The organism is Aliiglaciecola sp. SL4, from assembly GCF_041538045.1.
Taxonomy (GTDB): domain Bacteria; phylum Pseudomonadota; class Gammaproteobacteria; order Enterobacterales; family Alteromonadaceae; genus Aliiglaciecola.
This window is the reverse complement of sequence record NZ_JBGOSE010000008.1, coordinates 115344-172012: the sequence shown is the minus strand read 5'-3', so window position 1 is coordinate 172012 and position 56669 is coordinate 115344. Positions and strand designations below refer to the sequence as shown.

The 56669-nt window shown below is 40.2% G+C and carries 40 protein-coding genes (1 of these 40 only partly in view); 14 read left to right on the top strand and 26 right to left on the bottom strand.

Annotation, left to right across the window (positions count from 1 at the left end):
• Nucleotides 1-4 precede the first annotated feature (4 nt).
• The 4 genes from AB6T38_RS13295 to AB6T38_RS13280 form a co-directional block, all read right to left on the bottom strand.
• Nucleotides 5-616 carry a hypothetical protein gene (locus tag AB6T38_RS13295; protein WP_372547771.1) on the bottom strand — a complete coding sequence of 204 codons (612 nt, stop codon included), beginning with the start codon at nt 614-616 and terminating at the stop codon, nt 5-7.
• Nucleotides 617-1032: 416 nt separating this feature from the next.
• Entirely contained in the window at nt 1033-1560 is a 528-nt protein-coding gene (locus tag AB6T38_RS13290; RefSeq protein ID WP_372547770.1) for an SRPBCC family protein, read from the bottom strand.
• 16 nt (nt 1561-1576) lie between these two features.
• Nucleotides 1577-2542: a nucleoside hydrolase gene (locus AB6T38_RS13285; RefSeq protein ID WP_372547769.1), complete on the bottom strand. Its 966-nt coding sequence runs from the start codon at nt 2540-2542 to the stop codon at nt 1577-1579.
• A 12-nt stretch (nt 2543-2554) separates the two neighbouring features.
• Nucleotides 2555-3493 carry a GlxA family transcriptional regulator gene (locus tag AB6T38_RS13280; protein WP_372547768.1) on the bottom strand — a complete coding sequence of 313 codons (939 nt, stop codon included), beginning with the start codon at nt 3491-3493 and terminating at the stop codon, nt 2555-2557.
• Between the two features lie 228 nt (nt 3494-3721).
• Between AB6T38_RS13280 and glgC the strand changes: the two genes are divergently transcribed.
• Complete coding sequence (gene glgC / locus AB6T38_RS13275; protein ID WP_372547767.1) at nt 3722-4984, top strand: glucose-1-phosphate adenylyltransferase; 1263 nt, start codon at nt 3722-3724, stop codon at nt 4982-4984.
• Between the two features lie 48 nt (nt 4985-5032).
• Here the strand turns inward: glgC and AB6T38_RS13270 are convergent, their stop codons facing one another.
• The gene (locus tag AB6T38_RS13270; protein WP_372547766.1) at nt 5033-5854 is read right to left on the bottom strand and encodes an alpha/beta fold hydrolase; all 822 of its coding nucleotides are present in this window, start codon (nt 5852-5854) and stop codon (nt 5033-5035) included.
• Between the two features lie 193 nt (nt 5855-6047).
• On the opposite strand from AB6T38_RS13270, the gene AB6T38_RS13265 reads away from it, so the two are divergent.
• Nucleotides 6048-6347 carry a hypothetical protein gene (locus tag AB6T38_RS13265; protein WP_372547765.1) on the top strand — a complete coding sequence of 100 codons (300 nt, stop codon included), beginning with the start codon at nt 6048-6050 and terminating at the stop codon, nt 6345-6347.
• A gap of 106 nt (nt 6348-6453) precedes the next feature.
• Here the strand turns inward: AB6T38_RS13265 and AB6T38_RS13260 are convergent, their stop codons facing one another.
• On the bottom strand, nt 6454-7779 hold the full coding sequence (locus tag AB6T38_RS13260) for a spinster family MFS transporter (RefSeq protein WP_372547764.1): 1326 nt from the start codon (nt 7777-7779) through the stop codon (nt 6454-6456).
• 257 nt (nt 7780-8036) lie between these two features.
• Here AB6T38_RS13260 and AB6T38_RS13255 point away from each other — a divergent pair, with 257 nt between their 5' ends.
• A complete protein-coding gene (locus AB6T38_RS13255; RefSeq protein ID WP_372547763.1) occupies nt 8037-8846 on the top strand; it encodes an acyl-CoA thioesterase in 810 nt (269 codons plus the stop codon).
• Between the two features lie 15 nt (nt 8847-8861).
• Here the strand turns inward: AB6T38_RS13255 and AB6T38_RS13250 are convergent, their stop codons facing one another.
• Both AB6T38_RS13250 and AB6T38_RS13245 read right to left on the bottom strand, forming a co-directional pair.
• Nucleotides 8862-9710: an HDOD domain-containing protein gene (locus tag AB6T38_RS13250; RefSeq protein ID WP_372547775.1), complete on the bottom strand. Its 849-nt coding sequence runs from the start codon at nt 9708-9710 to the stop codon at nt 8862-8864.
• A 112-nt stretch (nt 9711-9822) separates the two neighbouring features.
• Complete coding sequence (locus tag AB6T38_RS13245; protein ID WP_372547762.1) at nt 9823-10848, bottom strand: 2-dehydropantoate 2-reductase; 1026 nt, start codon at nt 10846-10848, stop codon at nt 9823-9825.
• 106 nt (nt 10849-10954) lie between these two features.
• Between AB6T38_RS13245 and AB6T38_RS13240 the strand changes: the two genes are divergently transcribed.
• A complete protein-coding gene (locus AB6T38_RS13240) occupies nt 10955-12211 on the top strand; it encodes a glycosyltransferase family 4 protein (protein ID WP_372547761.1) in 1257 nt (418 codons plus the stop codon).
• 23 nt (nt 12212-12234) lie between these two features.
• Here the strand turns inward: AB6T38_RS13240 and AB6T38_RS13235 are convergent, their stop codons facing one another.
• From AB6T38_RS13235 to AB6T38_RS13225, 3 genes are all read right to left on the bottom strand, one after another.
• Nucleotides 12235-13791 carry a GNAT family N-acetyltransferase gene (locus AB6T38_RS13235; RefSeq protein WP_372547760.1) on the bottom strand — a complete coding sequence of 519 codons (1557 nt, stop codon included), beginning with the start codon at nt 13789-13791 and terminating at the stop codon, nt 12235-12237.
• 52 nt (nt 13792-13843) lie between these two features.
• Nucleotides 13844-15541, bottom strand: a complete 1698-nt coding sequence (locus tag AB6T38_RS13230; protein ID WP_372547759.1) for an aminotransferase class V-fold PLP-dependent enzyme — start codon at nt 15539-15541, stop codon at nt 13844-13846.
• 133 nt (nt 15542-15674) lie between these two features.
• Entirely contained in the window at nt 15675-16058 is a 384-nt protein-coding gene (locus AB6T38_RS13225) for a DUF2750 domain-containing protein (protein WP_372547758.1), read from the bottom strand.
• A 121-nt stretch (nt 16059-16179) separates the two neighbouring features.
• Here AB6T38_RS13225 and AB6T38_RS13220 point away from each other — a divergent pair, with 121 nt between their 5' ends.
• On the top strand, nt 16180-20469 hold the full coding sequence (locus AB6T38_RS13220; RefSeq protein WP_372547757.1) for a hypothetical protein: 4290 nt from the start codon (nt 16180-16182) through the stop codon (nt 20467-20469).
• A 187-nt stretch (nt 20470-20656) separates the two neighbouring features.
• Here AB6T38_RS13220 and AB6T38_RS13215 read toward each other — a convergent pair whose 3' ends face one another.
• Nucleotides 20657-21178 carry a hypothetical protein gene (locus tag AB6T38_RS13215; RefSeq protein WP_372547756.1) on the bottom strand — a complete coding sequence of 174 codons (522 nt, stop codon included), beginning with the start codon at nt 21176-21178 and terminating at the stop codon, nt 20657-20659.
• A 196-nt stretch (nt 21179-21374) separates the two neighbouring features.
• Here AB6T38_RS13215 and AB6T38_RS13210 point away from each other — a divergent pair, with 196 nt between their 5' ends.
• Nucleotides 21375-23540: a hypothetical protein gene (locus AB6T38_RS13210; RefSeq protein WP_372547755.1), complete on the top strand. Its 2166-nt coding sequence runs from the start codon at nt 21375-21377 to the stop codon at nt 23538-23540.
• Between the two features lie 44 nt (nt 23541-23584).
• Here the strand turns inward: AB6T38_RS13210 and recD are convergent, their stop codons facing one another.
• The 3 genes from recD to recC are packed head-to-tail and all read right to left on the bottom strand — an operon-like array spanning nt 23585 to nt 32465.
• The gene (gene recD, locus AB6T38_RS13205) at nt 23585-25459 is read right to left on the bottom strand and encodes an exodeoxyribonuclease V subunit alpha (RefSeq protein WP_372547754.1); all 1875 of its coding nucleotides are present in this window, start codon (nt 25457-25459) and stop codon (nt 23585-23587) included.
• A complete protein-coding gene (gene recB, locus AB6T38_RS13200) occupies nt 25453-29100 on the bottom strand; it encodes an exodeoxyribonuclease V subunit beta (RefSeq protein WP_372547753.1) in 3648 nt (1215 codons plus the stop codon). Before recB ends, recD begins: the two co-directional genes overlap by 7 nt.
• Complete coding sequence (recC, locus tag AB6T38_RS13195) at nt 29097-32465, bottom strand: exodeoxyribonuclease V subunit gamma (protein ID WP_372547752.1); 3369 nt, start codon at nt 32463-32465, stop codon at nt 29097-29099. Before recC ends, recB begins: the two co-directional genes overlap by 4 nt.
• Before the next feature lie 183 nt (nt 32466-32648).
• Between recC and xthA the strand changes: the two genes are divergently transcribed.
• Both xthA and AB6T38_RS13185 read left to right on the top strand, forming a co-directional pair.
• On the top strand, nt 32649-33458 hold the full coding sequence (gene xthA, locus AB6T38_RS13190; RefSeq protein ID WP_348492922.1) for an exodeoxyribonuclease III: 810 nt from the start codon (nt 32649-32651) through the stop codon (nt 33456-33458).
• Nucleotides 33459-34112, top strand: a complete 654-nt coding sequence (locus AB6T38_RS13185; RefSeq protein ID WP_372547751.1) for an energy-coupling factor ABC transporter permease — start codon at nt 33459-33461, stop codon at nt 34110-34112.
• 56 nt (nt 34113-34168) lie between these two features.
• Here the strand turns inward: AB6T38_RS13185 and AB6T38_RS13180 are convergent, their stop codons facing one another.
• Together AB6T38_RS13180 and AB6T38_RS13175 are read right to left on the bottom strand one after the other, a co-directional pair.
• Nucleotides 34169-34732, bottom strand: coding sequence for a phosphoribosyltransferase (locus tag AB6T38_RS13180; protein WP_372547750.1), 564 nt, complete (start codon nt 34730-34732; stop codon nt 34169-34171).
• Nucleotides 34733-34868: 136 nt separating this feature from the next.
• Complete coding sequence (locus tag AB6T38_RS13175; RefSeq protein WP_372547749.1) at nt 34869-36068, bottom strand: lipoprotein-releasing ABC transporter permease subunit; 1200 nt, start codon at nt 36066-36068, stop codon at nt 34869-34871.
• A 257-nt stretch (nt 36069-36325) separates the two neighbouring features.
• Here AB6T38_RS13175 and AB6T38_RS13170 point away from each other — a divergent pair, with 257 nt between their 5' ends.
• From AB6T38_RS13170 to AB6T38_RS13155, 4 genes are read left to right on the top strand one after another with little or no spacing between them, the layout of a single operon-like run.
• A complete protein-coding gene (locus tag AB6T38_RS13170; protein ID WP_372547748.1) occupies nt 36326-36928 on the top strand; it encodes a PilZ domain-containing protein in 603 nt (200 codons plus the stop codon).
• On the top strand, nt 36928-40419 hold the full coding sequence (gene mfd, locus AB6T38_RS13165) for a transcription-repair coupling factor (protein WP_372547747.1): 3492 nt from the start codon (nt 36928-36930) through the stop codon (nt 40417-40419). The genes AB6T38_RS13170 and mfd overlap by 1 nt, the downstream gene beginning before the upstream one ends.
• The gene (locus AB6T38_RS13160; RefSeq protein WP_372547746.1) at nt 40416-41771 is read left to right on the top strand and encodes a CsiV family protein; all 1356 of its coding nucleotides are present in this window, start codon (nt 40416-40418) and stop codon (nt 41769-41771) included. The genes mfd and AB6T38_RS13160 overlap by 4 nt, the downstream gene beginning before the upstream one ends.
• A gap of 12 nt (nt 41772-41783) precedes the next feature.
• The gene (locus AB6T38_RS13155; protein WP_372547745.1) at nt 41784-42314 is read left to right on the top strand and encodes a cob(I)yrinic acid a,c-diamide adenosyltransferase; all 531 of its coding nucleotides are present in this window, start codon (nt 41784-41786) and stop codon (nt 42312-42314) included.
• A 54-nt stretch (nt 42315-42368) separates the two neighbouring features.
• On the opposite strand, the gene AB6T38_RS13150 is transcribed toward AB6T38_RS13155, so the two are convergent.
• Both AB6T38_RS13150 and nagZ read right to left on the bottom strand, forming a co-directional pair.
• Nucleotides 42369-43748, bottom strand: coding sequence for a DASS family sodium-coupled anion symporter (locus tag AB6T38_RS13150; protein ID WP_372547744.1), 1380 nt, complete (start codon nt 43746-43748; stop codon nt 42369-42371).
• Nucleotides 43738-44739, bottom strand: a complete 1002-nt coding sequence (gene nagZ / locus AB6T38_RS13145) for a beta-N-acetylhexosaminidase (protein WP_372547743.1) — start codon at nt 44737-44739, stop codon at nt 43738-43740. The genes AB6T38_RS13150 and nagZ overlap by 11 nt, the downstream gene beginning before the upstream one ends.
• A 213-nt stretch (nt 44740-44952) precedes the next feature.
• Here nagZ and AB6T38_RS13140 point away from each other — a divergent pair, with 213 nt between their 5' ends.
• Both AB6T38_RS13140 and AB6T38_RS13135 read left to right on the top strand, forming a co-directional pair.
• On the top strand, nt 44953-46368 hold the full coding sequence (locus tag AB6T38_RS13140) for an MFS transporter (protein WP_372547742.1): 1416 nt from the start codon (nt 44953-44955) through the stop codon (nt 46366-46368).
• 344 nt (nt 46369-46712) lie between these two features.
• Nucleotides 46713-49328: an EAL domain-containing protein gene (locus AB6T38_RS13135; RefSeq protein WP_372547741.1), complete on the top strand. Its 2616-nt coding sequence runs from the start codon at nt 46713-46715 to the stop codon at nt 49326-49328.
• 109 nt (nt 49329-49437) lie between these two features.
• On the opposite strand, the gene AB6T38_RS13130 is transcribed toward AB6T38_RS13135, so the two are convergent.
• From AB6T38_RS13130 to rplT, 7 genes are all read right to left on the bottom strand, one after another.
• Nucleotides 49438-50028: a hypothetical protein gene (locus tag AB6T38_RS13130; RefSeq protein WP_372547740.1), complete on the bottom strand. Its 591-nt coding sequence runs from the start codon at nt 50026-50028 to the stop codon at nt 49438-49440.
• Nucleotides 50029-50151: 123 nt separating this feature from the next.
• A complete protein-coding gene (locus AB6T38_RS13125; protein ID WP_348492935.1) occupies nt 50152-50451 on the bottom strand; it encodes an integration host factor subunit alpha in 300 nt (99 codons plus the stop codon).
• A gap of 4 nt (nt 50452-50455) precedes the next feature.
• A complete protein-coding gene (gene pheT, locus AB6T38_RS13120) occupies nt 50456-52843 on the bottom strand; it encodes a phenylalanine--tRNA ligase subunit beta (RefSeq protein WP_372547739.1) in 2388 nt (795 codons plus the stop codon).
• A 14-nt stretch (nt 52844-52857) separates the two neighbouring features.
• Complete coding sequence (gene pheS / locus AB6T38_RS13115; RefSeq protein ID WP_348492937.1) at nt 52858-53838, bottom strand: phenylalanine--tRNA ligase subunit alpha; 981 nt, start codon at nt 53836-53838, stop codon at nt 52858-52860.
• 330 nt (nt 53839-54168) lie between these two features.
• Entirely contained in the window at nt 54169-56016 is a 1848-nt protein-coding gene (locus AB6T38_RS13110) for a ferrous iron transporter B (RefSeq protein ID WP_372547738.1), read from the bottom strand.
• A 70-nt stretch (nt 56017-56086) separates the two neighbouring features.
• Nucleotides 56087-56356: a FeoA family protein gene (locus AB6T38_RS13105; RefSeq protein ID WP_348492939.1), complete on the bottom strand. Its 270-nt coding sequence runs from the start codon at nt 56354-56356 to the stop codon at nt 56087-56089.
• A 192-nt stretch (nt 56357-56548) separates the two neighbouring features.
• Nucleotides 56549-56669, bottom strand: the 3' end of a protein-coding gene (rplT, locus tag AB6T38_RS13100) for a 50S ribosomal protein L20 (protein WP_216047298.1). It continues 236 nt past the right edge of the window; 121 of the gene's 357 nt are visible here — the last part of the coding sequence; its start codon lies off the right edge, out of view; its stop codon occupies nt 56549-56551.

Below are 56669 nucleotides of genomic sequence, written 5' to 3'. Positions count from 1 at the left end.
GTTCTTATTCATAAGTAGCGCTATATTCTGGCGGAATTGATATTTCATTAAATACACCACAAAAGCCAAGTATTAAGGTTGTAGAAATAGAAACCCCGATAAGGATTATTACGTAAGCAAGCTTTGTACGTAACGGTTGTTGAATTGAGTTGCGACTAAGCCAATTGAATGCTGAGGCTAAGTGGACAAATAAAGCAACAACTGCAAAAAAGTAATAAGGGATAAAATAGAACTGAAATGGATCTGTATGAAACCCCGCAATGCCATAATAAATATTGGTATCTAATTCTGCGCCAATCCTACCATATAGCACAGCACCAACATGGTTTATAAAGAAATACGCTAAGTACAAGCCTGATATTGCTTGCGCCTTTTCGAGAAACCCCGAGCGTTGACCTCTGCGTTGCCATACAAAATAAAGACCACTGCATACTTGAAACATTACACATAATAATAAGATGCTCTCTGCGATGACATTACGGTAAGCCAAGCGAAAAGTATCCATGAACTCTATATGTTGTTGTACGCCGCCCAGAATATATAGGTGATTAATAAGGTGGAATAAAATAAAAGAGCTAATCAGTAGAGCGGACAACCTATGAAACTTATGTAACATCAAACTTCCTCTTTTGCAGATTTCTTAAAACCTAACAGTATTAATCAGCCGCAAAAGCCCGTGATTAAACACGGGCTTTTTCCGTGTATAAATTTAACCTATTTTAATCACAGGGGGTAACTTATTACAACATATAGGTTTTTTCAGATTTCTACGTTTCTCTCTGTGAAAATACGGCAATTACCGGTGAGCTTGTATAGTTACGGCTTCGAAGCTAAATCTGTATATAATCACAATAATCGGTGTTGCGATGACATTGATTTACTAAATGTTTGAATGGCGGCATCTGGCACTTAGCCAACGGAAGCCTACAGCCCAAAAGCGAGCAATACAGTCTATTTGCTGGCAATCTGACTTTAGGCAAAAAACATTCAACTTTTCGTCACCACTACTTCACTCAATTTAAATGTTGAACTCTAATCTTCCATAATACCTTTTAAGTTCTCCAAGCCTTGTTGTAGATCAGGGCCAATTAACGAGTCCATGGCCAGTGCAAAGTAGCGGTTAATAGGGTTTCGTCCCACATCACCGGTACCAATCCAAGTGACTAATGTTTGGCCATTACTCTCTTGAAAGGTTAATTGTCCTTGGGATGTCATATCAAAGGCAGAAAAGTAGAGTTCATAGGTGACACTTTGGCCTGGCTCTAATGCAGAAATTGTCATAATACCATCGCCTTCTGACACACTTTGCCAAGAAGATTGCATGCCTATGGGTGCACTTTCGCCTGAAAACTCTACTTGCATATCGGGATCCCGTTGATACCAGACACCCCAATTGCGCCATTGTTTAAGATCCGCAACTTGCGGATAAATGTTATCCGCCGAGGCGTTAATTGTAATACTCCGTTGTACTCGATATTCAGATGGCAAAAAGTACCCAAATACAATAATCAGAGTAAGTAGTATTAAAATTGCGAATACGATTTTTTTGAGGGCTGCCATGTGAGGTTCTCCTAGATCAACATCTAAATTGTTTTAATATATAGTTTAGAACAGCATCCTTATCGACATTGAATGCCACGTCGATATCAAAGCCCTGCTCTGGATCCCGATATGTCTGACCTGCATTGGGTTCGCTTATCGCCACATTTAACTTTACAGATTGAAATTCAATTTCATCACCTTGCAGCGCTAACACGCAAGTGGCTAGAACATCCCACATAAAATAGGTAAATTCATAGCTAGGAATGGTATTGATTGTGGTTGCCCAAAACTGACAGGCTATATTTGAAATGGGATATTGTTTTTGTTCCGCTAATTGGCTCAAAAAATCAATATTTACCGGCAAACAGTTAGTCGCGTCTAAGCCAATTAACTTAATAGCTAAACCGGAAGCAAAAAGCTTTTGGCTGGCAACGGGATCCCAATAGGCATTCCACTCTGCACTTTTATCATGATTGTACATGGCCACATTACCAGCCACATCAACGGCTCCGCCCATCCAGATAACGTCTTTAATTTTAGCCTTTAATTGCGGCTGTTTTTCAAGGGCAGCAACTAAGTTAGTGCTTGGGCCAGTCATAAGTACACTGACGTTATCAGCGTTAGATAAACAAGCGTTGATCAACTCATCTGCACTTAATTCAGAGACTTGGTTTTGATCAAAACTTTGCGCCAGCATATCTGGCAACACGTTACATATTTTAGGTTGTACGCGCCAGTCGGCAGGAAACGCATTTTCACCATGTAATATCCCCTTGCCCACAGGTACATCAGTACGGTTGAACATAGACAAGATTTTTAACGTGGATGTAGTTGCATCTGACAAATAGCAATCTGCTGGTGTAATTGTGACTGCTAATAAGTCGATATGATCCATTGTTAATAACAAGATGAGGGATAATAAATCGTCTACCCCACCATCGTGATCAAATATGACTTTTTGTTTTTCTGTACTTGAGTTGTGTTGATTTTTTATTGGCATTAATTTCTCTTATTAACCTTGGTAAAACTGTTGTTGATATTCACTTGGAGAAATACCAACAAATTTATGGAAGTTAAATCTTAAGGTGACGGTATTATCAAACCCGACGCGTGATGCAAGTTCGTCCATAGATAAACGATCGTGCTCTAATATTTCTTTGGCTAATCTAATTCGCTGTTGATTTAACCATTCTTTTGGGGGCATACCTACAGAGGCTTTAAAATGACGATCAAAACTACGTCTAGACATATTGGCATGCTCAGCTAAATCATCCACTTTAGAGATTTTATCCAACTTTTTAATTGCCCATTGCAACGTTCTGGCAAACTTATGGTGCTTTTGCGGCATTGGAGTTTCTACAAATTGTGCCTGCCCACCCGTTCTATGGGGAGAAATAACTAATCGTCTAGCAACTAAATTTGCGACCTCATGGCCGAAGTCTTGTCGCACGATCTCTAACGATAGGTCAAGACCAGATGCGCTGCCTGCGGCACAATACATATTATCTTGCTGAGTATAAAGAACGTTATCCATATACTCCACTAAAGGAAATCGCTGTTTAAACAATTCAGCATATCGCCAATGAGTCGTCGCTTTACAATTATTTAATAGCCCCAATTGAGCGGGCAAAAAAGCGCCTGAACAAAACGTAATAATTCGTTTATTCAAACTATGAAATGCAACGATTTGCTCCGCAAGTGCTAACTTTATTTTACGCGAATGAATGTCCCAACCTGGGATCAATAAAATATCGTAGTGAAGTAATTCAGTTACCTCATTAACCTGCATCAATAACCCGCTAGAGGAAGCTAACAGTTTGCCGTCAAAACTTATAACATCACTCTTATACCACGGAGATAATTCTTGCCGCGGTAAGTGAAAAACTTCCAATGCACAACCTAGCTCAAAGACTGGAAAATTATCCGAAACTAAAATCGCCATATGATGCATTTTCGATTCCTTTTCGATACTGCAACGGTTGAAACTGGCCTAATCTTAGCGAATTATAATTAATTTGCCAATCTAACCATGAGCTAGCAAAAGTATCTTTAATAACTTTTTAACAATTCAAATTGTTTTTGACTAAAGTACGTGCCAAACTCGTTACATCAAAGGGAAAAATTTAGTTTTTATCACTTTGAGCCAACATTCTTACTAATTGTTTGAGGAAGTAATTATATGGAAGGACAGAACCCCCGTTATATCAGTAATTTAACTCGTGATACATATGCTCTAATTTTAGCTGGCGGCCGCGGTTCTAGGTTGCATGAATTAACAACTTGGCGGGCAAAACCGGCTTTATATTTTGGCGGTAAATTTCGAATAATCGACTTTCCCCTTTCCAACTGTATTAACTCCGGAATTCGTCGAGTTGGCGTTGTTACCCAATATAAATCTCACTCATTGATTCGTCACCTAGTTCGAGGTTGGGGACACTTCAAAAAAGAGTTGGGTGAATCAGTGGAAATTCTACCTGCATCTCAACGATCTTCAGACAACTGGTATCAGGGAACGGCAGATGCGGTATTTCAAAATATCGATATTATTCGTCACGAGTTACCAAAATACGTAATGGTGCTATCCGGTGATCATATCTATCGAATGGATTATGGTACTTTGCTGGCGCGCCACGCGGAATCTGGCGCCAAAATGACAGTGTGCTGTATGCCGGTCCCGATAGAAGAAGCTGCAGGCCAATTTGGCGTTATGTCAGTTGATGAGACCATGCGTATTAACGGTTTCGAAGAAAAGCCAGAGAACCCCTCCCCGCTTCCAGGCAAACCAGACATGTGTCTAGCCTCTATGGGCAACTATGTATTCGATACTGAGTTTTTATTCGAACAATTGAAACGAGATTCAGAAAAATCCAACTCAGATCGTGATTTTGGTAAAGATATCATCCCAGATATTATAAAGGATCAGCCCGTTTACGCGTATGCCTTTGATGAAGTAGACCAACGTGAAGTGTATTGGCGTGATGTGGGTACCTTAGATTCATTTTGGACCGCTAATATGGAACTGGTTCAGCCTGTTCCAGCGCTAAACTTGTACGATAAACGTTGGCCAATATGGACTTATCAAGAGCAACTTCCTCCCGCTAAGTTCGTTTGGGAAGAAGATAATAGACGCGGTGCAGCCATCAATTCTGTGGTTTCAGGTGGATGTATCATCTCTGGTGCTACCGTACGTAAAAGCGTTTGTTTCTCCAACGTACGAGTTCACTCCTACTCAGTAGTTGATGAATCGGTAATTCTACCTGATGTTGAAATCAAACGTCATTGCCGTATACGCCGTGCAATTATTGACAGGGGTTGTATTATTCCTGAAGGAACCGTTATTGGGCATAGTCGCCAAGATGATGAGGCAAGAGGCTTCAGAGTGACGGAAAAAGGCGTGACGCTTGTAACCAGAGAAATGCTCGGTTTACCCGTAGGATACTAAATATATAACCTTTAAGTAGTTTGAGTTGAAAATATTATTATTTGAGGCTCAAACTACTCCTTCTGTTTTCTTCTGAGAATCCCATTGGCTAATTTTATCGTTGATCATAGTTGCTACTAGCTGTGGTTGCTCTAAAGGAAACATATGCCCTCCACCTTTAACCACAAGATGCTCTAGTTTGTTCTTTTTAATAAAAGGCGCAATTAACGTATTCTTACAGACTTTGGTTTTTTCTCCTGTAATAATAGCTGCAGGTAAATTACCAGGTAATTTATAGCGTTCTAAGTTCAGAGGAATCGTTCTAAAAATATTGGCTTCTACTCGATGGTCAAAATCTAATTTAAACTCATCAGGCATTTCTTTTACAGCAGAGCCCACATAATCGGCAATACATTCTGGATGCATATCTTTAAATAATGCTTTGCCTTTAAAGTAGTCTTCTACATTGGTCCCTTTTGGCCAAGAAGTGCACCGATTCATTGCTTGTTTAGCTGGCGACAACCTATCACCAAACCCCAATTTACGTGCACTTTTAAATAGTAAGCTGGTTAAGCCTGTAATTAACGGTGGATCAAGCAGTACTAAACCTTTGACCATTCGCGGATACTGACAAGCCGTTAAATAAGAGACAACGGCGCCAAAGGAATGCCCAACCAAATAACATGGCTCTGCCTGTTTTTCTTGTATAAATGCCATCAACTCAGATACTTGATTTTGCCAGCCCAAAACAACCGGAAAGTTAGCATTATGTGCCAGTTTATCAATAGCAAACACCTCAAAATTTTGACCTAATGAGTCTAATAGAAGACGATAACTTCCTGCAGGAAATCCGTTAGCATGGGCAAAATGTATCTTTGAATAACTTGTCATTTTTATCTTAGCTTTCTCTGTAAATATTTTAAGGGCTAATCTACCTACTACCCCTCATTTTTGTAATGAGTTTCGGTTTAAATTTTTGGGTATAACTACGAATACCTAAGTATCAGCAAGCAGATTTATTTATTCACTCCTATGGACCAGAATCAACCCAAGTTAAACAACAAACCATCCAATTGAGGTCAATATGAAAGCACAAATAAAGCTTCTTGTGGTAGCCAGTATCGCTACTTTAGGTGTTTCGAGCTTTGCTAATGCATCTATTAACGCTTCAATGGAAATGGTTTGCGATAACGTCAATGCTTTAAATGTTAAGGAAAATCGAACGTCAACTGATAAAGCAGATAATGATTCAACGCTAATGTCACAACACTTTGCAGTGACGACCTGCAGCGGAAAGCAATTGTTATCAACTACAAGTTTAGAAAATGCAAGTTTGTTGTCGAATAAGTCAAACGACGATCAACTTGTAGGTTCAACCGATTAACCGAATTGGATAATCCAATTTAGACCCAAACCATTTCCTTTGATACTTAGTGGTACTTTTCCATCTCCTGATGGTAGTCGCCGCTCCTCCCCGGAGCGGCATTTTTTTATCCGTTACGTTGCTCTGCAATCTCCCAATCTCGGTTGACTCGTCTAGATGTCCAATAAAACGCTAGGATTGATAATATATAAGGCACAACTAACCAACTTAATGCCATCCTTAAAGACTCCACCTCACCATAGGAGTCACTTAGCATATTACTCAAAATACCAATAAACGTAGGACCTCCGCCCAAAGCGATTATATTGAGTACAAAGAAAAATAACGCCGTTGACATAGCTCTAACTCGTACTGGTGCTAAAGTTTGGGCCAAGGCAAAAGAAGGGCCCAAATATGCTCCACTGGTGAATAGCAGTACGGTCAATAAAACTAATGATAGTATTGGACTACCAACTTGCAAAGCCATATAGAACGCTGGTGCTCCCACCATTAGCATAGCTGCTGGCACTAAACCATAAGCTTTTTTGTTCTTCTTTCCCCATTTATCAACTAAAGCACCACCAATCCAAACACCCGCCGCATAGGCAGTACCATTGCTGATCCCCATAATAATAAGCAAATTAAAAAAACTAAAATCTGGGTGTGCTCGTACAAAAAAGTCAATCATCCAAGTCGAAATGGCGTAGTTACCAAAAGAACCGAAGGAAATACCAATACACATTCCCCACCATGATGGGATAGTAAGTAAGGCTTTAATTGCTTGATTAAAAGGCACGGTCTCTAAGTTTGCTTTTTCATTATCTCCGCCGCGCACAGGTTCTTTTACAGTGAGCTTTAATAGTAAGGCTAAGACAACCCCAGGTAACCCCACACTAATCATTACAACACGCCAATCTGCACTGCCGCCTTTAGTTAAAAATGCAGTAGCAAAAAATGCGAACATAATCCCAAAGGGAATACCTAAAGAATAAATAGACAGCGCGCTTGCTCTTTTATCTTTTGGAAAAAGGTCTGAAATCATTGAATGTGAAGGTGGACTACCACCGGCTTCACCAATACCCACGCCGATTCGAGCGATAGCAAGTTGAAAATAACTTGTTGCAAGACCTGACAGTGCTGTAAAACCACTCCACAGAGTTAACGAAATTGCGACTATATTCACTCGGCTATATTTGTCAGCTAGCCACGCTATAGGGATACCAACGAAGGTATACAAAAGAGCAAAATAAATACCTTTTAGCCAGCCTAGTTGAGCATCGTCTAAACCGAGATCTGCTTTTATCATAGGCGATAAAATGCCAATGATTTGTCTATCAATAAAGTTAAATGCGTAAACTAGGGTCAATATGGCTAACACATACATCCTGTATTTACTGCTAACTTCTCCTTGCTTAACGTCTCCACCAGCATCATTTGTCGCTTTGTTTGTCATCTTAACTCCCACGTAATGTTCAAAACTATATTCATACTAATGATCTATGGTTAAAAAAAACAAGCAATCCTGTTAACTATTTGTAAATAAAATAATAATCATCATACATATTGATAGTTCAATTGAAATGCCGCGTGCAAACTAGAAGAACTTAAAACCAACTCTGGCAGTCTTTTATTGAGTATCAAAACTCGATAACCTAGCTGGACATCCGACCAGTTTACCGCTATAAAAGCATCTCTTTTAAGGAAAAACATATGACAATAGATGAATTATTAGCACTGGCTAAAACCCATAGCCTCAATGCCGATGAACAACCCACATTGATAATTCCAAAGGAGTGGGGACAAGGACGGACAGTATTTGGCGGGTTATCTGCTGCAATGGTTTATGCCGCCATAAAAATACAGGTTGAAGATGATAGAGTGATGCGCTCATTTAACTGTAACTTCGTCGGTCCTTTGCTTGTGGATACAGAATTCGAAATAATCGTCGAAATTTTACGGCAAGGGAAAAATGCCAGCCAAGCTTTAGGACGAATTGTACAAGATGGCAAAACATGTGTTTCATGTCAGGTCTGTTTTGGGGTCGCTAGAAAATCAAAAGTTGTGGTAAAAAATAACGATAGCCATATGTTGGAAATGCCGAAAAAAGGCTCGTTTTTACCGCAAATACCGAAAATCACACCCAAATTTTTGCGTTATTACGATCTATCATTTATGAAGGGTAGAATGCCGTTCACAGGCAGCAAAAAGAGTGAAATTAACGGTTGGATGCGATTTAAAAAACCACCAGCAGAAATAACCGACGCTCATTTAATCAGTTTAATCGATGCATGGCCACCTACTGTTCTGCAAATGCTGCGGTTACCAGCGCCAGCGAGCACCATGAGTTGGAATGTTGAATTTATTCATCCCCATCAAGATTTTTCCCCCACTGACTGGTTTGCCTTTAAAGTCTTAACCAGACAAGCCGCTGACGGTTACGCTCATACAGAAGGAAATGTTTGGGATCAAAGTGGAGAATTAATTGCTATCAGTCGCCAGACAGTGGGTATTTTTGATTAAAACACTAACTGAAATTTACATTACAGATGCAGCAGCAGGGTTAAACATAGCAAGGACGCTTAGACTCTGCATGCCTACATGGCTTAGCGCGACATCTAAATCACTATCTTCTAATCCTAACTTTTCGTACAACTCTACTTCTAAATTAGCATGTCCCGAATAAATTTCAGGATTGCAATTATCTAGGGCCAAAATATAACTCAACTGCATTATTTGTTGTTCTACATCTTCTGCTTGATGTTGACTGAAATGTTGATTACGGATCGGTGTAATTATCGATTCAGGTATCCCCCACATTTGAACCAAGGTAGAACCAATATCAGCATAAGACGCCCCACCTAACAATTTTAACTGCAGATCCAAAGGTGTTTCATTTTCATTAATTTGCGCACATTTTTTAGCGATATCAGGGTTAAATCTGATCATAACCAGCTCCCCTACATTATGCAGAAGACCAGATACGAATATACGTTCAGGCTCTCTAAGCTTTTTACGCTCTGCAAAATACTTACACAATAACGCACAGCATACTGCATTTTCCCAAAAACGCTCTAAATCGATGACAGTTGAATCTAGCTCTTCGAATGTTCGACATATACTAAAAGCGACGACTAAGTCGTAAACAGAGTTAGTACCAATGATTTGAATGGCTTTTGAAACAGTTTCTATTTTGTTAGGAAATTTATAGAGGGCACTATTTGCGATTTTTAATATTTGCACGGTTAAAGCTGGATCGAAATTAATAACATTAGCAATATCATCCATACCACTAGCGTCATCGTCTATTAACCTTTTTATCTGAAGTACTGAATCAGGTAACACGAAAATGTCTTTTGCTTCAGAAGCATAGTCTAATGCATGCATCACTTAATCTCCGTTAGACCTTATCTATTCCAGTGTAGTTAATTTAACAAAATTTACTGTAAAGGTGGAACATTTATTCTCAGTTTAGAGTAAAAATAATCCCAGACCCAATTTATTTAGACGTTATAACTAAATTATACAACTCATCAGCGGAAAATGATTTTCTGGAGTTTGAGTGAGAATTAGATAACGCTTGGATTAATCCCATAATTTTCTTGTTAACAGGTGTGTTAACCCCTAACCTTTCCCCTTCCTCGACGATGACGCCATTTAGATAATCGATTTCTGTTTGTTTACCATTAGCGATATCCCACCACATCGAGGTTCTCACGTTTTCGTCAATAGCCAACATTCGATTGGCAACAATTTTAAATATGACGTCAGGTAAACTTAAAACAACAGGTAGAATTTTAGCTGGTACTGAAGTCAATTTTGGTAAGACTACGCCTTTTGCTTCAGTTACCAAAAGTAATTCACGCATCATTTTCGCGATCACTAATCTATATTTTCGCTGCTGTAACATGTGTTTTACTGGAATATCTGCCAAAGCATTAACACTATTCCCTAAGTTGAGTTGTAACTTAGCCCATAACAATTGGGTCATTTGCTGGCAAGAGGTTGAAGGTAAAACTGGAGATTGAATACCTTTAATGAGTTGCTCAGTAAAGTCCCCATCGTTATCACTGGATTCAATAGTAAACATGCCCTCAGAACCTCGATGATAGTGGCCATCGGCTAACTCAACGACATTAAAAGGCACCATGGCTCGTAATACTCGGTTATCTGGGAAAGCGTGTTTTAAAACGGATTCTGAGCCTAAACCATTTTGACAACAAATAATGGTAGTTTGTTTATGAACTAAAGTTTGTAATTGCCCTATCGCTGCTTCTACACCGGTGCACTTTACTGTAAGCCAAATTACATCAAAAACCTGTTGCGACTCACTATTGGATAACAATAAAGTTGGTTTTGGCGTTGTTACTTTGTGCCCTAGATAATCCGTTAACAGTATGCCTTGAGCTAATTTTTGTGCTATTTGTTGACGCGCTAATAATGTCACATTCTGATTTTTATGGATTAAACTCGCACCCAAGTAACACCCAATTAAACCTGCACCAAAAACTAAATGTTGTGACATAACCTGTCCCACCTTTTTAATATTAAGCGATCTTTGCTCTTTCCCACTTTACTACATAACGTTATCATCCTCGACCTCCATTGATTTGCCACGAATAGATAGTTAGATGACTCAACCACTTAACAGCAAACCCAAACAGCTTTTAGCCATCGGATACGTTTGGCCTGAACCGAATTCATCGGCAGCAGGAAAGCACATACTGAGCTTATTGAAGCTATTTAAAACGGCTGGCTATCAAATATGTTTTGCTAGCCCCGCTATGCAAACTGAACATAAGATTGATTTAACTCAGTTGGGAATGGACGAAGTCAGTATTGAATTAAATAACAGTTCTTTCGATGAGTTTATTCGTGCTCTAAATCCACAAGTAGTGTTATTTGACCGATTCATGATGGAAGAGCAATTTTCTTGGCGAGTCGCCAAAAGCTGTCCTAATGCATTGCGAATTTTAGATACTGAAGATCTACATTGTTTGCGGGATGCTCGGCATAAAGCTCATAAACAGTCGCGAGAGGTAACTGAGCAAGATTTAAAAAGTGATATGGCAATGCGGGAAATTGCCGCTATCTATCGCTGTGATCTGACCTTAGTTATATCTGAATATGAAATGTCAATTTTGCAGGAACAATTTAAAGTCCCTACTGAGATATTGCATTACTGCCCTTTCATACTTGATATCAAAAAGTTAACCCCTTCGGCAAAAAGTTTCAATCAACGCCAACACTTTGTATGTATTGGCAACTTTCGCCACGCCCCCAATTGGGATGCGGTTTTATATCTAAAACAGAGCATCTGGCCATTGATCCGTAAACAAATTCCTTCAGCAGAATTACATATATACGGTGCTTACCCACCCCCAAAAGCCACCGACTTGCATAATCCGAAAACCGGTTTTTATGTAGATGGCTGGGCTGAAGACGCGTTTACGGTGTTAGAGCAAAGCAAAGTCTGTATTGCGCCCCTGCGATTTGGAGCTGGTCTAAAAGGTAAATTAGCTGATGCCATGTGGACAGGCACCCCTTCCGTGACGACTCGTGTAGGTAGCCAAGGTATGAATGATAGCGATAAGTGGCCTGGTGCCATTGCCGACACGCCTCAGCAAATAGCAGATAATGCGGTTGCCTTATACCAAGATGCTGAACTATGGCAAAGTGCCTCAGAATATGGCTACGAAGTGTTGGCAGCCCGTTTCGATGCAAACATTATCGAACCGCAACTATTGGCAAGAGTGGAAGATTGTTTGGCGCATTTATCACAACATAGATTGACTAATTTTACAGGAATGATGTTACAACATCATTCCCACAAAAGTACCCAATATATGTCACAGTGGATAGAAGCGAAAAATGCCCATCCAAAGTGATCTATTGCTAGCAAAAAATTGACTTATTTAACTTGTTTTACAATACTTTTTTCGCCTAACCACTCTATGCGATAAAGATCCCGCCGTTTATCTAAAAAGTTACGTACTGAACCTGTATTTTGTAGCATTTGTAACTTGTTTAAATCGACATCGACAATTAACGTCATTTCGGTATTTGGCGTCGTTTCAGCCATTACCGCATCATGGGGAAATGCAAAGTCAGACGGCGAGAAAACCGCAGTTTGTCCGTATTGGATATCGACGTTGTCCACCTTGGGTAAATTACCAATACTGCCGGCAATTGCTACGTAACATTCATTTTCAATGGCACGAGCTTGTGCACAACGCTTCACTCGCAGATACCCATTTTTTGTGTCAGTCCAAAAAGGAACAAATAAAATTTGCATTTCTTCTTCACTAAGCAAGCGGGCAAGTTCTGGAAACTCCACGTCATAACAAATAAGCACGCCAATACGACCAAAATCCGTGTCAAATAATGTGAGTCGGTCTCCCCCCTCCATGGCCCAATCTTTTTTCTCAGAAGGCGTAGGGTGTAACTTATATTGGGATTCAATGGTGCCATCCCGTTTGCAAATGTAAGCCACGTTGTATAACAATTCTTCTTCAATAAGCGGCATTGAACCAGCAATAATGTTGATGTTGTAACTTACGGCCATGTGGGACACAGCATTCAGTATTTCTTCAGTATAAGTTGATAGATGTTTAATGGCCTCAATGGAAGAGCTCTGATCCCCTAACCCCATTAAAGGTGCATTAAAAAACTCAGGGAAGAGCGCCACGTCACAACGGTAATCTGACAAGGCATCAACAAAATACTCAAATTGTTGCAGAAGCTCTTCCACACTTTCCATTTCACGCATTTGCCACTGCACACAGCCTATTCGCACCGAATCTTTTTGATGACCGAAAAGTTTGCGCTCTTTAGGTTCATAATAAATATTGAACCACTCCAATAAAGTTGCATACCCCTCAGACTCTTTGTCTTCAGGCATGTATCCTCTTAGTACCCGTTTCACTTCAAAGTCGTTAGATAATTGAAAGGTAAGAATGGGGTCGTATAGATCACGACGTTTCACCGCCTCTATATATTTTTGCGGCGAAAGTTCATGGCTGTGATTTTTATAGTTGGGTATCCGTCCACCTAGAATGATGGCGCGCAGATTTAAGCTTTGGCATAGCTCTTTACGAGCCTCATAAAGCCGACGACCGAGTCGCAGGTTGCGATAATCTGGGTCGACAAAAACCTCAATACCATAAAGCACATCACCATTGGGATCATGAGTAGTTAAATAAGAATTTCCGGTAATTTCATCATAGGTGTGTTCGTCACCAAATTTATCATAATCAACGATAACCGAAAAAGCAGCAGCAACCACTTTACCATCGTCTTCAATACAAATTTGTCCATCCCTAAAAATCTTTAACATCGCCAAGTAGCGCTTTTTAGTAATAGAACCGCCCAGATTTGGGTACACCTTGTTCATTATGACTTTAAGCACATCAAAATCGGATTCGGTTAGATTTCGAGCAAGTAACTTTACTTCATTTTCTTGAGACATATATTTCCTATCATTAGGCTTTAGAATTGCTAAACACAACTAAATCCAACCGTTAGCTATTTTGTATAGCATAGTGTTGAATTTTCTCAATTACCGCTGCGAGACCGTTGCCACGGCTTTCACTTAGGTGACGGTCTAACTGTATATCAGACATATATAATTTGTAATCAAATGCTGAAACAAATTCAGCCCTTTGATTTTGAATGGGTTCTAAAACAATTGCTAACAGCCCACGTACTATTTTGCTGCTTGCGTCCACCTCAAATGTTAGCTGCTTAGAAGGTGAAATTTGGCATCTTAACCATACCTGTGACTCACAACCAAACACTTCTGAATCAGCAGTTTTTTCACTTTCGGCTAAGCGGTTTAGGCTTTTTCCAGCCAACATAATTTGTCGGAAGACTTGATCCCAACCACGTGCAGACTTGATAGAGTCGGCCAACATGGGATTTTGTTTTGACTCACCTTGTGCAGGATTAACGGACGCAGGTGTATTCCCTGAATTGTCTTTATCTTGGATGTCAGCTTTGGCTGACTCTGAATGTTGCAACTGGCCAATGGCCTCATTAAGGCGCGCAATAAAAAAGTCGATTTCCTCAAAGGTATTGTAACAACTCAATGACACCCGAATTGTGCCGCTAAGGTTTAACCTTTTCATTAGCGGCATCGCACAATGATGTCCGACCCTCAGGGCAATTCCTTGTTCGCCAAGCAAAATGCCAATGTCCTGACTATCCTGACCTTTTACAGTAAAAGAAACTGTGGCAATTCTGTTATCTTGATCACCATACAAAATCACTGCGGGTATGCTTTGCATTTTTGCCGATAAATACGTGATTAAAGCCATCTCATGTTGAATAATTTGGCTGCGGTGACTATCTATAAATTGCAGCGCTTCTTTGAGGGCTAAAATACCTTCAATATGTGGCGTCCCCGCCTCGAATTTCAATGGGCTTGATTGGTAGGTTGCAGAATCAAAATCGACACTTTTGACCATCTCACCACCGGTTAAAAATACCGGTAACTTCTGCAAAGCCGTTAGTTTGCCATAAAGCACCCCCGTACCCGTTGGAGCAAACGCCTTATGACCGCTAAATACCAGAAAATCACAATCTAACTTGTTTACATCAATGGGCAAATGGGCGACGGCTTGTGCTGCATCAATTAACGAAATAATATTCAGCGCTCTGGCTTTGTTTAAAAAGGGTTCAACAGGCTGAATACTTCCCAGCGCATTCGACACCAACGCTAAAGAAACAATACAGGTTTTATCCGTTAACAAAGCCAAACCTTTTTGCTGATCCCACACCCCAAATTCGTTGACAGGAATCACGTCAATTTGTAAGTTTTTCTTATTTGCCAAAACTTGCCAAGGAACAATGTTGGCATGATGTTCAGTGGCGGATAACAAAATCCTGCCCCCTGCAGGAAAATCCATTTCAGCCAACGATTTAGCGACTAAGTTAATACTTTCAGTCGCACCTTTGGTAAATACAATTTGATCTTTATGTTTAGCACCAATAAATTTTTGCACATATACTCTTGCGTCTTCGAACTCAGCAGTGGTTTGATTAGCAAGACTAAACGACGAACGATGCACATTGGCATTTTTCACTAAATAATAGTCGTGAATATTTGCCAGCACTTTTTGTGGCTTTTGAGTCGTCGCAGCATTATCAAAATAGATTAAATCTGCATTTTCTGTTTGTTTGAAAAACGGAAACAAGTGACGTAGGGAGGTATCTTTCATAGGGCCATTATTTTGATAATAATATTAGTAAAATTCATAAAAACATTACCCAGAAATGTCTTCTGGGTAATATTCACAGGCAAAGCTAAACAAGCGGAATAAAGTCAATTTATACCTATTTAAAAGTAGGTTATTATTCCATTTGTTCCGCAAAACACTCTGTTAACTCTGTTGAATCAAGCATAATTCCTTCTTCGTCATCACTCATGGGAAAGACTAATATTAAGGTCCCGTTTTTTTCCATCCCAGGTAACCATTGTTGTATCCAATCATCCAACGTAATTTGTTTTGGATTACAGTCTGGAAAATCATTTTTCTCCCACGCTTTAGCAAAAGATTCACTGGGCCAAATGGGTAAACATGCGTCGTCTTCTGCTTGCAGCAACAGCCAACCGTTATCGCCAAACAATCCCCATAACTCTTTGCTTTCAATCATTCTAGATAATGCATATTCAAAGCGTGCTTCAGGTTGTAATTTACTGATAGTAATAAATTCTTCCGTAGATAGTTCAGGCATCACGTTTTCCTTTTACATTGCCAAATTTCATTCAAAACAAACCAAATTGATTAAAATTTAATCATTTAGCTTGCAAAATACACAATTTGATAGCTTAATTACCTTAATAGGGAATTTTCTTATGCCATTGGAAACTGTGAAATCGACGTTTGCCAACACCAATCGTAAAACTTGGGTGTATGGCGTTTTGATTATGCTGATCTTTGCAGCATTGGGTTACTACACTCTTTTAAATCAAAAAGATCGCACCGCTAACCATGATTATTATAGGGTGCTTTATGAAGCTTCCAATGAGTTCAAAGAAAATTTAAATAAACTAGACAGTATGCACCGATACAAAGAGGGTGTTTCGTCTATACGCTCATTACTCCCGAGTTATACCCGAAAAGCTGATTCGGAACAAAACCTTTTACATGCTGATGGCTTTAAATACTCTATTATAGGCCAATCCTTGCAGGTTAATGCGGATTTGCCAGGCAGTGATAAAGCCTTCGAGGCTGAGTTATCTTTTGAAGACATTCTCCCCAATCCCAAAAAAGGATTTAGCCAATATTTATTTGCTGATAAAGACGGTAAAGTGATTGCGACTGTAGGCGATGAAAGTACCATTTCCATCGTTGAATTACGCAGCATTAACCAACAAATACAGCGCAAGAACAAGCAGTTTCAATTTAATTTTAGTGAATCGCAAAGTATAGATGCGAGTTCAGCTCCACCTCCCCTTCCCACATACAGCAATCATGTAGATATGAAAATATCCTATGGTGACTTTCGTGTCTTTGTATTTCCGTTTGCATTAGAAATCCCTTTAAGAAAATCATCTGCAGTGGAAAATGAGGGAGACCAAGAGGTCATAGTGGAACTTGATAAGTTATATCTTGTTGGCTTGCTACCACAAAGCAAACTTAGCAATAGAGAAAACAATGATTGGAACCTGTCATTATTAGTTGTCACCTTGGTCAGCCTGCTGTTTATTTGGTGCTTACTACGGTTATTTTTACTTCCGCAAAATCAATCGATTACCCGCTCATTCAGATTGTTAACAGTGGCTTCTAGCTATGCATTTTTTATTGTCATCATAGCGTTAGCATTAGGTTACATGCAGAAATATTTATTGCAATTAGAAAAAGATCAAAAAGCCACTGAATACGCGAGTTATTTAGATCAGAAGCTAAAAAGGGATATTAATGAGGTCTTTAGCCGACTAGAACAATATCAAACTTTTTATACAGAAATACTGGAGACCTTGGAGACTTTTTCAGAGATCTCGCAAGTTTACTCAGGTTTCACTGCAGAAAATCTAACGACCTTTAACCAATCAATGAAAAAAGCAATTTTAAGTCTTAATGCACAGCACTGTATTAACAACAAGCCGGCTTATTGGTTGCCTGGCAGTGCAAGTACTCCAAATAAAACCTATGCAATCCAATACGATTGCTCGTTGCCATCCGATAATCCGCAATTTATGCAATTAGCCCTCGATGAGCATGCCATCAATGTTATGTTGAAAGCGTTTAATTCAAATAAAGCTAACGAAGTCACTTTGGATTTCTATTCCAATATTCAGAAGCTTGATTTAGTACCAGAAGAGTCCTTGAATACGTCAGTAGCGGCTCCATTTTTGCAGGATAAATCGCGCACAATTTTATCCTCATTTGCGATTAATAAAGAAGGTAATTCAGTGCTTCCATCCCTGAACTTTCAAGAGAGCAATGCCTTGCCTGCAACCTTTAATTTATCACATCGAAATTACTACAAAAAAGTACGAGATCAAAAGGGTTGGGATATCCAACGACTACCCACTGCCAATCAGCCAAATGCCGCTTCGGGACATTCTGATAAAACATCTATTGCCTCTTTCAGTCCCGCTGCGAGCCTGTTTAAAAACGTTTATATTCAGCGGTTGTTAAATGTAACCAATGGTACACGGGGTACCACTATCTCAATGCCAATATCACCAACAAATAGCAACAAGACCTATGATTATATTTTAGCTGCAGACGTATTACTGCCTTCAATGACGTTAGGTCAATCCCCCCCATACGATTTTAATTACATGGTGGTAGAGCGCAGCACTGGGGATGTTTTATTTCACAATGATTCAAGCCGCTCTTTGGTGGAAAACTTATATTTCACTGGAGATAGCCATTCAGCTCTTAGCAAGTGGCTCAAAGCAGGATTAGATCACTACCCTGAACTAGGCAAAGAACTTATTGAAGGTTCCTATCATGGACAAAGTGGACGTTTCGCCATTTCCAGCACAGTAGTAGATAGGTGGGCAATTGTTATTTTCTACCCTAACGATAGCTTGCAAACCTTTATGAGCAATCAATTTCTTTATGTGATGACCACATTTGCAGTCATTATTGCTTTAATGGTCGTAGGAATATATGCAGTTCGCCATTTCATTTGGACCAGTACCTTAAAAGAAAAACTCAGATTACCCGCCAAACTGAATGTACGTTTAGTGATGTTGGTTAGTTCAGTACTCTTTAGTGCCAGCTATTGTTTATATTTTATCGGGCATAATATTGATACCTTGTTTAATCACGGCGCTGGATTTAACTGGTCACTTTGGTTACCTATATTGGGCTTATCAATTGCCACCGTGTTCGTTTATCGTGGCTGTTACAATCACTTTTGCTTCCCTTTTAATCAATTAAACACCCCCACTTTGGTGTCAGCAAAACGCGGCTCAAGACGACTAATAATTGCGGTGCTTATTGCCATAGGGATCCATTTTTTATATCTCCAAAAAACCGCAGATACGCCAGAAAAATCCTTAGACTTTCACTATCAGCAACTCGCTTGTAATTGGCTCAATTACGAAAGGCAGGAAGTCAACTCCATCGGGTTAAGCCGCTACCCGAACTCTATCACTTCAAATAGAATAGCGCCGATTAACTTACTTCCAATAGATAACAATTGGCGCAAGCGTTTAACCAGTAAAGGTGGAGATTGTCAGAATCTTTCAACACAAATACATCCGGACGATTATCCTAGTTTAAGCTCAGTATTTAGCGCGACCTATTTATGGCAATGGATAAATATTTATATCCTCGACCGGGATCTTGCGGCTAATTATCAGCCTAACTCTGATTTTAGGACGTATAAACATAGGGAGCCTGATGGTTTAGTCAGCTCTATCTTATTTTATATTGGGCTTTTTGCCGTCATTATATGGGCCTGGTTTAGGTTCAATACGCAGTTATTGTGGAATCGATTGTACTGCCCTGAGCGCTTCTTGCAGCACATTAATAGAATGACACGCTCAGTCCAAACTTTGCATTTTGAACAACGTAGCGACAACCTTAAAATTGAATGTGACACCATAAAACTCAATGGGATTGGGTTATCTTTGTTACTGCGGTCTATGGGGTTAAAAGGAGCCAATACTGAAAAATCGCCGCAAACAACTAGCCTTCTGGCTGGATTCGAAACGCTGTTTTCAATGAGTCCTTGCTTGCAGAAATTTAGTGAAGAAAACAGCTTTTTACCGAATTTAAAACTGAATATAGTGCATCAGGAAGAAAACAGAATTGCTGTTGAGATTTGGGATATAGAAACCTGTTTAGAAAAAAGTGAATTTAGACAACTATTACTCGACTTAATAATGGAAATTAAATCCCTCACATTATCAGGTCAACTCGCTAGTTTTACCATTTACACTGGGTTTCACAGTTTACAACGTGTGAAGATGAAAGATCCTCTCATGTTAGATCAGAGCAGCGTACTTGATCATGCCGAATATCTATCTTGGGCAGAATGTTTAATGGATTTTATCGTCGTGATCCCCGAGAGCTTCAAACAAGGCATAGACTGGCAAATGTTGCGCGAAGAAGTAAGTGGCTTCCCTGAATTACAATTCCTCCAACAAGAAGTCGAACAAGCAGAGCAGCAAGAAACCTGGGCACATGTTTGGAAACGGGACGAGCAACAAAACATTGAAAGTCGTTGGAGTACCATTAATTATATTTTGCTAAATGCGGAAGCCCTATACCGATTTAAATGGGAATCGTGCTCAAGTGCAGAGAAACTCGCACTGCTCAATTTGGCAAAACGCCAAAAACTTAATCCTGCCAATACGCAAATGATTGAACACTTAGCATTAAACGGATTGATTACTGTGCGTAAAGGTAACATCGAGGTAGTTAACCGCAGTTTTACCCATTTCATTTTGCATGCTGAGACGAAAACAACGTTGAATCAATTAGTAAAACACGGCGAAGAGGGGCTTTGGAAAAGTTATCGACTCCCCTTAGGCGTTATTATTATTTTAATTATTGGTGGTATTGCTTTAACCTCAGGGGAATCCATTTATATCATCGCAGCATCAATGGCCGGTGTCTTAGGCACTATTGCCAGCGTTACCAATAGTGCCAATCTATTACGCGGACAAATGCGAGAATAACGCATTAGTGTCTCAATACAAGTCTAGACTATTGAGACATTCCAGCAGCCAATAAGCGAGTTAATGGACATTGGCACACCTTCACTGCCACCCACAAAAATAGGAAGCATGGAAGCAAATACCATTAAAGCCTGCTCTTTTTAAAGTAAGTGCTATTGCCAAAGCCAGTCAAATGGGTTTATTCAGTCTATTGAGTGGACTTTTCATCCCGCTCACTTAATTGAGAAATTGGCGCACTCCCAGTTGTCGGTACAGGTGGCTTAGGATATTCGTTCCAATAGGTAATGTGTAACTCAAGGTTACTACGCCAACTTTCGTCTCCACCAGCAGGATATTGCCCCTGCAACAAACCCTCAGGTTGAATTCCTGGATATTGCAGTTGTGAAGGATCTGATGGCATTATTTCCAATCCTGCTGTTTTGGCAAACTTGTGAAATTGCGCCCAGTAATTGTCCATCTCCGAGCTATCCTCCTGCACTCCATCTAATGGAATAGGGACACCAAATTTACAGGCAAGACCATATTGAAATGAAGATAACCAAGGTTTCTCTGATGCTCCTTGGCTGTGAAGTTCTTTTTGTTGAACGGGTGTACGGTAGCCTTCAATTAATTGAACGGGACTATTTTTTTGTTCCAGATGGGTAATTAATCCCTGTACTCTTTTGCGCATAATAGGATGTAAATTTTCTAAAACAGTATTGAGTGTCATGATTACTTTCCTTCTAATCCGTCTTTAAATATGCAGAAATATTGAATCGATTATGAATTCCATACTTCAAAAATCACTCTAAACATCATTACTTTACACTTAATCTTGACAGTTGAACATTTTTTAAGCACCTTGGTTTATACTTTTAACATTTGTTTGTGTCACCCGAAAGACCTTACCTGAAAAAGGAAACGTAATGAGTGTCTTTATTGCTGAATTAAGACGGCGCAACGTATTCAATGTCATTGCCGGTTATGCCGTCATTGGGTGGTTGGTCATGCAATTAGCCGTTGTACTAGAAAGCGCCCTGCACTTGCCTACATGGTTCGATACGATTGCCACAATATTGGTAATCATTGGCTTTCCTATTGCAGTTCTGCTCGCTTGGGTTTTTCAATTTACCCCTAAAGGTCTAGTACGTACTTCCAAAAACCCCACGTTAAGTAAAGCAGTCAATTCTAAAAATACCATTACAGTTTTTACTTTGACGGGGTTAATAAGCGCGGGATTGATCACCCTAATGTGGATGCATTTAGGTAAAAATACATTAGCCGATGCAAATACAGAAACGAGTCAACAAACCTCCCAATTAACCATCGAACCCTTGCAAAGCTCAGCGACTCAATCCATAGCCGTTTTACCTTTTAATGATTTTTCAGAACGTAATGATCAAAGTTATTTTGGTCATGGAATTTCTGAGGAACTACTCAATTTATTAAGTCGAATCAAAGGCTTGAGGGTTGTCTCTCGCACTTCTTCTTTTGCATTTGTGGGTAAAGACGCCACCGTAAGTGAGATAGCGAAGGCACTTAAAGTGGCACATGTATTAGAAGGGAGTATCCGAAAGTCCGGTAATACCATCCGCATTACTGCGCAATTGATTAATGCACAAACGGATGAGCATGTTTGGTCTGAAACCTACGATCGCCCACTCTCTGCACAGAACTTATTTGCCGTGCAAGATGAAATAGCCAGTAAAATAACGCAACAACTCAAGGGAAAGTTGACGGTTGTACCATTAAAGGACTCAGATAAAACCCTGTCTTTAGAAGCATATGAACTCTATTTACAAGGCCGTGAAAGTCAGAAGTTACGCTCTCCTGAAAGTTTAGCCATAGCAGTTGAAAAATTTACTAAGGTGATTGATTTAGATCCAAATTTCGCCCCTGCCTATTCCGGTTTATCTGAAACTTATTTACTGATGGAAGGTTATGCAGGTTTAGATAAACAAACCTCCCAAGAAAAAGCGACCCCCTTGGTGATCAGAGCACTTGAATTAGCCCCTAACTCAGCAGAAGTGCTCTCAAGCGCCGCGTACCTTGCCAAAGATAAGAATACCGCAGCGTCCATTAAAGAAGCCCAGCATTATGCTAACTTGGCCATTGAAGCCAATCATAATTATGCCAATGCCTATTTTCTGTTAGGGGGGATTTTATGGGAACAATTGAAGTTACAAGAGGCCATTGAGCAATATAAAAAGGCCAGATTACTAGATCCCCTTTCTAGCAGTATATTAAGTAACCTTGCTCGTATTTATTTGTCCCTTGACGATAAAATAAATGCCAAAATCATAGGTGACGATTTAGTGCGATTGCACCCTACCCAACCCTTTGGCTACAGTGTTTTAGCTGATATTGCATTTAAAAATGGGGATTATTCCGAATCACATAGCATGTTACAAAATGCCTATGCTCTGAATCAACAAAGTACCAGTATCAAACGAAACCTAGCAAGATTGTATAATTTGGTTGGTTTATACCAGCATGCACTTTGGTATAACGACAGCCCTACTAGCCAAGTTTGGCATGGCATTTACACAAATAATTTAGCAGTAGTGAGCAAGCAACTCCCTAACGTAAAAGATACGACAGATGTTGCATGGTTTTTATATTATTTACGGAACTATGAGAAAACCAATCAAATTGTTAACGCCTATATTGAAGCGTACAAATTTCTCGACAGACCCATTGAAAGTGCAGCCAGTGCAGACTATATAATTGCTCTGGCACACACTCGACAAGCCTTAGGCGTAAACAATGAACAACTGCTAAGCATGTTAAAAACGTATTTGAGGGACAAGCCCCTTGAACAGGTAAATAACGTCAATGAGTTCAAGCAACGAGTCTTATTTAACACCTTAATGGGCAACCACCAACAGAGCTATGCAATGCTAGAGCGAATGATATCTTTAGGTTACGTTATGACCTTTATCGATCCTATTTTTGATGACGTTAGAAATGCCTCGAAATTTCAAAACCAGATAGATGCCATGGAGGAGTTAAGAGATACTTATCAAGCACAGATTAACACACAATTAGCCAATCCTAACCCTTTGTGGGTAGTGCCTCCTACCAACATATAGGAGGCGCTGGCTAGATATGAACTATTCACAGTGCAATACAACGGCTAGTTAGACAACCTTTGGGCTAAGCCACTGCTGCGCAAACACAGATTATTAATGCACCCTTGCAGGCTTTCTTTTTGACTATATAACACAAAGGTTTGGCGAGCTCGAGTGAGTCCCGTATAAAACAACTCTCGACTTAAGCCTTTGGCACCAGGATTTAATCTCACATCTGGCAAACAAAGGTAAACCTCATTGAATTCCGAACCTTGGCTCTTATGAATAGTCATCGCATACACAGGTTGATGTTCAGGTAAGCGGCTGAGTAAAACCCCTTTGTAGCCGCCTTCTGCCGTTTTGAACCAGGCTTTTTTTAAACTTAGATTTTCAGGATCTGGCATCACAATTCCCACATCACCATTAAACAACCCTAAGTTATGATCATTACGGGTTAGCATGATAGGTCGGCCTACATAATCTTTTTCATCTTTTGATATAAAACCTTGGCGGTCTAACTCCAGAGTGATTTGATAATTAATATTATCCACGCCCCACGCTCCTGTTTTATGGGCGCATAATATTTGCTGATTTAATAGATGTTTAAAACCTTGCTCTAAATTTCCTTGTTTGACCGACGAAAAATAAGCGTTTAATTGACTTGCATACTGACGGGCAAAAACCTGTATTTTGCCCTCTTGGTGCCAGGTTAAACTGGTTTGTTGCTTGTCGGTAAGGATATCTAATACTGAATTTATATCACCTTGAATGGTTTTCTTTGCCAACAAACCAATCCCACTATCGGATGAGAATCGATGACTTTTTTGTAATTTCACTAAACAGTCCGCAATTGGACTGGTGATTGTGTTTTCCTCTCGTTGAGGAATATGTTGCGCGCACATCTGACTAATCTGCAATCCGGTTTGAGCTGAGTATTCAGGGTTTGGCTTGCCTAATAATGCTGCGTGACAAATATCCGATAACACACTGCCGGTCTCAACCGAAGAAAGTTGATTGTGATCTCCTAATAATACCACTTTTGTTTTTATTGGCACCGCGCTCAGTAGTCTATACATCAACGGTAAATCCACCATTGAGGCTTCATCAACAATCAGTGCATCCATATGCAATGGATTTTCGCCATTGTGCTTAAACTCAATTTTGCCAGTTTGAGTCCCTAACAGCCGATGAATGGTACTGGTTTGCAGATTTAATCCAGCTTTATACTTTTCGGGTAATGTTTCTCGGGCGGATACAATGGATTCAGTCAAGCGCGCGGCCGCTTTCCCCGTTGGCGCAACTAATTGAACTTTCAACTCTTTGCCTTGTGCCTGTTGTAATGCAAATAACAAGGCTAATAGTTTCGCCACTGTGGTGGTTTTACCGGTACCTGGTCCGCCGGTGATCAGACTAAAATTGCGGGTGGCGGCAATACCTACTGCCACTTTTTGCCAATCTATTTCCCTTTGTTCAGCAGAGCCAGGAAATAATTCATCAATAATTGGCGTAGCAGTTTCAACAGATACGTCGGTTTCGACAGCTAACTTTTGTTGAATAATTTGGGTTAAGGCTAATTCATATTGATAATATCGCTGCAAATAAATCGCATTTTGCGTAAATATTAAAGGTTTTTGCGGATCTTCAGTCGCCGTTGAGGAGACACAAAAACTGCCATTAAGGACATCGATAAGATCATTAATACTCGAAAAGCCGAGTAATTTAAGCTGTTTATAAGAAAGCTCATCTAAGTTTAAACAACTGTGCTGCTGACTCAAACGTTGACTCACCAAACCTGCCAGCAAAGCTACCTTGTCATTTTCGTGGGTTTCCTGCTGATAAATGAAGTGTGCAAAGGCACTGTCTAAATTCGACAGGCCAAAGGCACTGATTTCTCCTTCACAGCGCTCAAAAAAGTGGCTATTAAGTAAACTATTTACCATAAGTCCATCTGCTCCTGATGACTGCTTTGCTGGGAAGCTATCACGGCTGCCGGTTTCCCTTGAAATAGTGTATCAAGGGATTCGATGATGCTTTTATCTGGTTTATAAAAGTAAATTCCACTACCACTATGATGCTCAGACATGCCCCGCAAAAACCAATAGTAAGCGCCGCCAACGTGCTGGTCATAGTCATAATCCGATAACTTACTTTTAAGAAACCGATGCAGGGCTAAAACATATAATAAAGACTGCAAATGGTAATCATGTTCGACCATGGCTTTTTGCATTTTTTCTTCCGTATAGTCGCCATAGTCTGATCCTAAGTAATTGGATTTATAGTCGGCAACATAAAAACGGCCATCAACGCAAAAAGTTAAATCGATATAGCCCTTTAACATGCCGTGCAATTGGGAGAATTGATATTGCCGCTTACTGGTTTTAAATACGTTATTGATTAATTGATTAAATGGCTCAGCTTGCACTGATTTAAGGGGTAAATGAAACTCCATTTCAGGACAAACTTGCTCCTTAGACAATGATGCTAAACTAAACGCGGAATTTGCGCCTCCCTTGTTAGGAAGGGCAATACGGGTGTTTAACACCTCTGTCAGCCAAGTTTCCACTGTTTCATTCCACTTAACATCAATACCGAACCAACTGCCCTGCTGTTCTATCACCTGGGAAAGTTGGCTGGGTTGCTGAAAGTCGATATTTTCCAACACGCCGTGGAGAAAAGAACCGGCTTGTGCACCGCGAGTAAACTCAAATCGATTTAAATTAGCTAGCAAAGCATCGACTTCATCGTCTATCTCTTCAGTTAGCATATTAGAATCAACAGCACTTACACCCTCACTCTCATCTGTGCCCGGTTGCTCATGCTCAACGTGGAACTGGTTGCGGGCAATGGCCGAATAACTGGTGATCCGCCAGTTGCCATCAATGGATGTTTCAAGCTTATTCACTGACAAGGTTTCGTCCTTGTTTAACGTTTCAGGTCGGTATTCCAGCACTTCAGGGGCAACAAACACTTCTTGATAATCGATGTCTGCACAATGTTGTAGACTTTGAATTTGCTGCGCCATAAAGCTGTTGCTAGGTTCACTGCCGTCTTTATCTAATAACTTACCTAAAGCAGAATGAAATAAACCAGAAAGTGACTTACTTTTGCCTAAAGTTGGATTCCACAAACCAACAAAACAATTGTACACAGCTCGGGTGAGCGCCACATATAACAACCGAGTATCTTCTGCTAAACGCTCAAAATCAGCTTTTTCTAAGTTTTCAGTGGTATTTTCAAAATCCATGGTCAAATGCAAATTTTGATCATGAAACAGCGCCTCGGATGCCAATTTAAATGAACACCCAAAAGGCACAAAAACAAATGGAAACTCTAGCCCTTTGGAAGCATGGATAGTAATAATCTGTACCAAATTACCATCCGTTTCTAAGCGCAATTGATGGGATTCATTATTATGGTCTGGCTGCTGTATTTGTTGCCCTAACCAATATAATAATTGGTTGTCACCAGGGGTGATCGCGCTTTGCTGCTGCAACATTTCTACTAAATGACGAAGATCCGTTAAGCGCCGCATGCCGTCGCTAAAATGGGTCATTAAGCCAGTAAATACATTAAAATGCTGCATAACCTGATTCAACGCCATCATAACACCAAAACGTTGCCACTTAAGCTGCCATCCAACAAATAGCTCTACGATGAGCTGCCACGCGGATTCGTCAGTAAATAACTGATCTAACTCCACGCTACTAAAACACATAAGCTCACTGGTTAACGCGGCTTTAATGCGTCTCTCATCAGATGGGTTAACCAAAGCATCTAAAAGACGATATAAATCCATGGCGGTTTCAGTAGCATAAACACTGTGGCGAACCAAAAATACGCTATCGACACCCCGTATTGTCAATGCCTGTTTGACTAAGTTCGCTTCATTGCGATCTTTTACCAAAACACAACACTCGCCAGCGCTTACCTTGTTTCTTTGCTGCTCATGTTTTATCAAATGGCCATGTTGCAACAAATCAACAATGATATTAGCGGTATGCCCTGCCAAATCAGTTTTAGCATCTTTGTTACTCATTACCTCTTTGCCACCTTGCAGATGACAAAAGGTTAAACTAGCGTAGCGCTTTTCTGAGCTCGTCAATTCAGTGGCAACAGATGCAGCTTCTACTGGTAAAAATGGAATGGCTTGATCGAATAAGAAACCTTGTTCACTGTTAGCAAACAATTGGTTTACTGCATCAACTAAGGCTTGCTGAGAGCGCCAATTGGTTCCCAAGGTAAACTGTTTTTCGTTATCAATTTGCTGCTTAGCTTGGATATAGGTGTATATATCGGCACCGCGAAACCCGTAAATCGCCTGTTTTGGATCGCCAATCATAATTAACGAATATGTCAATTGATGGTTGTTATGCAGTGGATAAACTTGGCTAAAAACACTCAACTGACAATGATCGGTATCTTGAAACTCATCAATCATGGCTGCGGGAAACTGCGTGCGAATAAGATCGGCTAGGGTTTCACCATTTTCACCCAACAAACCATCATTTAAACGGGTTAACAAATCATTGGGGGATAATTTACTGGTGCGAGCCTTAAAGGCTTCTAAGTTTTTTCGAACTTGAATTAACGCACTGTTTAAAACGCCATTAGTCAGTGTGGTTACAAATTTTTGCCGTAGCCTTTCGATTAGTTCAAAACGTTCGAAGTCTAGTCCGGTTAACTCTGGGCTGGTTTTAGAACGGGCTTTTTCGACCTTTTCAGGGAAAAAGTCGACCCAACCGTTATCAAAGGGGCAGACAACTGAATCACTTTGACAAAAGCTATCCATGCTCTGATAGATAGCTTTTTTGCCAAACTTTGTATTTCCCTTAAGTTTAGCTTGCTGTAATTGGGCTGACACATTTTCCGTCAACCACCAACTTTTTAAACTATTAGTGCTGTCGATGAGTTGCGCAAGTAGTTCTTTAGCCTCTGCTATCGTCACTTGTTTTGTAGGGGAAAACTCCCGCTCCAAAATGCCCTTTAATGACTTAATTAGACTCTCTGGGCCAGACCAAATACTGCGAATGTACTGAACCATAGTGGTGGGCAGCGGAACAATAGCACTGCGCCAATAATCTTCTACGGCTTGTTGTATCCAAGTTGATTGATCTAATTCTAATTGCTCATCAAACACACTGCCGCTGGCGAAGGCGTGTTCAGACAACATCCGTTGACTAAAGCCATGAATGGTAAAAATTGCCGCTTCATCCATTTGCCGAGAAGCAAGTAACAAGGTCTCACAGGCCAATTCAATATCATCGGTATCGTCGATTAATTTTTGAATAAAACCATCACTACTACTACCTCGATAGAAATCCAAATAGGCTGTTTGTAATCGTCGACCAATACGTTGTTTTAATTCGGCTGTGGCAGCGTTGGTAAAGGTCACCACTAAAATTTGTTCTACCCCCAAGCCTAATCGCTGGTCGGAATTTGATAGGTTTAATCCCTCACTTTGATGCCCGAGTAACAAGCGTAAATACAAATTCACAATGGTATAGGTTTTACCAGTGCCAGCACTCGCCTCAATTAGCGACGCGCCCAAAAGTGGATAGGAATAAGTATCAAGAGGATTCATTTAGATACCTTATAATCAAGAATTGGCGCAAAAATCATTTCGCTCAGATGTTTAAACTCACTAAAGTTAACCGATAAGTCGGGACATACACGATGAATATTGGTCTCTTGACCTTCACCCGAATTAAAATTAGAGCCATTAAACTCTGTTAAGGTTTTATCTATATCCTGGGTTTCTACCCATTTTTTTGCGCTATTGGCGAAAAACATCGGAGGTTTATTCAAGCCCTCGGAATAAACACTTAACAAGGTGGTTAACAATTCTAATGCTTGAGTTTGCGGCACTACTGATAATTCAAATGGTTTTTCCATATTTAAGTATCGAGCTACGCCACAATTACGTTCAGAAGATGCGCAATAACATAACCATTTTAACCAAAGCTCAATGACATCTTTACCGCGTATTTTGCCTGCTCGATATAATACTAAGTCCGTGCCATAAACCTGTTTTAGCCAGCCTTGAATAGCACCATTTGAGAGTAGTAAATCAACCTCCACTAAGCTGGCTTTTTTAGCTTTCACATTATCAATTAATTGGTGACGGAGATTCTCAGACGCCAGCCATATTTGTTGGAAACTCAACGGACCAGCTGCACCTGTGGGCAACTTACCTTGTGCCAAATAATCTTCATAAAACTGTTTTTGAAAGGCGTCTTCATCCATTTCCAGTTTTAACATTGTCTCTAACAAGGATGCATTTAGTTGAAACCGCGTTAAAGAGTCAATCTCAAAGGGTTCTTCATCCACCAACTCATTAAAATACAGCGATAACGTGGTGCGCCAGCGTTGACGGAAAAAGTATTTAGGTGGGTTTTGGAAAAAGCCAATTAAGTCATTTAGCTCGACCACTAAACTATTATCTTCCAATTGACTCGGTAAGCTGTGATTAAAAAATTCGCCACTTTGGGTTTCGGACATTTTTGCATTTAATACATTCAACCAAATCGATTGATAACTTTGCAAAGTATTGCTTTTATCAAAATATTGTTGGGAAAATGGCTGTAAACCGTGGTTTTCCATTAGGTGACTGTTGAGCTGTTGTTGGGTTTGTTCAACCGGCAAGGTTAAGGTGCCTTGGACACAAAATACCTGTTGGCAATAATCTACTAGCTCGGTAACCAAAATCGAGGGATTACGCTCTGAGTTATCGCGGCTACTATTGCCCAAAAAGCTTACGTATAACTCATTACGTGCAGATAAAATGGCTTCCAAAAACAAATAGCGATCGTCCATTCGTCTCGAACGATCGCCCTTACGAGTCTGGGTTTCTCGCATTAAATCAAAGCCGATAGGAACAGATTGTCGAGGATAATCCTGATCGTTCATCCCTAACAAACAAACCAACTTAAACGGAATACTGCGCATCGGCATTAACGTACAGAAATTAACTTTCCCCGCTAAGAAGCGCTGCCCTACTCCTTTATCTTGCAGGCGCTGGGTTAATTCCGCCACAAACACATCCTGACACACGGGTTGATTAAATTGTGCAACGTGAATTTGAATACTTTCCAATGCCTGACGCAATTGATTTACATACACTTGCTCATTTTCATCAATGGCATAAAACAGATCGATAAAGTCCAAGCTTTGTTGCACTTTATTATCTAGGGTATCTGTGCTTAAACAAAACGTGAGTACATCTTGCAGTAATAAAGCGAATCTGTATAACTTGCCTAAGGCAATTGCCCGTTGGCCTTCGATATCTTTATATGGCGCAATTGAAGCGCTGTCAGGGTCGCTTCCAGCAAATAAAAAGTCGCCACTGAGTGCGTACCCAGATAACAAACGTTCAAGGGCAAAAATCAAGGTATTTTGTGGTTCTTGAGGGACTGACCAACGAATTTTATCTTCGCCACTTAATCCCCAGCGAAAACCAACTTCAATTAACCAGTCACGAATATCTTCATATTCGTTTGCTGAAATTTCAAAACACGTTTGAATGGCTGGGATCTCTAAAAACACCAATATTTCAGATAAGCTTATACGACTCTGGTGCAAGCTCAGTAAGTTGATAAAACTTTCGATAATATGCGATTCTTGGGCGGCATTGCGGTCTGAAATACCATAGGGAATAAAAAGCTCGGACTCAGCACTACCAAAAACACCATCGATGTAAGGTGCGTAAGCCGCTACATCCGGCATCATAACCACTATATCTGACGGTTTTAACTCAGCATCTTGCGAAAAATGATTAAGCAAATGGTCATGCAAGACTTCCAGTTCTCTGACCTTAGAATGACAACTATGAATTTGAACCGAGTTGTCACTTTTAGATATCTCAATTTTGGGGTATTCAACACCATTGCTTAACAGCTCATCAGCTCGCAAGGGTGGCTGAGTATCACGCATGGTTAATTCATAGATTTCATGCTGTAACCAATCCAACAATGTATTTGGCTGCACTTCCACAAATATATCACTGGACTCTGCGCTACTAGCCAATAACATTTCTAAATAATCACGCCCTGGTTTTCCCCAACTCGCCAATAGAGGGTTCCCCACATCAAATAAAGCACTACGCTGGGAGTGAGTGTCACCTTCTTTTAACTTGTGACGACTCAAGGTATTTTCATCTACAATATCGGCCCAGAAATGCTGACTAGGATTGCACCAAAATAAATACACATCACGATGTTTGGCCAAGGCTTGAAATACGTCTAACTGTTGTTGAGGCAAGGTAGAAATGCCAAACACATAAAGGGGCTTTTGCTCGCCTGGTGGCTCCCTTTGCTCTATTCGCTGAAGCAACTGCGCATGCAGATTCGCACGATGATAGACTGATTCGCCCAACTTACTGGTTTGCGCCACCAGCGCGCGCCAAAGAATGGGTTGCCAAAGATGTGACGTGAGCATCTTTCCATCAACGCTGTTTTCACCGGTTTCCCACAGATTGATCCACTCTGGACGGTACACCTGATATTGGTCATATACGTCTGCGATTTTTTGACACAGTTGATAGAACTTTAAGCCTCTGTCTCCTTTGAGATAAAGGTTAATTTCAATAAATTCTGGAGAATCTAAATAGTCCCCAAGAATACTCATCAACTTCCAAACCATATTGGGTTTCGTGAACGCGGAGGTTTCCGGCAAGTCATCAAAAAAGTATTTGTATTGCTGCCAGATATAGCTTGATGGCAGTGGAAAATCGATGTTGGCAGCCACGCCTAAATTTTCAGCAATGGCAATTTTAATCCATTGCGCCATACCAGGACTTTGCACGATGATGGTTTCAGGGATCAGCAGCGCGTTCAGATTTTTATAATCAGAGTTCTGTTGAGATGATATTTGCGATGGCTGTGGTGATAATTTGTCTAACAAATCAGCCTGTAATACTTCCATTTTATTTGACTGAATTAAATGTAACACTCAACACCCTTTTCCATTTTCGCCCACATCTTTTGTATGTTTATCAGAAGTTATGTTAGCGCGTTTAAACCAATTCCAGCAAACACTAATAACCCCTTTATTAAAACGAACGATTATCTTTATTTTCAACTGAGTAGCTTTGTTTGCTAGAATCACCGGCAAAATTTAGTCGATGGTAAAAACATGAAATTTATTTCCTTTAATATAAACGGTATTCGAGCCAGATTGCATCAATTGCAAGCACTCATTGAAAAACATCAACCCGATGTTATCGGACTGCAAGAAATCAAAGTGCATAATGATCAATTTCCTGTAGCTGATGTGGCAGCCATGGGCTACCACGTTTATTTCCATGGGCAAAAAGGCCATTACGGCGTAGCAATGCTGTGTAAAGAAAAACCCATAGACGTGCAATATGGTTTTCCTACTGATGACGAAGATGCTCAGCGACGCATGATTATGGTGACTTATCCGCTGCCAAACGGCGAAAATGTTAGAGTATTAAATGGTTATTTCCCCCAAGGAGAAAACCAAACTCACGAAACTAAATATCCAGCCAAACGTAAGTTTTATAAAGATTTAATGGGATATTTGAATGGTAATCACAGCCCTGATGAAAATGTCATTGTCATGGGCGACGTCAATATTTCCCATACAGATTTAGATATTGGCATAGGGGAAGAAAACCGTAAACGCTGGTTAAGAACAAAAAAATGTAGCTTCTTACCAGAGGAGCGCGAATGGCTAAACACCCTCTTTGATTGGGGATTTGAAGATGGGTTTAGAACATTAAACCCAGCAGGTGGCGAACAATATAGCTGGTTTGATTATCGCTCTAAAGGGTTTGTTGATAATCGAGGATTGCGCATAGATCTAATTTTAGCTACCGCTAAACTTCATGAGAACCTCAAAGAAGCTGGTATTGATTATGAGCTTAGAGGAATTGAGAAACCTTCAGATCACGCCCCAATTTGGGCAACTTACGAGTTTTAAATGTTTGACTTAACCTATCTTCAAAGTGCGGCTTGGCTGATCTATTTAATCGGCGTGGTGTATGTATTAACACGAGTTTCATTTGCTCAATTTAAGCAAAATAAAAAGCTGCAACATCTAGTACTTGGCTCGTCAGTGTCAGTATTTGGATTATGGCTTTTCCGTGTGGGTGTTGAACCTGGATTGGATGTGCACTTTTTGTGGTTAACCGCAATGACTCTGCTATTAGGCTTACGTTGGGCGCTTTTAGCGGGATTTTGCACCCTGATTGTATCCACAGTTGCCGGCTACGATAGTTGGCAAATGTTTGGAGTAAATGGTGTTTTGGGGATCAGCATTCCTATTGTGATCAGTTATTTAATTTATAACTTTTCCTTTCACAAGCTGCCCAGACACTTTTTTGTGTATGTGTTTGTCTGTTCATTTTTTGCCGGTGCAGCAATGATCGCAGTAAAAATGCTGCTGATGTCTGGTTATTATTATGTGGATGGTATTTATGATGCAGACACCATTTATGATTCGTATTTACTATTAATTCCGTTGTTACTTATGTCTGAAGGTATGCTTAACGGTTGGACTATGACCATATTGGTAATCTACAAACCAACGTGGGTGTACACTTTTTACGATAAATATTACTTACACGGAAAGTAACTCTCGTGCATAAAAAAGGGCGGATATTTCCGCCCTTTTGTCATCACATTTTCGACTTATTTGTCGAACAAAATATCATGAACATTTTTCAAATCGGTTTTTCCTTCAATGATTTCATCAGGTGTTAAACCAGAAATTTCATGGGGGAAAACCAACCACTCATCACTTTCGTGAATAAAGTAATCGGGCACCATTTCAGTTTTGTTATTCTGAGGTTTGTAATATGGGCAAGCTACCCGTATGTCTTCAGGCATGTTCAATCTAGACAGCTTTTTGATTTGTTCAATCAATGCATTTACGCTGCGCCCTGAATCAAATACATCATCAACAATCAGCAGTCCATCTTTGGCGTTGGCATTTTCAATTAAGTAATGGAGACCATGCACTTTAATTTCTTTAGACTGTTTATCTATCCCATAATACGACGAAGTACGAACAGCAATATGATCTGTTTCTACTTTTTTGTAATCAAAATATTCTTGTACTGCAATACCAATGGGTGCTCCCCCACGCCAAATACCTACAATAAATTGCGGACGAAATCCGTCTTGATAAACCTTTGCCGCCAAACGAAAAGAATCTTCCAACAATTTTTGTGCAGTAATATACGTTTTTTGCATTAATTAACCTTAATTTACAAAGACTCAAAAGGGTTTTTACAAAAACCTGTTCTTTTTTGAGTATGATTTTTCTCTATGTTGACAATTATAGCGAAAGCATTTGATAAAGTGTTGAGAAATCCCAGTCAATTTATCCCTATTCGTATTTTAGTGCTTCAGCAGGTTGTACTTTTAATGCTTTATACGCTGGGTAAAGGGTGGCAATAAAACATAATCCAATGGAAAGCGTGACCAAAGAGAGAATTTGCTGCCAACGAATATCAACGGGTAACCCTTGTCCATCTCCAACAGCGATAGGCATGCCGAATACTTCTAAAATTGTATTTAACTGTGTTACCAGCAATATCCCCAATATCAGCCCAATCACTGTCCCTTTAATTCCATTGTATAAACCATTGATTAAAAAGATAACAATGATACTGCTACCGCGCATTCCTTGAGTCCGCAAAATAGCGATGTCACCTTGCTTCTCAGTCACGACCATCACTAAGGCCGATACGATGTTAAATGCTGCAACGGCGATGATCAGCAACAACATCAATGACATCATGTTTTTTTCCATTTTTACGGCGTCAAATAAAGGTCCTTGCCGCACTCGCCAATCGACTGTGGGTAAATCAATTTGCTGCTCAACACGTCGATATTGAAACGCATCTTTTAAAAATAAACGAGTTTGCTGCAACTTATCCGCTGATTTACGCAGTAGTTTGGCATTATCTTGAATATCTATGTACACCACTTTGTCGTCTAGTTGAGAGGCTAAATCGAATAAGCCAACTACAGTAAATAGACGCTGACTCGGCATTCTGCCCATGGGAGAATAAGAGCTTGCACCTGCAGATATAATGCGTACTTGATCACCAGGCCGAATACTCAGTTTACTCGCTAAGGCTCGTCCCACAATAATATTGTATTGGCCAGATTTTAATTGGCTAAACTGCCCAAAAATCATATTTTGAGCAACGATGGAATGTTGTTGCATATATTCTGGATCTACGCCATGTAATTGCACCCCTTGGATACCGCGGCGAGATTGCACTATACCTTCACTTTCAATGATCGGCGAAACGCCATCAACTCCTTCGATTTCCGCCAACTGCGCAATTTTATCCGGGGTAGAGTCACGGGTATCTGCAACTATGTGCGGAGTAATACCTAACATGCGATTTTTCAATTGCAGTTCAAAACCGTTCATTACCGATGAAACCGTGATCAGTGCAATAAGCCCTAAAGCGATACCTACCACTGAAAATAAATTAATGAAGGCAATAAAATGACTACTTTTACTGGCTCTTGCGTATCTAAAGCCGATAAAAGTGGAAACGGGATAAGACATATTTGGGTATCTAGCCTTTTGGGGATTCAATTAAACCAAAATATTGAACACAATAATTAGCCTTAGGCTGTTCATTGTGGACGATAAACTGGCATAATACGTGTTTGAGATCAGCTAAACAAGAAACAAAATAACGTCGCTTTGGTAAACTATAATCAAAGGCTTACAAAGACTATGTGGGTTAAATTGAAATTAACTTATAGATAACTAAAGTTAGAAAAAACAAAGACGTTAAAATCGAATCAAATGGGGAATACATGGATCCACTTAGTTTGGAACAAAAAATGGCTCAGTTTCATGAGTTTTTTACCATAAAACATCAGCTCAGTGTGAATATGACCCCTGTTAGTGATGATTTTCAACTTCCCAATTTAGAAGATTTAGTGGGTCAAATGCCTTATGCGTTTAAAATAGCAGCTGAGGTGTCGAATGTTGACTCACAAGCCATAAGACCGTTACGTAATCTTAGCGAACATGCTAAAGATCTCACTGATTTCCTCAATCATCAAAACAAGAAAATAGATTTGATGATGTCTTACATCTTGCAGCAACAAGATGATCCACAACATCGTTATATGTCAGTAGAGTTTGGCGGTGGAGGTATTATTTTAAAACGGGATGCGCCTTTAGAAGAAGGCACTGTTGTTGAGCTTAAAGTCTTTTTAACCGAAGAGTCAGCGGCAGTTTATTGTTACTCCGAGGTGATTAAATCGGAACCTGTTGATGACGATTACCATATTTATCTACTTTTCAGTCGTATCCGCGAAGAAGACCAAGAACTTCTAGTTAGAGCAAGCTTGCATTTGCAGACACTTCAACTTCGCGCTCGTTCGAAACAACAAAACAATGATTCAAATTAATGATAACAAGTATTTTTACCCCTGAGTTACCCAAAAAATCTGGCAATGTTGTCCAATGGGGCAATATGCATGGCAGTAGTTTATCATTGGCCATTGCCAATGGGGCTAAACGCAATCCCGGCTCTACTCTGTTGGTTACGGCAGACACCCCTACTGCGCTAAAACTCGAAAAAGAATTGCATTTTTTCCTTGCCGGTGCCGGAGATGATGAGTTAGAAGTAAAATTAATGCCGGATTGGGAAACCTTACCTTACGATAGCTTCTCCCCTCATCAGGATATTATTTCTCAACGCTTAGAAACCTTATTTGAGCTGACCCAGAATAAACGCTGCATATTTATTGTGCCCGTAAACACCTTGTTACTGCGAATGCCACCTGTGGATTTCTTAGGTCGTTACTTGTTGATTTTAAAAACCGGTCAAACCTTGGATATCGATGAGTTCAGACTCAATTTAAACAAGTCAGGGTATCAACATGTGAATCAAGTGATGGGCCATGGTGAATTTAGTATTCGCGGCAGCATTATTGACCTGTTTCCCATGGGTAGCAATAAACCGTTTCGAATAGATATGTTTGACGATGAAGTTGATTCAATTCGTCACTTTGATCCTGACAATCAACGTTCCGGTGATAAAGTCGATGGCATTAACCTATTACCAGCCAGAGAGTTTCCAACAGATAAAGAGGCCATAAAGCGTTTTCGTGAAAACTATTTAGACACCTTCGACACCGAAAACAGTAAAAACTCAGTTTATTATCAAGTGGGCAAAGGCATCATGCCTGGGGGGATTGAATACTATTTACCCTTATTTTTCGATGACACTGCTACCTTATTCGATTATCTGCACCCGAACACCTTACTCATGACCTATGGTGATTTATCTTCGGCATGTGATTTTTATTGGGCAGACTTAAACGAACGTTATGAGCAGCATCGTTATAACCCCGATCGTCCTTTGTTAGCGCCGCAACAAATTTTTCAACGCTACGAAGAGCTTTTTGCGGGTTTCAAACAATGGCCAAGAATCAACCTAACGAACCAAAAGCTAGAGGAAAAAGCGGGAAGAATTAATTTAGCCACTGATGATATTGGTGAAATAGCCATTAAGCATCAAAATAAAGTACCTTGGACTAGTCTCAAAGAATCTGTAAAAAACTGGCAGAAAAAAGGCCAAAAAATCCTATTTTGTGCAGAATCACAAGGACGACGAGAAAGTCTGTTAGAGATTCTCCACAAGGCGCAAATTCAAGTTAAAGCTTTTGAAGATATTCATGCATTCTTAGCCAGTCACGAACCTATTGGTATTGCCATTGGATTGGCAGAAAACAGTTTCCAGTTGTTGGAAAAAGACGGTGAACTTGCATTTATCACTGAAACCCAATTATTAGGGCATAAAGTAAGTCAACGTCGCTTGCGAGAAAAGCGTCAAGCTACCGATGAAAGTGCCATTATTCGTAACCTTGCTGAACTTACACAAGGTCAGCCAGTAGTGCATTTAGAACATGGTGTAGGACGATTTTTAGGATTGCAAACCCTAGATGCAGGCGGATTAACCACTGAGTACCTCACCATCGAATACGCTAAAGAAGCAAAACTCTACGTCCCTGTCGCATCATTACATCTAATCAGTCGATACAGTGGTGGCGATTTGGATCATGCTCCTTTGCATAACCTAGGCTCTGATGCTTGGAGCAAAGCACGCCAAAAAGCAGCGGAAAAGGTCCGTGATGTTGCGGCGCAATTATTGGATGTATATGCCAAAAGGGCCGCTAAACCCGGATTTGCATATAAAATTGAGTGGCCAGAATATCAAGCTTTTGCAAATAGCTTTCCTTTTGAAGAAACCGATGATCAATTGCAAGCCATTAATGCTGTGATCCAAGATATGGGCAGCCCGAATGCGATGGACAGACTTGTTTGTGGTGATGTTGGTTTCGGTAAAACGGAAGTGGCTATGCGTGCAGCATTCTTAGCTGCCAATCAAGGGAAACAAGTTGCTATCCTCGTACCTACCACTTTACTAGCCCAGCAACATTTTGAGAACTTTAAAGATCGATTTGCTAATTGTCCTTTTCGCATAGAGGTACTATCACGATTTGTTACCGGAAAAGAGCAAAAACAAGTCATTGAAGGTATCGGTAACGGCAAGGTAGATATCATTGTTGGTACCCATAAGTTGTTACAAGATGACCTGAAGTTCAATGATTTAGGTTTAGTCATTATTGATGAAGAACATCGATTTGGGGTACGTCAAAAAGAGAAGTTTAAAGCCTTGCGTTCCGATGTGGATATTTTAACCCTCACGGCAACGCCCATACCCAGAACATTGAATATGGCCCTCAGTGGAATGCGAGATTTATCGATCATTGCCACCGCACCTGCCAAGCGTTTAGCGATTAAAACCTTTGTCCATCAACGCAGCAAAGAACTGCTGCGAGAAGCAATCATGCGTGAAATTTTACGCGGTGGTCAGGTATATTTCCTTCACAACGAAGTAGATAGCATTGAAAAAACTGCAGCCGAAATCGCTGAGATAGTGCCCGAGGCACGTATCGCTGTTGGTCATGGACAAATGCGAGAACGCGAGCTTGAGCGCGTGATGAGTGACTTCTACCACCAGCGATTCAATGTTTTAGTGTGCACAACAATTATTGAAACCGGTATAGACGTGCCATCGGCGAATACCATAATAATGGATAGAGCAGATCACTTAGGTCTTGCCCAATTACACCAATTACGAGGGCGTGTGGGACGCTCCCATCACCAAGCTTATGCCTATCTACTGACTCCGCCACCAAAGCGGATGACAAAGGATGCCCAGAAACGCTTGGATGCCATTGCCAACTTAGAAGATTTGGGCGCTGGATTTGCGTTAGCTACTCACGATTTGGAAATACGCGGTGCCGGCGAGCTATTAGGTGATGACCAATCTGGACAAATCGCCACCGTCGGTTTCTCTTTATATATGGATATGTTAGAGCAAGCGGTAGAGGCTCTCAAAGCTGGCAAAGAACCTTCATTAGATGATGCATTATCTGCTCAAACAGAAATTGAATTGCGCATTCCTGCACTATTGCCAGAGGATTATATTGGCGATGTAAATACGCGTTTGTCCTTGTATAAAAAGCTGGCTGGATGTTCAAATTTAACCGAAATAAAAGAGTTTCAAATTGAATTAATTGATCGTTTCGGGTTATTACCAGACGCGGCTAAGAACTTGGTGAGAGTTGCAGAATTAAAACTCTTGGCGAAATCCGTTGGCATTAACAAAATAGATGCGACAATTAAAGGCGCAGTCATTGAGTTTTCAGACTCCACAAAAATTGAACCGGGATATATTATTCGCATGATCCAAACTAAACCTAATAAGTTTAAATTAGAAGGTCCAGATAAATTAAAAGTGGTGATTAACAATGATTCAGCGCAAAGCCGAATAGACGTTATCGAAAACTTACTGAATGATTTTAGCCGTCAGGTAAAAGCAGCATGAAAGGTAAATTAACTGTGTTCTGTGTTCAAAAATGTTTTAGATTGAGTCTGGCTGTTATTCCGAAAGCGATCTTAGCTTGGCTGCTTTTGTCTATTAGCTTTGTAGCCGCCAGCCAAGAAAAACAATGGTGGTTTGACGTCGAAGTTATTGTCTATAAACGTAATATAGACCCAGCATCTATTGTCGAAAAATTTCCAAACAAAATAGCAATAGAGCCCTCACCTGTTGGGTTTGAAAACCTACATGACTATTTATATCCCGATTTAGAATCGGTTTTTGTTGGGCTTCCTTTATGCTTTTCTGAATCCACTGAACCACAAGAAATTGGCTCTGACATTATTCTTAAGGATACCTTTGGGAATTATGTTGCATTTGATGATAAGCAATTTGCCCTGGCCAATTCAGACGTTATTGAAAATGACGATGTCGCGGAACCTATAGCATATCTCGATATTTGGCAGCTTAACTTTCCCTTAGAAGAGGTCAAGGTGCCGACTAACTTTCTATGTCGCATGGAGCACGAAAAGCCCATCAAACCCTTTATTGAAAAAGTGCCCACTGTTATTAGTCATACTGAAGATCCGTCGTTACATACTACCCAATTACTTTCATCCGATAGCTTTGAGTTAAATGAGTTGGCCCGCGACATTAATCGTCAAAGAGGGTTATCGACCATACTTCATATGGGCTGGCGACAACAAACGGTTTTCGGCCAAGATAACGCCATAGCGCTTCACTTATTTGCAGGTAAAAATTACGGTAAAGAGTTCGATGCAGTAACTGGAAAACGAATACCTGAACAAAGTAGCAGTATTGAGTTAACCAGCCTAGTAGATTCATTGTCGGAAAACCAAAACGGAAAGATCTCTGCTTCTGAATTCACTGACAAGCAACAGGTACAACAAGAGCAGCAAACGGATTTAATAGAACAGATAAAGTTAGCTCTGAATGATGATAATTTTGAATATTCTCTACCAGCTATTGATGTTGTTGATGAAAATCATATGTTAACCAGTGATACTTCCCTTCAAGAAAACGATATTTGGGAGCTAGATGGCACAGTTAAAGTGTTTTTACGTTATATTCAACGTACTCCCTACTTGCACATCGACAGTGATCTTGATTTTAGAGCACCCGTTTTTGACTCTCCAGCCTATTTAAGAGAAGAAGCTGCGGCAAATCAAGTACAACAATCTTTGCCAGAACCAGACCGATTGCAAAGTTACCCGTTCAAGCAATTACGTCGAGTGATCAGTAATCAAGTCCATTATTTTGATCATCCCTTGTTTGGCATGATTATCCAAATCAGACGTTATGATTTACCCGCAACCTTTGATGGTCAAAAAAACTAAAGAGCAAATAAATTGAAAATATATACAAAGTCTGGCGACACGGGTAAAACCCAAATTTATGCTGATAAAGTGGTTCGCTTAGATAAAAATGATGAGGTTTTAGAGTGTTATGGAACCTTAGATGAGCTTAATGCCAATATTGGGCTATTAATCAGTAATAGCCGTTGCCCGGTGATCAGCGAACAAACAGAGTTATTAATGGATATTCAGAAAAATCTGTTTCAAATCGGTTTTGCTATTTCAGCAAATGCCTCCTTAACGGAAAACGCTGTTACCCAACTTGAAACTACAATTGACCAATTACAAGCTAAGCTTGCGCCACAAACTCACTTTATTTTGCCCGGTGGACATACCATAGCATCTCAAGCTCACGTTTGCCGCACGGTAGCAAGAAGAGCTGAAAGACGCATGGTAGGTTTACTTTCAACCTACCCTGTTCCCGAAGCTTGTTTGCAATACTTAAATCGATTATCTGATTACTTGTTTGTATTGGCCAGAGCGATTAATCACCATTACATTATAGAAGAAACAAAAGTCTCCTAACCCAGACTCTTGTATAAATCATGCTCTTTTGAAGATTGCTATTTGTTAGGCACTCTAAAATGTAAATACACTGACAACAGTGATGACGACAGCAGCGATAATGTTGAGCATGAATCCCTCTCTGGCCATGGTTTTAATACTAAATTTACCGGTTCCATACACTATGGCATTTGGTGCTGTAGCCACCGGAAGCATAAAGGCACAACTTGCACTCATAGCAGCAGGCATCATTAATAAAGCAGGATCGACACCAGCAGCAATGCCCGCAGTAGCTAAAATTGGCATCAATAAAGTAGCGGTGGCTGTGTTGGATGTTATCTCAGTGAGAAAGGTAACAAAAAGGCAAATTGATAAAACCAATAAAGGCACTGGAAGCGCAGATAACCCATTTAGCCAACCGCCCATGACTTCACTCAAACCTGAAGCAGTAAATGCTTTCGCAATGCAGATCCCTCCAGCAAAAAGCAATAACATGCCCCAAGGAATATCATTTGCAGTGGGCCAATCCAGCAGCGTTTGTTTTTTGCCATATTGAGTTAGATTCCCATTGGGAACGAGAAACATTAATACCACGCCCAGCAGAGCAATAGTGCTATCCCCGACATATGGCATGTTGAACCAACTTGTCCAATAAGGTCTTAAAACCCAAGCCAAAGCCACAAACGAAAATACGATTAACACGCGTTTTTCTGCTATTTGCCAACTTCCAACTTTAGGTAAATGGCAATCATCCATGGTTTTTAAGCCACGGGTTAACCAAATTGCCATTAACGGAATCGCGATAATGACAACCGGAACACCTGTCTTCATCCACTGTAAAAAATCAATTTCATGTCCCTGGACTTCTGAGTAAACACTCATAAAAATAATATTTGGTGGCGTACCAATGGGAGTGCCAACGCCACCTAAGCTTGCTGAATAGGCAATGCCCAACAACAAGGCAACAATGATCTTTTGTTGTTTAATGTGCGGAACAATAGCTAACACTATGGGCAGTAACATAAGAGTTGTCGCTGTATTCGAAATCCACATACTCAAAATAGCGGCAGTTAACATAAAACCTAACACTAAGCGCCGTGGACTTTGACTACCAGTCATTCTTATCATATAAAGTGCCAGGCGGCTGTGAACGTTGGATCGCTCTAAGGACTTGGATAACATAAAAGCCCCCATCAACAATAAAATGACATGGCTGCCAAGTGCTGAGGCAGCTTCTTTATGGGTGATAACCCCCGCCATGGGAAAAGCAAAAAATGGAATTAATGAGGTAACCGGAATAGGCAACGCTTCGGATACCCATAACGTAGCGATGAATAACGTAATAGAAGCCGTAACAGCAATTAGATGAGTTTGCTGCATGTATAGGAATAGACCAGCATAAACCGCAGATGAAATAACAAAGGCAATACAAATAACCGGATAATTAAGCTTCACTAAATTCGCCTAAAGCACGTAACGCCTTTTGATATTTTTCCGTTTTTTGTAATTGTTCAAAATTAAAAAAGGGTCCCTTGCGCATACTTGTTGCTCTTCCTGTGGATTGGTAACCAGTTGGCAATCCATCGATAGCTTTAGCCGCGTCCTTTGGGCTGTTACAAACCAGCGTCATATCACAGCCAGCACCTAATGCAGCTTGAATTCGCTCAACAATTGAGCCTAATTGCACTGCCCCTTGCATAGACAAATCATCGGTGAAAACCACACCTTCGAAGCCAAGTCGTTTGCGCAGTATTTGGTCAACCCAGACCGGAGAAAATCCAGCAGGCAAACTATCTACAGCCGGATAAATAACATGGGCAGGCATCACCGCATCCAATAAACCTTGTTGATTAAGGGTTTCAAATATAGTCATATCCAGTTGAAAAATATCTTCACTGGGTCGTTTATCAACAGGCATTGCTACATGGCTATCCTCTTTTACATTGCCATGACCTGGGAAATGTTTGCCGGTACATTTCATTCCTGCATTATGCATTCCGTTTATAAAAGCACTAGCAAGTGACACAATATGTTGCGGTTGTTGATGGAAACTACGATTACCGATAACGTCAGAAATGCCGTGCATATCCAACACCGGTGCAAAACTGATATCTATATCAAACGCAAGTAGCTCTGCGGCCATCAGCCAGCCAAAGCTTTTAGCCTGCATCAACATGCTCTCAGAAAGTTTTTGGTCAGGCTCACAAATGCTGCCCATTGCAGGGATTGAGCTAAAACCATCGCGAAAACGCTGTACCCTTCCCCCTTCGTGATCAACGGCAATGAGCACGTCATTGCGGGCATGCTTTCGCAATTCAACAACCAACTCTTTTAGCTGTTTCTGGTCGTAGTAATTTCGTGAAAATAAGATGATTCCGCCAACTAGGGGATGATCTAAGATGTCTTTTTCTTCGGCGCTGATCTCATACCCTTCGACATCCAGCATTATTGGTCCCATTGGGCCCTCGTTAATCATTGAGTTATATATATAAAACTATATAAGAATGAATAACATAACTAAAGTTAAATTCACTTTTCTCAGCTTTCTGCGTTTTTTAATTAATGCATACGTATGTTTCTATCAAATCAAACCACTTTATATACAATGGCTTAGTTAAAAAAATGTTAACAATCCAGATAATAAAAATAAGAGAGCTGTATGCTAGCGTTCCAAAAAAGTCTTAGTAATGGTTTTTATAGCCTCCTTAGTTTGCCAGCAAGTGCCATGGGCTTTGCCCTGTCAGTACAGATTGCCGCTTTAAGTTGGTTATTGACCACGCAGTACGGTTTGGATTTGCATGATGTAGGTTTTGTCTGGGCGGCTGGGCCTATCGCAGGTATTTTAGGACAAGTCATTGTTGGCGCAATTAGCGACAATATTTGGTTTTGGGGTGGCAGAAGAAGGCCATTTATTATCATCGGTGGTGTACTTGCTTCCCTTAGTTTATTGGCTCTGCCAAACATAGGTATTATTTCCGCAGCGCTAAATATTGAAGCTATTTTAGGTATTGCAGTGCTGGTAGCCCTAACACTTGATTTGTCCATTAACATCAGTTTCAATCCAACACGCTCCATCATTGCCGATGTTACACCAAAAGGACATGAGCGTACTAAAGGCTATACTTGGATGCAAACAGTATCCGGTTCATTTGGTGTTTTAGCTTATGTAATTGGTACCTTTTGGAATAATTACGCGTTGATTTATATAGGTGTGGGTCTGGTACTGGTCATGTCTATCATTCCCCCGCTGTTTGTAACTGAATCACGTAGTTTTGAACACTCAGAATCGTCAGAACAGCATACCAAGCTGGGCTTTTGGAACGGTTGCAAAGTCATTGAACCGCTTTGGGGATTTATTCTTTATTCGGTTTATGCGTTCACAATTAAAATGGCTAACATTGATATTCAACACTACTGGGTAGAGCTAGCCTGCCTCATGTTAACCCTGATACTGATATTCAAAACCCTAATCACTAAAGATACCCACAAGCCCGATGGCACCAGTGAACAAGGATTTAAAAAAGTATTGGCCGCGCATGCCTTCACTTGGTTGGGTGTGCAATCTATGTTTATTTATATTATTGGTTTTATTAAACAGAATCTCCCTGAGCTTTCAAATAATCAAACGGGACAGGTTATCAGCGCAGGCTTTCTCATATTAAGTGTGGTGTCCGCTATTTTACCTGCATTATTGTTAGAGCCTTTAGCGAAAAAGTTGGGGCGAGTAAAAGTACATACCTATTGTATATTATCAATGTCCGTCGCCTATTTCGTGTTGTCTCAAGTTGGTGAGTCAAAATTAGGGATTTATATAATGATGGCTTTTCTGGGCATTGGTTGGGCAGCAACAATTAGTTTGCCGTTTGCAATTATGTCTCAAAAGGTGCCTCCAGCAAAAATGGGACTATTTATGGGGTTGTTTAACCTATCCGTTGTTTTACCTCAATTAGTTTCAAGCTTAGGGATAGGAAAGTACATAAACCAAGTGGCGAACAAGGATATGTTATTCGTAATATGTGGCGCTTGTCTGCTAATTTCAGCTATAGCTTGGTTTTGCATAAAAGATGACTCTTAACAAAACCTTAAGAAGTCTCTATTGGCAGTATTGTCATTCAAACTGAAAATTGGACGGTGCATATTGCGAAAGTGTTTAGCTTTATCTTCTTTTCTAAAACCAATGTCTAATTACCATCTTTCAGCGAAGCTTTATAATGCTCTTCTGATTCAGTTATTAGTATTCCCTGCCGAGTTATTTTTAATTATACAAATACATCTTAAACTCAAAGAATTTACTACTATCAGTCTACTCAAATGAACTAAAATTGAGGATAAGTCACCAATTTAATGATAAATCGTTATAACGGTCAGCAGCACGAATCGATATCTATTGCTAAAATTATCTGACTAGGAGTTTGTAACATGACATCAAAAGACACTATAAACGCGCCTCCCCTCAGTCAATTCTTCGAGAAGCCTACTGAGATTGAAAAGTATTTTAGTGCTGCTTTCAATATTTCTAAGGATCCGATTTTTGTAAAAGATGAGCATTACCGGTTATTACTTGTCAATGATGCATTTTGCAAAATATTAGGTGTAACTCGACAAGAAGCGTTAGGACGAACACTAGCACAAAGAGTCACGCCAGAGCAGCAAGCGCGTTTTTTGTCCACTGACAAAAAAGTACTACAAACTGGTAAAGAAATTCTATGCGAAGAAACTTTAACGATTACGGGAAGCAAAGAAAAAACAATATTAACCAATAAAAAGCGATTTACTGACTCCCAAGGTAAACATTTTTTAGTCGGAATCATTCATGATATTAGTTATCGCAAGCAAATTGAGTCAAGAGTAAAGTCAAGTGGACATGCACTAGAACTCATCTCCAGTGGCAAACCATTAAATGAAATCTTACAAGCGATAGTTCGTGTAGTTGAACAAGAGAATCCTGACATGCTTTGTAGTGTCTTATTATTAGATGATTCTCAAAAACACCTAGTGATTGGGACTGCATCAAGCCTGCCTGCGTTTTACAATGAAGCTATCAATGGTATTGAAATAGGCATTGGTGTGGGTTCTTGTGGGACTGCTGCTTATACCAATAAGCGCGTTATTGTAAATGATGTTCTTAATCACCCTTACTGGCAGCAGTACAAAGAACTCGCCGCAGAAGCTAAATTAGGAGCATGTTGGTCAGAGCCAATACGTTCCACTTCTGGAAAGGTGTTAGGTACTTTTGCTATCTATCACCATAAAGCCCATCAACCCACGCCTGCAGATCTTGAACTAATTGAACAAACCGCCAGTTTGGCTAGTATTGCCATAGAAAAAAAACACGCTGAAGAAAAGCTCGAACGTGCAGCAAGCGTCTTTACTCATGCTCAAGAGGGCATCATGATTACCGACGCTAACCATAAAATCATCGAAATTAACGATACGTTTAGTAAAATGAGTGGATACTCCCTTGAAGAAGTACGAGGGAAATCACCAAATATATTTCGTTCTGAACGCCACTCCGACGAATTTTACCTAGAAATATGGGATGCAATGACCAAACAAGGTTATTGGCGCGGGGAAGTATGGAGTAAACGCAAAAATGGCGTTATTTATCCCGAACTGGTCACTATAAATGCCGTGAAAAACACAGCAGGTAAAGTACAACACTATGTATCCTTATCTACAGATATCACACCTATGAAAGAGTATCAGGGGCAACTTGAGCGCATTGCCCACTATGATGCGCTAACTAACCTCCCTAATCGGGTATTATTAGCCGACAGATTGAATCAAGCCACTATACAATGTGAACGTCGTAAAAAATCTTTAGCGGTTGCATTTATGGACTTAGATGGGTTCAAAGCGGTTAATGACACCTATGGCCACAATGTAGGAGATGACTTGCTCATTGCCCTTTCACAGCGGATGAAAGAAGCATTGCGCGAAGGCGATACCCTCGCTCGCATCGGCGGCGATGAGTTTATCGCAGTAATGGTAGATTTAGAGAAATTTGAAGATACTAAGCATGTATTAAATCGTTTATTAAAAGCCGCATCTGATCCCGTCAGCATTGGCAATGCATCTATACAAGTTTCCGCCAGCATTGGTGTAACCCTCTACCCTCACGACAATGTCGATGCAGATCAACTTATACGACATGCAGACCAAGCCATGTATATCGCCAAACAGGCAGGCAAAAATCGCTACCATCAGTTTGATATCGCTCACGATATAGCTCTCAACTCGCAACGTGAGAACATAGAAAATATTTATACCGCCATAGAAAACAATGAATTTGTATTGCATTACCAGCCAAAAATAAACATGCTAAGCGGCGAAACCGTAGGTGTTGAAGCGCTTATTAGATGGCAACACAAAACCAATGGATTAATCCCGCCACTAAAGTTTTTACCCTTAATAGAGGGGCTGAGAGTGAGTTTAAAAGTAGGCGAATGGGTGATCAGCACTGCACTACTTCAGATAGAGAGTTGGCAGAAATTAGGTTTGGATATACCCGTTAGTGTCAACATTAGCGCTTATCAATTACAGCAAGCTAATTTTACCGCTCGGTTGTCAACGCTATTGGCCGCCCACCCTGCAGTTAACCCCAATCGCCTAGAGCTTGAAATTTTGGAAACCAGTGCCCTGCATGATACCGATATTGTGTCTAAAACAATGAATGATTGCCGAGATTTAGGAGTTAGATTTGCTATTGATGATTTTGGCACAGGTTACTCTTCACTAACTTACCTTAAACGACTTCCTGCATATTTAATTAAAATTGATCAGAGTTTTGTCCGAGACATGTTAGAAGACAATGATGACTTGGCAATTGTGCAAGGTGTCATAAGCTTAGCAACAACTTTCCAACGTAAGGTAATCGCTGAAGGTGTAGAAACCATTGCCCATGGTAAAGCACTTTTGCAGCTAGGTTGCGAACTGGCTCAAGGTTACGGAATCGCTAAACCCATGGTCGCAAGCAAAATACCTGATTGGGTGAAAAAGTGGGAAAATGATAAGGCTTGGAAGTTTGATGTTTGATGTTTGATGTTTGATGTTTGATGTTTGATGTTTGATGTTTACAAAGATAAACCAGTTGCTTGATGTTCGTGTTCTGATTTACCTCTATAAAATAACTATTTTTTATCTTTTAATCAGCAGTTTTTGACTGTCGCTCTTGCCATTGTTGTTTAGCCAATTGCAAATACAATTCCACGTCTTCACCACTCTCTTGGGCTAACTGCTCTGCCAATCCTCTAATCTGCTTGTCCCGTTTTTCAACCAGTTGTTCTGAACGTTCAAACAAATCTTGTGCTTCAGGATAGTCGTCTTTTAACGGTTGGATATCTTTAAAACTTAGGTAATACTCTTGGAATTTATCGACAAAAAGTTGTCTGCTAGCTAAAAACTGCATAAATCGCAAACCATTTTCACCCGATATTAGCGACATTTCGTTATCGGGTAAATTCGCCGCTTCGCCTATTTCTATCGCTCTTTGTTGTAACGATTGAGCCAGCGCAATATCATTATTTTCAACAGCTTGCTGCATACCTAGCCTGAACTCGTCATTCTGCAGAATGTCATTATAACTAAATTGTTTGATACTAGGGGTTTGTTCAGCTTCGGAATGATCAGTGCTATCGCTAGTCGAAAGAGTCGGTTTAACAGAGTCGCTAAACTGAACAACTACAATGATAGCTACCACGACGAGTACAATAGCAAAAGAAAGTTTTTTGGTCATAGGACGTATTTCTAGATTTAATGATCAGACTCAGCAGAATTCTCGAATCTACCAAGTTACTTTAGCTTTATTCGCCGAAAAGTTAACACACCCTATTGAAATTAAGGGTGTGTTTTACTTCATCTAAGAATCGGAAGGTTCCGAATTTTCTACACGACTTTTAAGTTTCTGACCAGGTCTGAAGGTCACAACTCTGCGTGCTTTAATAGGAATATCCTCCCCTGTTTTGGGGTTCCTACCAGGACGTTCATTTTTTTGACGTAAATCGAAGTTGCCGAAACCGGATAATTTTACTTGCTCTCCGTCTTCAAGTGCCTCTCGGACTTCCTCAAAAAATGATTCAACAAGATCTTTAGCATCCCGCTTATTAATTCCCAATTTTTCAAATAAATGCTCAGCCATTTCAGCTTTGGTTAACGCCATAAAGTCAATCCCTCAATGATGCCCCGAACTTTTCTGCTAACTGGGACAGAATATCTTCAACTACCGCTTGAATATCATTTTCTTCAAGCGTTCTTGTTTGGTCCTGTAGAATAAGAGAGATTGCCAAGCTTTTATAACCGGCCTCTATTCCCTTACCTCTGTACACATCGAATAAGTTTAGGCCAACTAATTGATTTCCGCCAAATTTTTCGATGTAAGAAATTATTTCCCCTACAACTTTATCTTCCTCTACAACGATGGCAATGTCACGTCTATTAGCCGGAAATTTTGAAATTTCTTCTGCTAAAGGCAATTTTTTGCCGCCAATTGCATTAAAATCAAGTTCAAAAACGTAAGTCTTACCGTTTAGGCCCAATATTTTAGTTAATTTAGGATGTACCGCACCAACATAACCAACCAACTCTTGACCACGATATATTTTCGCACACTGGCCAGGGTGAAGTGCTGAATGCTCAGCCGCCTTAAAACTAAATTCGGAAATATTCGCAGTGGTTTGCAATAATGCTTCTACATCTGCTTTAATATCGTAGAAGTCAACGCCTCGCTCTTCTTCATTCCAATGTTCATTATGGCGATTACCACAAATTACACCACCAACGACAACTTCTTGTCTAACACCCGTTTTTTCATCGCTATCAGGTACAAATCGTAACCCCGTCTCAAATAATCTAACTCGGCTTTGTTGGCGTTTTTGATTATATGACACTGACTGCAATAACCCCGTCCACAAACTCACTCGCATCGCTGACATATCAGAAGAAATTGGATGCGGTAGTTGCATACCCAACATCTCAGGGAATAAAGCGCTTTGCACTTTAGGATCCACGAACGAATAGGTAATAGCTTCTTGGTAATCACGCTCAACTAGTGTTTGTTTGAGTCTATCTAAGCTAAGGTTTTGTTCCTTGTGCACAGACATTTTTAACTTTGCAGTAGGTGCAATTGTTGGAATGCTGTTATAGCCATATACTCTAGCTACTTCTTCTATTAAGTCTTCTTCGATACTAATATCGAAACGGTACGCTGGCACAACAACAGACCATTGACTATTCGAGAAATTAACCCCTAAACCTAGGCGCGTTAGGATATCTGTTACTTTCGCATCTTCTACATGAATTCCAAGTACACGGGTAAGGCGAGATGCACGTAATTGAATGGTTTTTTCTGTAGGAAGATGCTCTTGGCTTACCGACTCAGTAATAGGTCCAGCTTCACCACCAACAATATCCATTAACAGTTGGGTAGCCCGCTCCATCGCAACTCTTTGCAATTGCGGATCAACACCACGTTCATAACGATGGGAAGCGTCAGTATGCAAACCATATTGACGGGCTTTGCCCATAATTGCATCAGGTGCAAAAAAGGCGCTTTCTAAAAATATATGCTTAGATTCGTTAGTAACACCTGACTCTAAACCACCAAAAATTCCAGCCATAGCTAGAGCTTTACGTTGATCAGCTATAACTAACGTATTGGTTTTTAGAGTAGTTTCATTGCCATCAAGAAGCGTTAACTTTTCATTCTCACTAGCAAAACGGACAATAATATCGCCGTCTAACTTATCCAAATCAAAAGCATGCATTGGATGACCAAGTTCAACTAACACATAATTAGTGACATCCACCACAGGATCAATACTACGAATACCGCTACGTCTGAGCTTTTCCTGCATCCATAGAGGGGATGCAGCATTTACATTGACGTTTTTAATTACCCGTCCCAAATATCTTGGGCAAGCTTCTGGCGCAGCAAGTTGGATCTCACGGCTATCTTCAATTTGCTTATCAACACCTTCAATTTTGGGTGCTTTCACTTCAACCTGATTCAATACTCCAACTTCTCGTGCGACACCTCTAATTCCTAGGCAATCTGCACGGTTCGGTGTTAAATCAACTTCAATGGTAACGTCATCTAATTCAAGATACTCACGAATATCTTGGCCAATAGGTGCATCAGTAGGTAGTTCAATGATGCCATCATGGTCTTCACTGATACCTAATTCAGAAAAACTGCACAGCATGCCAAACGAAGGTTCACCTCGCAGTTTCGCTTTTTTAATTTTAAAGTTACCAGGTAGTACTGCACCTACAGTCGCCACTGCGACCTTGATACCTTGACGGCAGTTTGGTGCACCACAAACTATATCAATTAAATAGTCCTGTCCGATGTTAATTTTAGTGACGCGTAACTTGTCTGCATTAGGGTGCTGTCCACACTCAACAACCTCACCAACTAGAACCCCAGAAAATTCGCCTGCAACTGGCTCTAGCCCATCAACTTCTAGACCAGCCATACTAAGCTGTTCTGATAATTGTTGTGTTGATACAGCTGGGTTAACCCATTCTCTCAACCACTTTTCACTGAATTTCATTTATTCGAATACTCTTAATTAAACTGCTTAAGAAAACGAAGATCGTTTTCAAAAAAGGCTCGAAGATCGTTCACACCATAACGTAACATGGTTAAACGCTCTACCCCCATACCGAAGGCAAATCCAGTATATTCTTCTGGGTCAATGTTTACGGCTCTAAGGACATTTGGGTGAACCATGCCACATCCTAAAACTTCCAACCATTTACCGTTTTGCCCCATAACATCAACTTCAGCTGAGGGTTCAGTAAACGGGAAGTAAGAAGGTCGAAAGCGCACTTGCAGATCGGCTTCAAAAAAGTTGTTCAAAAAGTCATGTAAAACGCCTTTTAATTCGGCAAAACTGACATTTTTATCAACCATCAACCCTTCAACCTGGTGAAACATTGGTGTATGTGTTTGATCGTAATCATTACGGTATACACGGCCAGGCGAGATAATACGAAGTGGCGGTTTCTCAACCTCCATGGTACGAATTTGCACCCCTGATGTTTGCGTACGTAGCATTACATCAGGGTTAAAATAAAACGTATCGTGATCGGCACGAGCGGGGTGATTAGCGGGTATATTTAGCGCATCAAAATTGTGAAATCCATCTTCTACTTCTGGGCCAGACTTAACGGTGAAACCAAGCTCTCCAAAGAAACTTTCAATTCGACGTATAGTGCGGCTAACCGGATGCAATCCGCCTAAGTTTTCCGTTCTTCCGGGTAAAGTAACATCAATAGTTTCACCAGCTAATTTAGCGTTCAGCTCGGCATCTCGAAGATACTCACCACGAACGGAAATAAGTCCTTGGATCTTCTGCTTCGCTAAGTTTATTTTTTGTCCGGCAATGGGCCGCTCTTCAGCAGATAACTTTCCGAGTCCTTTGAGTAAATCAGTCATATGACCTTTTTTACCCATAAACTCTACTCGCACTGCGTCTAAAGTAGCCGCATCTTGTGCATCGTTAATTTTATTTTGTGCCTGTTCAATTATGGCGTCGAGATCCATAGCTTCCTCGGATTGGAATTTTACTTAATAAATTAAAGGCCTATCTTCACAAACCTGATAAGTGTACTTTAAAAAAGAACCGGTAATTCTACACGAAATCAGACCTTTATAGCTAGGGTCAGGCTATGATTGATCAACAATTTTTTGTTTATTAAGAAAAAAGATAAGTAAAAAAGAATAAAAGTAAGGAATTAAGCAACTGTACAGAGTATGAAACCCCGTTGCTAACAAATATCTTAGCAGTAAAAGAGTCTAAATAAGTATTTTTAAATATCCACAAAAGAGCACTATTAACGCACCCTTTTGTGGGATTAGTAAAACAGTAAAGTTCTAGAGAAAGCTGTTCACTATAAACGCCATTAAATAAGCCAATGCACCATAACCAACGACTAAACCCCAAGCAATTTTTTGACTTCCGGTTTCAGCTTTAATAGTTGCCACAGTCGCTACACATTGTAAGGCAATGACGTAGAAAATCAGCAGGCCCATTCCAGCACCAAAGGTTAGTCCATCATTTTGAATGTTAGCAGCCAAGCCCGCTATATTTTCATCGGCCCCCTCGATACCAAACAAAGTACCTAAGGTTCCTACAAACACTTCTCTGGCTAAGAAAGACATCAAAATAGCCACACCATAACGCCAATCAATACCAAGAGGTTCAAATAACGGCTCAATAAAATGACCAATGTAACCAAGGTAAGAGTTTTCTAAACCGCCACTATGAATAGGGAAATAGCCTAAAAACCAAATCCCAACGGCTACCATGAAAATCACCGGAGCTGCGCGACGAATAAAGTACTTAGCACTATTCAACACACGATACATCAGTGGTTTCCAATGAGGTAAACGGTAACTTGGTAGCTCTAGTATAAATGGCATTTCACTTTTGTCGCTATCTGCAAAATGCATTTTATCCATCACAAAGCTAACAATAAGTGCAGTCACAATACCTGTCATGTACAAACCAAAGAACACCATACCTTGCGTATTCACAAGCCCACCAAGATACTGCGTTTGCGGGATAAATACCGCAATTAATAACGCATACACGGGTAAGCGTGCGGAACAAGACATTAATGGTATCGTCATCATGGTGATTAAACGTTTGCGTGGTGATTCAATTGTACGTGCTGCCATAATTGCAGGTATAGCACAGGCATGTCCTGACAAGTAAGGAATAAAGCTTCTACCCGACAAGCCAAAATAACTCAAAGGTTTATGACAAATTAACGCTGCACGAGCTAAATATCCGCTATCTTCTAATAAACCTATAATAAATGTTAGTACCATAATTTGCGGTACAAAGACCAAAAACGAGCCGACACCACCAAATATCGCATCATTCAGGAAATCATTAAAAATGCCTTCAGGTAAGATGCCGCTAACCAAAGTTGCAAGGTAGCCTATACCACTTTCAACCCCGTCCATCAGCGGGGTTGCCCAAGTGAATATACTTTGGAATAACAAAAACATAATAGCCATAAAAGCAATGCCGCCCAACCAATTATGCAATAAGAATTGGTCAATCCGATTTTGCTGTTTCAGCACCACATTGGCATTCATGCCAAACTTGTAAGCAAGATGGCGGCTTTGTTTAATTACCTCATCATGTTTTTCACTAACTTTTTGCGGTGTGCAATTCTGTTGAGCGACTAGCTCAGGCAGAGCTTGTTGAAATTCTGACAGGCCTATTAGAGTCTTAGCGGATAATGCAAAAACTGGCGAACCTAATTCAGTTGATAAATTATCGACGTCGATTTCATGCCCAAACCGTAAAGCGTCATCAATCATATTGATAACAAACACAAAACCTTTGTTATGCTTTTTCGCTAACGCTTGAATTTGCAATCCAAACACCAAACTACGCTCTAAACGTGATGCGTCTAGTACACAGACAATCAGGCTTGTATCATTACTTTCTAAGGCCGTGTAAATAGCATCAATTGCCACTTGCTCATCTTGGGAAAAACTGTGCAGTGAATAGGTGCCAGGAAAATCAACAATCGTCAGGTCTTTCATTTTGCCAGACTTCAGTTCCACTGTAACACCAGGGAAGTTAGCTACTTTTTGCTGTAGACCAGTCAACTGGTTAAACAGCAAACTTTTACCGCTATTGGGTCGTCCAATTAGAACAACTTTTTGTTGAGCACTATTATTATCTGAAACAGTTGAAGACACTACGGGTACCTGTTTAGTGAAAATTTAGTTATGTAGGAAATAATGGTTAAATTAGTTTGACGAAATTGAGTTACATTTTTATTTTAATATTTTGCGCTATTTCTTTGTCAATTGACAAGATAGCTCCACCCAATTCCACTACCTTTGGACCATTAAAGGGACATTGTTTTAGGCAGGAGATTGTCTCTCCGTCACAAAAGCCCATTTCCTTAAGTCGATTACTCATCGCAACCGAAAGACCATTTTGTAATCCAACGATTTTAGCGGATGTTTTTGTAGGAAGTTCCCACACCGTATTTTGCAACATAATTAACTGACCACAAATGAGAACTATTTTCATTTATTATCTTATAAAGTGATAGTAAAAGGCAAGTTCTGAATAGCTTCTTTCATATATTTTTAGCGGTTAAGCTATTTACTTATTTATTTTCATCCTTTTTTTTGAGTAAATAATTAGCCCACTAAAACGAAAAAAGGCGAACCATCCTGGTTCGCCTTTTCCCGAAAGAACTTAAACTTAATTGTTAAAAAATTAAGCCAATGCGCCTTTTGCTGCATCAACCAATGCAGTAAACGCGCCTTTATCATGCACAGCGATGTCAGCAAGGATCTTACGATCGATTTCGACAGACGCTTTCTTCAAACCGTTAATG

Excerpts from the sequence above, each read along its gene's own strand:
- AB6T38_RS13295 (WP_372547771.1), bottom strand. The coding sequence starts at position 616 with ATGTTACATAAGTTTCATAGGTTGTCCGCTCTACTGATTAGCTCTTTT.
- AB6T38_RS13290 (WP_372547770.1), bottom strand. The coding sequence starts at position 1,560 with ATGGCAGCCCTCAAAAAAATCGTATTCGCAATTTTAATACTACTTACT.
- AB6T38_RS13285 (WP_372547769.1), bottom strand. The coding sequence starts at position 2,542 with ATGCCAATAAAAAATCAACACAACTCAAGTACAGAAAAACAAAAAGTC.
- AB6T38_RS13280 (WP_372547768.1), bottom strand. The coding sequence starts at position 3,493 with ATGCATCATATGGCGATTTTAGTTTCGGATAATTTTCCAGTCTTTGAG.
- glgC (WP_372547767.1), top strand. The coding sequence starts at position 3,722 with ATGGAAGGACAGAACCCCCGTTATATCAGTAATTTAACTCGTGATACA.
- AB6T38_RS13270 (WP_372547766.1), bottom strand. The coding sequence starts at position 5,854 with ATGACAAGTTATTCAAAGATACATTTTGCCCATGCTAACGGATTTCCT.
- AB6T38_RS13265 (WP_372547765.1), top strand. The coding sequence starts at position 6,048 with ATGAAAGCACAAATAAAGCTTCTTGTGGTAGCCAGTATCGCTACTTTA.
- AB6T38_RS13260 (WP_372547764.1), bottom strand. The coding sequence starts at position 7,779 with ATGACAAACAAAGCGACAAATGATGCTGGTGGAGACGTTAAGCAAGGA.
- AB6T38_RS13255 (WP_372547763.1), top strand. The coding sequence starts at position 8,037 with ATGACAATAGATGAATTATTAGCACTGGCTAAAACCCATAGCCTCAAT.
- AB6T38_RS13250 (WP_372547775.1), bottom strand. The coding sequence starts at position 9,710 with ATGCATGCATTAGACTATGCTTCTGAAGCAAAAGACATTTTCGTGTTA.
- AB6T38_RS13245 (WP_372547762.1), bottom strand. The coding sequence starts at position 10,848 with ATGTCACAACATTTAGTTTTTGGTGCAGGTTTAATTGGGTGTTACTTG.
- AB6T38_RS13240 (WP_372547761.1), top strand. The coding sequence starts at position 10,955 with ATGACTCAACCACTTAACAGCAAACCCAAACAGCTTTTAGCCATCGGA.
- AB6T38_RS13235 (WP_372547760.1), bottom strand. The coding sequence starts at position 13,791 with ATGTCTCAAGAAAATGAAGTAAAGTTACTTGCTCGAAATCTAACCGAA.
- AB6T38_RS13230 (WP_372547759.1), bottom strand. The coding sequence starts at position 15,541 with ATGAAAGATACCTCCCTACGTCACTTGTTTCCGTTTTTCAAACAAACA.
- AB6T38_RS13225 (WP_372547758.1), bottom strand. The coding sequence starts at position 16,058 with ATGCCTGAACTATCTACGGAAGAATTTATTACTATCAGTAAATTACAA.
- AB6T38_RS13220 (WP_372547757.1), top strand. The coding sequence starts at position 16,180 with ATGCCATTGGAAACTGTGAAATCGACGTTTGCCAACACCAATCGTAAA.
- AB6T38_RS13215 (WP_372547756.1), bottom strand. The coding sequence starts at position 21,178 with ATGACACTCAATACTGTTTTAGAAAATTTACATCCTATTATGCGCAAA.
- AB6T38_RS13210 (WP_372547755.1), top strand. The coding sequence starts at position 21,375 with ATGAGTGTCTTTATTGCTGAATTAAGACGGCGCAACGTATTCAATGTC.
- recD (WP_372547754.1), bottom strand. The coding sequence starts at position 25,459 with ATGGTAAATAGTTTACTTAATAGCCACTTTTTTGAGCGCTGTGAAGGA.
- recB (WP_372547753.1), bottom strand. The coding sequence starts at position 29,100 with ATGAATCCTCTTGATACTTATTCCTATCCACTTTTGGGCGCGTCGCTA.
- xthA (WP_348492922.1), top strand. The coding sequence starts at position 32,649 with ATGAAATTTATTTCCTTTAATATAAACGGTATTCGAGCCAGATTGCAT.
- AB6T38_RS13185 (WP_372547751.1), top strand. The coding sequence starts at position 33,459 with ATGTTTGACTTAACCTATCTTCAAAGTGCGGCTTGGCTGATCTATTTA.
- AB6T38_RS13180 (WP_372547750.1), bottom strand. The coding sequence starts at position 34,732 with ATGCAAAAAACGTATATTACTGCACAAAAATTGTTGGAAGATTCTTTT.
- AB6T38_RS13175 (WP_372547749.1), bottom strand. The coding sequence starts at position 36,068 with ATGTCTTATCCCGTTTCCACTTTTATCGGCTTTAGATACGCAAGAGCC.
- AB6T38_RS13170 (WP_372547748.1), top strand. The coding sequence starts at position 36,326 with ATGGATCCACTTAGTTTGGAACAAAAAATGGCTCAGTTTCATGAGTTT.
- mfd (WP_372547747.1), top strand. The coding sequence starts at position 36,928 with ATGATAACAAGTATTTTTACCCCTGAGTTACCCAAAAAATCTGGCAAT.
- AB6T38_RS13160 (WP_372547746.1), top strand. The coding sequence starts at position 40,416 with ATGAAAGGTAAATTAACTGTGTTCTGTGTTCAAAAATGTTTTAGATTG.
- nagZ (WP_372547743.1), bottom strand. The coding sequence starts at position 44,739 with ATGCTGGATGTCGAAGGGTATGAGATCAGCGCCGAAGAAAAAGACATC.
- AB6T38_RS13140 (WP_372547742.1), top strand. The coding sequence starts at position 44,953 with ATGCTAGCGTTCCAAAAAAGTCTTAGTAATGGTTTTTATAGCCTCCTT.
- AB6T38_RS13135 (WP_372547741.1), top strand. The coding sequence starts at position 46,713 with ATGACATCAAAAGACACTATAAACGCGCCTCCCCTCAGTCAATTCTTC.
- AB6T38_RS13130 (WP_372547740.1), bottom strand. The coding sequence starts at position 50,028 with ATGACCAAAAAACTTTCTTTTGCTATTGTACTCGTCGTGGTAGCTATC.
- AB6T38_RS13125 (WP_348492935.1), bottom strand. The coding sequence starts at position 50,451 with ATGGCGTTAACCAAAGCTGAAATGGCTGAGCATTTATTTGAAAAATTG.
- pheT (WP_372547739.1), bottom strand. The coding sequence starts at position 52,843 with ATGAAATTCAGTGAAAAGTGGTTGAGAGAATGGGTTAACCCAGCTGTA.
- pheS (WP_348492937.1), bottom strand. The coding sequence starts at position 53,838 with ATGGATCTCGACGCCATAATTGAACAGGCACAAAATAAAATTAACGAT.
- AB6T38_RS13105 (WP_348492939.1), bottom strand. The coding sequence starts at position 56,356 with ATGAAAATAGTTCTCATTTGTGGTCAGTTAATTATGTTGCAAAATACG.